The organism is Pseudomonas sp. Tof1 (genome assembly GCF_055390395.1).
In genome coordinates this window covers 5,487,501-5,543,893 of the sequence record NZ_AP024344.1, presented here as the reverse complement: position 1 = coordinate 5,543,893, position 56,393 = coordinate 5,487,501, and the positions used below count along the sequence as shown (strand labels likewise).

The 56,393-nt window shown below is 62.2% G+C and carries 47 protein-coding genes, 4 tRNA genes, 7 pseudogenes and 1 riboswitch (1 of these 59 only partly in view); of the genes and pseudogenes, 36 read left to right on the top strand and 22 right to left on the bottom strand.

Translation table 11 applies throughout. The annotated features are described in order from the left end of the window. Window positions 1-184, bottom strand: partial view of an NHL repeat-containing protein gene (locus tag ACZ5KU_RS24905; RefSeq protein WP_464736416.1) — the beginning only. 1,034 nt of this gene lie to the left of the window's left edge; 184 of the gene's 1,218 nt are visible here — the first part of the coding sequence; the start codon lies at window positions 182-184; its stop codon lies beyond the left edge, outside the window. A gap of 345 nt (window positions 185-529) precedes the next feature. On the opposite strand from ACZ5KU_RS24905, the gene ACZ5KU_RS24900 reads away from it, so the two are divergent. From ACZ5KU_RS24900 to ACZ5KU_RS24890, 3 genes are all read left to right on the top strand, one after another. Beyond that, window positions 530-874, top strand: coding sequence for a YciI family protein (locus tag ACZ5KU_RS24900; protein WP_054056515.1), 345 nt, complete (start codon window positions 530-532; stop codon window positions 872-874). A 64-nt stretch (window positions 875-938) separates the two neighbouring features. Further along, complete coding sequence (locus ACZ5KU_RS24895) at window positions 939-1,430, top strand: SRPBCC family protein (protein ID WP_054056514.1); 492 nt, start codon at window positions 939-941, stop codon at window positions 1,428-1,430. Window positions 1,431-1,435: 5 nt separating this feature from the next. Further along, window positions 1,436-2,671, top strand: a complete 1,236-nt coding sequence (locus tag ACZ5KU_RS24890; RefSeq protein ID WP_054056524.1) for an RNA polymerase sigma factor — start codon at window positions 1,436-1,438, stop codon at window positions 2,669-2,671. Window positions 2,672-2,696: 25 nt separating this feature from the next. Here the strand turns inward: ACZ5KU_RS24890 and ACZ5KU_RS24885 are convergent, their stop codons facing one another. Further along, a complete protein-coding gene (locus ACZ5KU_RS24885) occupies window positions 2,697-3,551 on the bottom strand; it encodes a LysR family transcriptional regulator (RefSeq protein WP_054058353.1) in 855 nt (284 codons plus the stop codon). A gap of 89 nt (window positions 3,552-3,640) precedes the next feature. Between ACZ5KU_RS24885 and ACZ5KU_RS24880 the strand changes: the two genes are divergently transcribed. Beyond that, window positions 3,641-4,072, top strand: a complete 432-nt coding sequence (locus tag ACZ5KU_RS24880; RefSeq protein ID WP_054058354.1) for a multidrug/biocide efflux PACE transporter — start codon at window positions 3,641-3,643, stop codon at window positions 4,070-4,072. 5 nt (window positions 4,073-4,077) lie between these two features. Here the strand turns inward: ACZ5KU_RS24880 and ACZ5KU_RS24875 are convergent, their stop codons facing one another. Continuing rightward, window positions 4,078-4,986, bottom strand: a complete 909-nt coding sequence (locus tag ACZ5KU_RS24875; protein WP_464736415.1) for a LysR family transcriptional regulator — start codon at window positions 4,984-4,986, stop codon at window positions 4,078-4,080. Window positions 4,987-5,098: 112 nt separating this feature from the next. On the opposite strand from ACZ5KU_RS24875, the gene ACZ5KU_RS24870 reads away from it, so the two are divergent. Next, window positions 5,099-5,965 carry an NmrA family NAD(P)-binding protein gene (locus tag ACZ5KU_RS24870; protein WP_464736414.1) on the top strand — a complete coding sequence of 289 codons (867 nt, stop codon included), beginning with the start codon at window positions 5,099-5,101 and terminating at the stop codon, window positions 5,963-5,965. Between the two features lie 68 nt (window positions 5,966-6,033). On the opposite strand, the gene ACZ5KU_RS24865 is transcribed toward ACZ5KU_RS24870, so the two are convergent. Then, entirely contained in the window at window positions 6,034-6,792 is a 759-nt protein-coding gene (locus tag ACZ5KU_RS24865) for an SDR family NAD(P)-dependent oxidoreductase (protein ID WP_464736413.1), read from the bottom strand. A 122-nt stretch (window positions 6,793-6,914) separates the two neighbouring features. Here ACZ5KU_RS24865 and ACZ5KU_RS24860 point away from each other — a divergent pair, with 122 nt between their 5' ends. Further along, a complete protein-coding gene (locus ACZ5KU_RS24860) occupies window positions 6,915-7,838 on the top strand; it encodes a LysR family transcriptional regulator (protein WP_464736412.1) in 924 nt (307 codons plus the stop codon). A 34-nt stretch (window positions 7,839-7,872) separates the two neighbouring features. On the opposite strand, the gene ACZ5KU_RS24855 is transcribed toward ACZ5KU_RS24860, so the two are convergent. After that, on the bottom strand, window positions 7,873-9,480 hold the full coding sequence (locus ACZ5KU_RS24855; RefSeq protein ID WP_054058359.1) for an inorganic phosphate transporter: 1,608 nt from the start codon (window positions 9,478-9,480) through the stop codon (window positions 7,873-7,875). Between the two features lie 151 nt (window positions 9,481-9,631). Continuing rightward, window positions 9,632-10,654, bottom strand: a complete 1,023-nt coding sequence (locus ACZ5KU_RS24850; protein ID WP_054061595.1) for a transporter — start codon at window positions 10,652-10,654, stop codon at window positions 9,632-9,634. Between the two features lie 276 nt (window positions 10,655-10,930). Between ACZ5KU_RS24850 and ACZ5KU_RS24845 the strand changes: the two are divergent. The 3 genes and pseudogenes from ACZ5KU_RS24845 to ACZ5KU_RS24835 form a co-directional block, all read left to right on the top strand. Beyond that, window positions 10,931-11,620: pseudogene (locus tag ACZ5KU_RS24845) on the top strand (methyl-accepting chemotaxis protein); the annotation flags it as partial. 165 nt (window positions 11,621-11,785) lie between these two features. Beyond that, window positions 11,786-12,553: a methyl-accepting chemotaxis protein gene (locus ACZ5KU_RS24840; protein ID WP_464737435.1), complete on the top strand. Its 768-nt coding sequence runs from the start codon at window positions 11,786-11,788 to the stop codon at window positions 12,551-12,553. A 120-nt stretch (window positions 12,554-12,673) separates the two neighbouring features. Beyond that, window positions 12,674-13,117 carry a hypothetical protein gene (locus ACZ5KU_RS24835; RefSeq protein ID WP_054057924.1) on the top strand — a complete coding sequence of 148 codons (444 nt, stop codon included), beginning with the start codon at window positions 12,674-12,676 and terminating at the stop codon, window positions 13,115-13,117. Window positions 13,118-13,215: 98 nt separating this feature from the next. Here ACZ5KU_RS24835 and ACZ5KU_RS24830 read toward each other — a convergent pair whose 3' ends face one another. Beyond that, a complete protein-coding gene (locus ACZ5KU_RS24830) occupies window positions 13,216-13,524 on the bottom strand; it encodes a PepSY domain-containing protein (protein ID WP_054057925.1) in 309 nt (102 codons plus the stop codon). Between the two features lie 305 nt (window positions 13,525-13,829). After that, window positions 13,830-14,969, bottom strand: a complete 1,140-nt coding sequence (locus ACZ5KU_RS24825) for a glycerophosphodiester phosphodiesterase (RefSeq protein ID WP_416770263.1) — start codon at window positions 14,967-14,969, stop codon at window positions 13,830-13,832. A gap of 226 nt (window positions 14,970-15,195) precedes the next feature. Here ACZ5KU_RS24825 and ACZ5KU_RS24820 point away from each other — a divergent pair, with 226 nt between their 5' ends. Then, a complete protein-coding gene (locus ACZ5KU_RS24820; protein WP_464736411.1) occupies window positions 15,196-15,522 on the top strand; it encodes a DUF2025 family protein in 327 nt (108 codons plus the stop codon). Between the two features lie 18 nt (window positions 15,523-15,540). Here the strand turns inward: ACZ5KU_RS24820 and ACZ5KU_RS24815 are convergent, their stop codons facing one another. The 6 genes and pseudogenes from ACZ5KU_RS24815 to ACZ5KU_RS24790 all read right to left on the bottom strand — a co-directional run bounded on the left by ACZ5KU_RS24815 (window position 15,541) and on the right by ACZ5KU_RS24790 (window position 20,096). Then, on the bottom strand, window positions 15,541-15,864 hold the full coding sequence (locus ACZ5KU_RS24815) for an antibiotic biosynthesis monooxygenase family protein (protein WP_464736410.1): 324 nt from the start codon (window positions 15,862-15,864) through the stop codon (window positions 15,541-15,543). Next, window positions 15,861-16,571, bottom strand: coding sequence for a CTP synthase C-terminal region-related (seleno)protein (locus ACZ5KU_RS24810; RefSeq protein WP_464736409.1), 711 nt, complete (start codon window positions 16,569-16,571; stop codon window positions 15,861-15,863). The genes ACZ5KU_RS24815 and ACZ5KU_RS24810 overlap by 4 nt, the downstream gene beginning before the upstream one ends. Window positions 16,572-16,733: 162 nt before the next feature. Further along, window positions 16,734-17,168, bottom strand: a pseudogene (locus ACZ5KU_RS24805) (methyl-accepting chemotaxis protein); the annotation flags it as partial. Between the two features lie 114 nt (window positions 17,169-17,282). Further along, window positions 17,283-18,050 (bottom strand): annotated as a pseudogene (locus ACZ5KU_RS24800) (PAS domain-containing protein); the annotation flags it as partial. 178 nt (window positions 18,051-18,228) lie between these two features. Further along, complete coding sequence (locus ACZ5KU_RS24795) at window positions 18,229-19,311, bottom strand: diguanylate cyclase (protein ID WP_464736408.1); 1,083 nt, start codon at window positions 19,309-19,311, stop codon at window positions 18,229-18,231. A gap of 170 nt (window positions 19,312-19,481) precedes the next feature. Then, a complete protein-coding gene (locus ACZ5KU_RS24790; protein ID WP_416770261.1) occupies window positions 19,482-20,096 on the bottom strand; it encodes a TetR/AcrR family transcriptional regulator in 615 nt (204 codons plus the stop codon). Between the two features lie 197 nt (window positions 20,097-20,293). Here ACZ5KU_RS24790 and ACZ5KU_RS24785 point away from each other — a divergent pair, with 197 nt between their 5' ends. Further along, entirely contained in the window at window positions 20,294-21,343 is a 1,050-nt protein-coding gene (locus ACZ5KU_RS24785) for an MBL fold metallo-hydrolase (RefSeq protein ID WP_464736407.1), read from the top strand. Window positions 21,344-21,448: 105 nt separating this feature from the next. Here ACZ5KU_RS24785 and ACZ5KU_RS24780 read toward each other — a convergent pair whose 3' ends face one another. The 3 genes from ACZ5KU_RS24780 to ACZ5KU_RS24770 all read right to left on the bottom strand — a co-directional run bounded on the left by ACZ5KU_RS24780 (window position 21,449) and on the right by ACZ5KU_RS24770 (window position 24,029). Further along, a complete protein-coding gene (locus ACZ5KU_RS24780) occupies window positions 21,449-21,778 on the bottom strand; it encodes a helix-turn-helix domain-containing protein (protein ID WP_054057934.1) in 330 nt (109 codons plus the stop codon). 256 nt (window positions 21,779-22,034) lie between these two features. Next, a complete protein-coding gene (locus ACZ5KU_RS24775; protein ID WP_416770256.1) occupies window positions 22,035-23,282 on the bottom strand; it encodes a ribonucleotide-diphosphate reductase subunit beta in 1,248 nt (415 codons plus the stop codon). Window positions 23,283-23,765: 483 nt separating this feature from the next. Further along, a complete protein-coding gene (locus ACZ5KU_RS24770; protein ID WP_081005978.1) occupies window positions 23,766-24,029 on the bottom strand; it encodes a DUF2790 domain-containing protein in 264 nt (87 codons plus the stop codon). Window positions 24,030-24,431: 402 nt separating this feature from the next. Between ACZ5KU_RS24770 and acs the strand changes: the two are divergent. The 14 genes and pseudogenes from acs to astE all read left to right on the top strand — a co-directional run bounded on the left by acs (window position 24,432) and on the right by astE (window position 40,393). Beyond that, window positions 24,432-26,386 (top strand): annotated as a pseudogene (acs, locus tag ACZ5KU_RS24765) (acetate--CoA ligase). Between the two features lie 575 nt (window positions 26,387-26,961). After that, window positions 26,962-27,737, top strand: a pseudogene (locus ACZ5KU_RS24760) (ABC transporter substrate-binding protein). A gap of 88 nt (window positions 27,738-27,825) precedes the next feature. After that, window positions 27,826-28,515, top strand: coding sequence for an ABC transporter permease (locus ACZ5KU_RS24755; RefSeq protein WP_054058800.1), 690 nt, complete (start codon window positions 27,826-27,828; stop codon window positions 28,513-28,515). Then, window positions 28,512-29,210, top strand: a complete 699-nt coding sequence (locus tag ACZ5KU_RS24750) for an ABC transporter permease (RefSeq protein ID WP_054058799.1) — start codon at window positions 28,512-28,514, stop codon at window positions 29,208-29,210. The genes ACZ5KU_RS24755 and ACZ5KU_RS24750 overlap by 4 nt, the downstream gene beginning before the upstream one ends. 1 nt (window position 29,211) lies before the next feature. After that, a complete protein-coding gene (locus ACZ5KU_RS24745; RefSeq protein ID WP_054058798.1) occupies window positions 29,212-30,324 on the top strand; it encodes a succinylglutamate desuccinylase/aspartoacylase family protein in 1,113 nt (370 codons plus the stop codon). A 28-nt stretch (window positions 30,325-30,352) separates the two neighbouring features. Continuing rightward, window positions 30,353-31,116, top strand: a pseudogene (locus ACZ5KU_RS24740) (ABC transporter ATP-binding protein). Between the two features lie 124 nt (window positions 31,117-31,240). Then, on the top strand, window positions 31,241-32,233 hold the full coding sequence (gene argR, locus ACZ5KU_RS24735; RefSeq protein ID WP_054058796.1) for a transcriptional regulator ArgR: 993 nt from the start codon (window positions 31,241-31,243) through the stop codon (window positions 32,231-32,233). 326 nt (window positions 32,234-32,559) lie between these two features. Then, window positions 32,560-33,780 (top strand): aspartate aminotransferase family protein, encoded by a 1,221-nt coding sequence (locus tag ACZ5KU_RS24730; RefSeq protein WP_054058795.1) that lies wholly within the window; start codon window positions 32,560-32,562, stop codon window positions 33,778-33,780. A 139-nt stretch (window positions 33,781-33,919) separates the two neighbouring features. Then, complete coding sequence (gene aruF, locus ACZ5KU_RS24725; RefSeq protein ID WP_464736406.1) at window positions 33,920-34,936, top strand: arginine/ornithine succinyltransferase subunit alpha; 1,017 nt, start codon at window positions 33,920-33,922, stop codon at window positions 34,934-34,936. 72 nt (window positions 34,937-35,008) lie between these two features. Next, complete coding sequence (astA, locus tag ACZ5KU_RS24720; RefSeq protein ID WP_054058793.1) at window positions 35,009-36,034, top strand: arginine N-succinyltransferase; 1,026 nt, start codon at window positions 35,009-35,011, stop codon at window positions 36,032-36,034. Beyond that, a complete protein-coding gene (gene astD, locus ACZ5KU_RS24715) occupies window positions 36,031-37,497 on the top strand; it encodes a succinylglutamate-semialdehyde dehydrogenase (protein ID WP_192842724.1) in 1,467 nt (488 codons plus the stop codon). The genes astA and astD overlap by 4 nt, the downstream gene beginning before the upstream one ends. A 169-nt stretch (window positions 37,498-37,666) precedes the next feature. After that, the gene (gene astB, locus ACZ5KU_RS24710; protein WP_054058791.1) at window positions 37,667-39,013 is read left to right on the top strand and encodes an N-succinylarginine dihydrolase; all 1,347 of its coding nucleotides are present in this window, start codon (window positions 37,667-37,669) and stop codon (window positions 39,011-39,013) included. A gap of 79 nt (window positions 39,014-39,092) precedes the next feature. Continuing rightward, window positions 39,093-39,368 carry a topoisomerase II gene (locus ACZ5KU_RS24705; RefSeq protein WP_464737434.1) on the top strand — a complete coding sequence of 92 codons (276 nt, stop codon included), beginning with the start codon at window positions 39,093-39,095 and terminating at the stop codon, window positions 39,366-39,368. A gap of 17 nt (window positions 39,369-39,385) precedes the next feature. Next, on the top strand, window positions 39,386-40,393 hold the full coding sequence (astE, locus tag ACZ5KU_RS24700) for a succinylglutamate desuccinylase (RefSeq protein WP_273826307.1): 1,008 nt from the start codon (window positions 39,386-39,388) through the stop codon (window positions 40,391-40,393). A 7-nt stretch (window positions 40,394-40,400) separates the two neighbouring features. Here astE and ACZ5KU_RS24695 read toward each other — a convergent pair whose 3' ends face one another. Both ACZ5KU_RS24695 and ACZ5KU_RS24690 read right to left on the bottom strand, forming a co-directional pair. Then, the gene (locus ACZ5KU_RS24695) at window positions 40,401-41,849 is read right to left on the bottom strand and encodes a M91 family zinc metallopeptidase (protein WP_464736405.1); all 1,449 of its coding nucleotides are present in this window, start codon (window positions 41,847-41,849) and stop codon (window positions 40,401-40,403) included. 143 nt (window positions 41,850-41,992) lie between these two features. After that, complete coding sequence (locus ACZ5KU_RS24690; protein WP_464736404.1) at window positions 41,993-42,484, bottom strand: 6,7-dimethyl-8-ribityllumazine synthase; 492 nt, start codon at window positions 42,482-42,484, stop codon at window positions 41,993-41,995. A gap of 133 nt (window positions 42,485-42,617) precedes the next feature. Then, window positions 42,618-42,787: riboswitch (FMN riboswitch) on the bottom strand. Between the two features lie 202 nt (window positions 42,788-42,989). Here ACZ5KU_RS24690 and ltaE point away from each other — a divergent pair. The 7 genes and pseudogenes from ltaE to ACZ5KU_RS24655 all read left to right on the top strand — a co-directional run bounded on the left by ltaE (window position 42,990) and on the right by ACZ5KU_RS24655 (window position 49,110). After that, window positions 42,990-43,993, top strand: a pseudogene (ltaE, locus tag ACZ5KU_RS24685) (low-specificity L-threonine aldolase). A gap of 147 nt (window positions 43,994-44,140) precedes the next feature. Then, window positions 44,141-46,765 (top strand): alanine--tRNA ligase, encoded by a 2,625-nt coding sequence (gene alaS / locus ACZ5KU_RS24680; RefSeq protein WP_464736403.1) that lies wholly within the window; start codon window positions 44,141-44,143, stop codon window positions 46,763-46,765. A gap of 237 nt (window positions 46,766-47,002) precedes the next feature. Then, window positions 47,003-48,244 (top strand): aspartate kinase, encoded by a 1,242-nt coding sequence (locus ACZ5KU_RS24675; RefSeq protein WP_054058786.1) that lies wholly within the window; start codon window positions 47,003-47,005, stop codon window positions 48,242-48,244. A gap of 191 nt (window positions 48,245-48,435) precedes the next feature. Continuing rightward, window positions 48,436-48,624, top strand: a complete 189-nt coding sequence (gene csrA / locus ACZ5KU_RS24670) for a carbon storage regulator CsrA (protein WP_054058785.1) — start codon at window positions 48,436-48,438, stop codon at window positions 48,622-48,624. Between the two features lie 62 nt (window positions 48,625-48,686). Beyond that, window positions 48,687-48,777, top strand: a tRNA-Ser gene (locus tag ACZ5KU_RS24665). 107 nt (window positions 48,778-48,884) lie between these two features. After that, window positions 48,885-48,961 (top strand) — tRNA-Arg (locus tag ACZ5KU_RS24660). A gap of 72 nt (window positions 48,962-49,033) precedes the next feature. Continuing rightward, window positions 49,034-49,110 (top strand) — tRNA-Arg (locus ACZ5KU_RS24655). 40 nt (window positions 49,111-49,150) lie between these two features. Here ACZ5KU_RS24655 and bamE read toward each other — a convergent pair. After that, window positions 49,151-49,630 carry an outer membrane protein assembly factor BamE domain-containing protein gene (gene bamE, locus ACZ5KU_RS24650; RefSeq protein WP_464736402.1) on the bottom strand — a complete coding sequence of 160 codons (480 nt, stop codon included), beginning with the start codon at window positions 49,628-49,630 and terminating at the stop codon, window positions 49,151-49,153. Window positions 49,631-49,949: 319 nt separating this feature from the next. On the opposite strand from bamE, the gene mgtE reads away from it, so the two are divergent. Continuing rightward, window positions 49,950-51,392 (top strand): magnesium transporter, encoded by a 1,443-nt coding sequence (mgtE, locus tag ACZ5KU_RS24645; RefSeq protein WP_017902917.1) that lies wholly within the window; start codon window positions 49,950-49,952, stop codon window positions 51,390-51,392. A gap of 122 nt (window positions 51,393-51,514) precedes the next feature. On the opposite strand, the gene ACZ5KU_RS24640 is transcribed toward mgtE, so the two are convergent. Beyond that, window positions 51,515-51,841, bottom strand: coding sequence for an Arc family DNA-binding protein (locus ACZ5KU_RS24640; protein WP_026145013.1), 327 nt, complete (start codon window positions 51,839-51,841; stop codon window positions 51,515-51,517). Between the two features lie 570 nt (window positions 51,842-52,411). On the opposite strand from ACZ5KU_RS24640, the gene ACZ5KU_RS24635 reads away from it, so the two are divergent. Then, window positions 52,412-52,488: transfer RNA gene (locus tag ACZ5KU_RS24635), tRNA-Arg, on the top strand. Window positions 52,489-52,552: 64 nt separating this feature from the next. Here the strand turns inward: ACZ5KU_RS24635 and ACZ5KU_RS24630 are convergent. Beyond that, entirely contained in the window at window positions 52,553-53,038 is a 486-nt protein-coding gene (locus ACZ5KU_RS24630) for a hypothetical protein (protein ID WP_054064783.1), read from the bottom strand. 119 nt (window positions 53,039-53,157) lie between these two features. Here ACZ5KU_RS24630 and ACZ5KU_RS24625 point away from each other — a divergent pair, with 119 nt between their 5' ends. Next, a complete protein-coding gene (locus tag ACZ5KU_RS24625) occupies window positions 53,158-54,045 on the top strand; it encodes an AraC family transcriptional regulator (protein ID WP_464736401.1) in 888 nt (295 codons plus the stop codon). Between the two features lie 191 nt (window positions 54,046-54,236). After that, window positions 54,237-55,781, top strand: coding sequence for a class I SAM-dependent methyltransferase (locus tag ACZ5KU_RS24620; protein ID WP_054058782.1), 1,545 nt, complete (start codon window positions 54,237-54,239; stop codon window positions 55,779-55,781). Window positions 55,782-56,393 lie beyond the last annotated feature (612 nt).

Here is a 56,393-nt window from a genome sequence, read left to right as displayed (position 1 = left end):
GTCGGCCATCGCGTTGTAATAGCGAAGTGCCGACGAAGCCGGGTCCCGCCTCCGAGAAGATCACGATGCCGTCCCGGTGTTCGCTGAACTCCAGATCCAGCGTGCCAGGCCGCTTCGGCAGTTGTGGGACGCCGGTTGGCGAGGTGAATGGGGTGTCGTTCGAAGTCCGGTTTCTGATGTCCATTTATCATTGAGTCCTTTCAATTCATTAATTGATCGCCCCGCTGTTCTTTTAAAACAGCAGGTGCGGATTCATTTAATGGCTGAACGGGAAGTTTGCCCAGTGCTCAAGTTTTACAGTTGATGAGTAACTGATCTCATATATATGGCCATGCTGATATTCAGGTAGGAAACAGCCTGAATGTGGCGGTGGGAAGATTCTCCGGCAATGGCTGGCGTGCGGTTTTTTCAGGCCTTTGTCGATCTGCTCGTCTTTCGTTCGACTAACAGGTGTCCGTACCAGGTGCAGGGCATTTCGCCAAACCTGGAAAAACAGCCATAGTTGTTCGACCGTCCGTGGAGACTTCCCATGAAATACCTGTGCCTGATCTACAGCAACGAAGAGGTGCTGCACACCCATCCCGACAGCCCCCGGGACCCGGAGTGCCTGGCCTACGCGCAGTCGATCCGCGACAGCGGACGCATGCTCGCGGCCGAGCCGCTGGAGCCGGTGCATACCGCGACCACCGTGCGCATGCGTGGCGGCAAGCTGTCGATCACCGACGGGCCGTTCGCCGAAACCAAGGAGCAATTGGCCGGTTTCTACCTGGTCGAGGCCCGTGACCTGAACGAGGCGTTACAAATTGCCGGGAATATTCCGGCGGCCCGTGTCGGCAGTGTTGAAGTCCGCCCGGTTCGGGAGTTGAATCTCTGAAACGCCGCCGGGATGCCGAGCCCTATGCGGCGATCCATAACAATAAGGAAACAGGAGCCCCGTCATGAGCAGCCTGCCGCTTCAACCGATGCGCGCGGATTACGAGCTATCCATCAGCCGCTTGCTGGAGGCGCCACGCAACGAGGTGTTCCGGGCCTGGACCGAACCCGATCTGCTGGCCCGCTGGTGGGGGCCGCACGGCATGACCACGCCGATCTGCGAGATGCAGTTGTGGGTCGGCGGCCTGTTCCGCACCGTCATGCGGGCACCGGATGGCAGCGAGTATCCCTACCAGGGCGTGTTCCTGGAAATCGCCGCGCCCGAGCGGATCGTCTTCACCGATGCCTTCGCCCCTGGCTGGACGCCGACCGGCAAGCCGTTCATGACGGCGCGGATCACGCTGCAGGAAGCCCCGGGCGGCACCCTTTATACCGCCAGTGCGATGCACTGGAGCGCGGCCGAACGCGACAGCCACGAGCAGATGGGTTTCCATCAGGGCTGGGGCGAAAGCCTCGACCGGCTGGCCTTGCTGCTCGCGCAGGGGCTGCCGGATTGAGCGAAATCACCCAGGGCATCAGGCAGCGGGTCGAGTCGGTCTATCGGCTGGAGTCGCGGCGGATTCTGGCGACGCTGATTCGTCTGCTCGGTGATTTCGACCTGGCGGAAGAGGCTTTGCACGAAGCGTTCTTCGTCGCTGTCGAGCGTTGGCAACGCGACGGCGTACCGGCCAATCCGCGAGCCTGGCTGGTTTCCACCGGGCGCTTCAAGGCCATCGATACCCTGCGTCGGCGGGCGCGTTTTGCCGCCTCCCAGGAGCGTCTGATCGCCCAGGCCGAACAGCTCGAACAGGCCGAATGGGAGGGCGAGGACCTGCAGGATGACCGGCTGCGCCTGATCTTCACCTGCTGCCACCCGGCGCTCTCGGCCGATGCCCAGGTGCCGCTGACATTGCGCGAAGTCTGCGACCTGACCACCGAGGAAATCGCCCGGGCGTTTCTCTCGACGCCCTCGACCATCGCCCAGCGGATCGTCAGGGCCAAGGCGAAGATCCGCGATGCGCAGATTCCCTACCAGGTACCGACCCTGGGCGAACTGCCCGAACGCCTGGATAGCGTGCTGCGGGTGATTTACCTGGTGTTCAATGAAGGTTATTCGGCCTCCCGGGGCGCCAGCGCGACTCGGGACGAACTGACCGGCGAGGCGATCCGCCTGGCGCGGCTGTTGCTGGAGCTGCTGCCGGACCCGGAAGTCATGGGGTTGCTGGGGCTGATGCTGCTGCACGAATCACGGCGTCAGGCACGGGTTTCGGCCAGTGGCGAACTGGTTTTGCTCGATGTCCAGGATCGCACGCTGTGGAATGCCGAACTGATCGCCGAGGGTTGCAACCTGGTCGAGAGGGCGCTGGCCTCCGGCCGATTCGGCCCTTATGGGCTGCAGGCGGCGATCGCGGCGGTACATGCCGAGGCGGCCAGCGCGGCGGACACCGACTGGGCGCAGATTGTCGGGCTTTATGACCTGCTGCTACGGGCCGTGCCGTCGCCGGTGATCGAGCTGAACCGCGCGGTGGCGGTGGCCATGCGCGATGGGCCGCAGGCAGGGTTGCTGCTGCTGGAGCGGATACTCGGGCGCGGCGAGTTGCAGGATTATCACCTGGCGCATTCGGCGCGGGCGGAGTTCTATCGGCGGCTGGGGCGCCTGGAGGAGGCGCGCGAGGCCTATGGGCGGGCGCTGGAACTGACGCAGCAGGAGCCCGAGCAGCGCTTCATCCGCGGGCGCCTGGCGGCATTGGGGAAGTAGGGTTGCCGGGGCTGTTCGCGGCCGATCACTCCAGCATCTTTTCCAGCAACCAGGTGCCGGCCGGCCCCGGCGGATGCAGGCGCGACCAGAGGGCATCGACCGCCACCGGCCTCGGCCAGCCGCGTACCTGCAGTTGCACCAGTGAGCCTGCGGCGAAACGCTCCACCAGCCAGCGCGGCAACGCTGCCCAGCCGACGCCGCGCTGGGCCATCTCCAACAGCATCAGGTAGCTGGATGACGACCACACCCGCCCCAGGGCACGGTCTTCGTAAGGATTGACGATGCTGGTCAGGCGCAACTCACGGTGCTGGCGCAAGGCGCTCTGATCAACCTTGGCCAGGCTGGCCAGGGGATGGCCGCGATGGACGAACACGGCGAACTCGGTGCGCTCATCCACTGTGGCGCTGCTCAGGTCCGGCGGGTAGCTGTCCAGCTTTTCGGCGAAGCCCACCTGGGCCCGGCCCTGTTGCACCAGTTCCACCACGTCGGCGCATTCGGCGATCAGGCACTCCAGCTCCAGGTCCGGATAACGTGCAGCGAACCCGCTGAGGGCGGCTTCGAAGCGATCGGACTGGTAGGTGTCGGAAATCACCACGGTCAGCTTCGGCTCCAGCCCCTGGGCCAACTGGCTGGCGGCCATTTCCAGTCGATTGCTGGCGGCGAGGATGTCCTCGGCCTTGCGCAGCATCACATGGCCGGCCGCTGTCAGGCCGGGTTTGCGGGTGCTGCGGTCGAACAGCTCCAGGCCGAGGTCGATCTCCAGGCCGGCTACCGCCGCGCTGATGGTCGACTGGCTTTTGCCCAGCTTGCGCGCGGCGGCGGAAAAGGAGCCGAGGGTGGCGGCCTGGACAAAGGCCTGGAGCACTTCATTGGAGGCCATGAACTATCGTCTTGCTCGATGGTAATTGACTTTTAGTATCTGTGTTGGTGGCGATAATCACAAGCCTCGACATTCCGGGGGAGCCCGCCATGAGTACCAGCAAGTCCCTTACCGAACGCGTTTTCCAGGCCATTGGCTTCGAATTGTTCGCGGTGCTGCTATGCACCCCACTGTTTGCCTGGGTGATGGCCAAGCCGTTGCTGGACATGGGCGTGGTGACGGTTGCCAACTGCCTGCTGGCCCTGGGTTGGAACGTGCTGTTCAATGGCCTGTTCGACCGGCTGCTCGAGCGCCTGGCCCTGGCGCAGAATGGCTGGACCCGGTTGTTGCACGCGGTGTTGTTCGAGGGTGGGCTGATCGTGGTGAGCGTGCCGCTGATCGCCTGGTGGCTGGAGTTGAGCCTGCTGTCGGCGCTGTTGCTGGATATCGGCGTGCTGCTGTTTTTCCTGCCGTACACCTACGTCTACCACTGGGTCTACGACCTGCTGCGCGAGCGGCTGTTGCAGCGGCGCCTGGCCTGAGCGGTTCAGCGCGAGCTGATCTCGATGATGAAGTCGAGAAAGGCCCGGACCTTGGCCGGTGGCAGGTGCCGCGACGGGTACAGCGCATACAGTGGGAAGCGTTCGTCGGGCCAGTCGGGGAACAGTTCCACCAGCCGGCCCGACGCGAGCATCGGTTGCACGCCGAGGTCGAGCACCTGGGCGATCGCGTAGCCGGTCTCGCAGATGCTGTGCAGGGTGCCGACATCGTTGAGCACCAGCCGTGCGTTGTTGCGTACATCGAGCCGCTGACCGCCACGGTGGAATTCCCAGGGAAACGGCCGGCCGGTTTCCGGGTCGCGGAACGATACGCAGACATGCCGCTCATCCTCCATCTCCAGCGGTGTCAGCGGCCGGCCATGGCGCTTGAGATAGGCCGGCGCGGCACAGGTCAGCACCCGCACGTCGAGCAGCTTGCGCGCCACCAGCGACGAGGACGCCGGGTGGCCGAACCGCACCGCCAGGTCGAAGCCGTCGGCGACCACATCACCCAACTGGTCACGGGTGTAGAGCTCCAGTTGCAACTGCCGATGGCGGCTCATGAATTCGCCCAGTGCCGGACCGAGGATCAGCCGGGAGAAATAGGGATCGATATTCACCCGCAGGCGCCCGCGTACGCTGCTGGCACTGCCGCTGGCGTTGTGCGCGGCTTCTTCCAGACCGGCCAGCAGCGGTGCGATTTCCTCATAGAGGCGACGGCCTTCGTCGGTCAGTTTGACCGAACGGGTGGTGCGGTCGAACAGGCGGATGCCCAGGCGCTTCTCCAGTCGCGCGATCGCCCGGCTGACGCCGGAGGGGGTCATGTCGAGGCTGTCGGCGGCCTTGGCGAAGCTGCCGCTGTCGACCACGGCACTGAGGACGCCCATGCCGCCGGCCAGGCTGGAGTCGAAGCTCATTGATGATTTCCTGTCACTGATCCAATGACATCCATGCTATCGGAGAATGACTGTGCGCTGCGGATAATTCTTTCCACCGCGACAGACGTCGCTTCTCGCTGGAGGAAATTCTATGTATGCAGTCATGGGCACTACCGGTCAGGTCGGCGGCGCCATCGCCCGTCATTTGCTGGCGGCCGGGCAGCCGGTGCGGGCCCTGGTACGCAACGCGGCCAAGGGGCAGCTGTGGGCCGCGCAGGGTTGCCAGGTGGCAGTGGCCGAGGTCGATGATGTGCGGGCGATGGCCCAGGCGTTCAGTGCCGCTGAAGGTGTGTTCGTGATGCTGCCGCCGACTTTCGACCCGACCCCTGGCTTTCCGGAAGCCCGGCAATGGGTGGAAAACCTGCGTTCGGCGTTGGAGCGGGCGCGTCCGGCGAAGGTGGTGTGCCTGTCGACCGTCGGTGCACAGGCGAGCCGGCCGAACCTGCTCACTCAGTTGCAGATCCTCGAACAGGGCCTGGCCGGCCTGGATCTGCCGGTGACGTTCCTGCGTCCGGGCTGGTTCATGGAGAACGCGCTGTGGGACGTGCCGGCGGCCTTGGAAAGTGGGGTGATCCCCAGCTTCCTGCAACCGCTGGACAAGCCGGTGCCGATGGTCGCCACCGAGGATGTCGGTCGGCTGGCGGCGCAACTGCTGCTGGAGAACTGGAGCGGCCAGCGCATCGTCGAGCTGGAGGCGGCACAGCGGGTGACGCCGAACCAGATCGCCGCCGGCTTTGCCGAACTGCTGGGCAGGCCGGTGCGCATGGAGGTGGTCCCCCGGGAGAGCTGGCAGGCGCTGTTCAGCGCCCAGGGCATGAACAACCCGTTGCCGCGGATGCAGATGCTCGATGGTTTCAACGAGGGGTGGATCGAGTTTGCCGGGGCGTCGCGCAAGGGGCGGGTGGAGTTGCTGACGGTGCTCCGGGAGTTGCTGCAGCGCAGTGGTGTGGTTGGCTGACAGGCGTCGTTCCGAGGGGCCCTTTCGCGGGCTTGCCCGCGAAGGGGCCTGCCGGCCCCATGCAGAACCTACAGGAACATCCCGCCCGAAGCCTCGATCCGCTGCCCATTGATCCACTGCCCACCGTCCCCGAGCAGCAGCGCGATCGCCCCGCCGATATCCTCCGGCAGGCCGGCCCGGCCGAGTGCGGTGACGCTGGCGACGAAGGCATTCAGTTGCTGGTTGTCACGCACCGAACCACCGCCGAAATCGGTCTCGATGGCGCCGGGGGCCAGCGAGTTCACGCTGATGCCCCGGGCACCGAGTTCCTTGGCCTGGTAGCGGGTCAGCACCTCCATCGCGCCCTTCATCGCCGCGTAGGTGCCATAACCCGGCAGGCTGAAGCGGGCCAGGCCGCTGGAGATGTTGATGATGCGCCCACCATCGGCCATCAGCGGCAGCAGTCGCTGGGTCAGGAAGAACGGGCCCTTGAAGTGGACATTCAACAACTGGTCGAACTGCTCTTCCTGGACGTCGACGAACAGTCCGTGCAGGCCGACGCCGGCATTGTTTACCAGGAAATCGAAACGCGGCTGGGCGAAGGTGCCTTCGAGTACCGCGGCCACGCGTTCGGCGAAGGTCCTGAAGCCGGCGACGACACCGACATCCAGCTGCAGCATGGCGGCGCGTGCGCCGAGCCGTTCGACCTCGGCCGCCACGGCCTGGGCCTCGTCCGCCCGGCTGTGGTAGGTACCGATGATGTCCACGCCGCGGGCGGCGAGTTGCAGCGCGGTATTCCTGCCCAGGCCGCGGCTGGCGCCGGTGATCAGTGCGATCTTGCGAGTCATGTCGTATTCCTCGGGTGATGGGTGAGTGTTGGAGAAAGTTTATTTGTCCGTCTGGCAGGCGATAAACTGAGGGAAAACGGAAACACTGATCGCTCTGTCCGAACAATCGGAGTCGCCCTGCCATGAACAAGCTGGAGTTGCTGCGCACCTTCATCCGCGTCACCGAGCTGTCGAGCTTTACCCAGGCCAGCGAGAGCATGGGGTTGCCCAGGTCGAGTGTTTCCGAGCATGTCCAAACCCTCGAGGACCTGCTGGGCACGCGCCTGTTGCAGCGCACCACGCGCAAGGTCCAGGCGACCCAGGACGGCCTGGTGCTGTACGAACGCAGCAAGGAACTGCTGTCCCAGGTGGATGAGCTGGAGGGGCTGTTCCGCCAGGATGCGAGCCTGCTCGGCGGGCGTATCCGCTTCGACATGCCCAGTGCCATGGCGCGACGGGTGGTGATGCCGCGTCTGCCGGAGTTCATGGCCCGGCATCCGCGGATCGAACTGGAGATCAGCAGCACCGATCGCCGGGTCGATCTGCTCAGCGAAGGCTTCGACTGCGTGCTGCGGGTCGGTGCGCAACCGGATCAGACGGTGGTGGCGCGGCCTGTGAGTTCGCTGCCGGTGGTCAATTGCGCCAGCCCCGCCTATCTGCAACGGCATGGCATGCCGTCGAGCCCGGAAGATCTCGTTGACCATCGGCTGATCCACTATGTCGGCGTGCTGGGCTCGCGGTCTTCGGGCTTCGAGTACCTGCACGATGGCAAGCTGATCCAGGTCCCCATGGCCGGCAGCGTCACGGTCAACGGTATCGACTGTTACGAAGGCGCCTGCCTCGGCGGCCTGGGGCTGATCCAGGCGCCGTTGCTGGGGATGGCCCGGCACCTGGAACGCGGCGACCTGATCGAGGTATTGCCCGGGTTTCGGCCGGCGCCGCTGGACGTGTCGCTGCTGTATGCCGGGCAACGGCACCTGCCACGGCGGGTGCGGGTGTTCATGGAGTGGTTGGTGCAGGTACTGCATGACGCCTGTGAGGGCGTGAAACGACAAACCCCACCTTGAGGGTGGGGTCTGCGGGTGGAGCCTGAAGGCGGGTTCAGAACAGCTGGGTGAACAGCCAGTACAGGCTGCCCGACAGCAGGATCGCCGCCGGCAGGGTCAGCACCCAGGCCATCGCCAGGTTGCGGATGGTCTTCATCTGCAGGCCGCCGCCATTGGCGACCATGGTCCCGGCCACCCCCGAGGACAGCACATGGGTGGTCGATACCGGCAAGCCGTACATGTCCGCCGCGCCGATGGTCAGCATCGCGACCATTTCCGCCGAGGCGCCCTGGGCGTAGGTCAGGTGGCTCTTGCCGATCTTCTCGCCGACGGTGACCACGATCCGCTTCCAGCCGACCAGGGTGCCGAGGCCCAGGGCGATGGCCACGGCGATCTTCACCCACAACGGGATGAAGCGGGTGGCGCCGTCGATCTGTTGCTTGAACAGTTGCAGCTTGCCCTGGGTGTCGGCGTCGAAGTTGCCGACCTTGTTCTTGTCCATCAGGCGAATGGCTTCGGAACTCAGGTACATGTCGTTGCGCACGTTGCCCATGGCCTCGGCGGGTACCTTGGCCAGTGAGCCATAGCCTTTCACCTCCTCACCGATCCGGCCGGTCAGGGCGGCCAGGGCCGGCACCAGGTCCGGCTTTACCTGTTGGGTGCGGATGTATTCGGTGAGCACCGGACGCGGATCGGCCGGGGCGGGTTGCGGGACGGCCTTGACCAGGGCGGCCTGGGTCACTTCGGCCACGGCGGCGAACTGCAGGGCCTGTTCGGCCGGCATGGTGCGGTTCAGCGCGTAGGCCATCGGCAGGGTACCGACCAGGATCAGCATGATCAGGCCCATGCCTTTCTGCCCGTCGTTGGAACCATGGGCAAAGGACACGCCGGTGCACGTCAGGATCAGCAGGCCACGGATCCACCACGGTGGTGGCTCGTTGCCCTTGGGCGCCTTGTACAGCGCGCGGTTTTTCACGAACAGGCGCAGCGCCACCAGCAGCAGGGCGGCCAGGGCGAAACCGATGAGCGGGGAGAACAGCAGTGCGTAGCCGATCTTGGTCACCTGGCTCCAGTCCACGCCGCTGGTGCCGTCGCGGCCGTGCATCAGGGCGTTGGCCACGCCGACGCCGATGATCGAGCCGATCAAGGTATGGGACGACGAGGCCGGCAGGCCCAGCCACCAGGTACCGAGGTTCCACAGGATGGCGGCGATCAGCAGGGCGAAGATCATCGCGAAGCCGGAGGACGAACCCACTTGCAGGATCAGTTCCACCGGCAGCAGGGCAATGATGCCGAAGGCCACCGCACCGCTGGACAGCAGCACGCCGAGGAAGTTGAAGCAGCCGGACCAGACCACGGCGAAGTGCGGCGGCAGCGAGTGGGTGTAGATCACGGTGGCCACGGCGTTGGCGGTGTCGTGGAACCCGTTGACGAATTCGAAGCCCAGGGCGATCAGCAGGGCGACGCCGAGCAGCAGGAAGGGCGTCCAGGTGGTGACCACGGTGCCGAGTTCGTGCATGTCATGCACGAGGCTGTAGGCGGTGAACAACAGGCCGACGGCCAGCAGCGCGAAGAAGAGGACGGCGGTGAAGACGTGGGGTTTGCTTTCCAGCTGCGGCCTGCCGTCGCTGGCGGAGGCAGCAGTCAATGAAGGGGTAGCCATGCCTGAAATCCTGTTTGGGAACGGGTATCAGTCATGATCATTGCTAAATGTTACAGAGAGGCTGCCACAGATCAGTATCCGTGGATTTTACCGGGCCGATGGTCTGACAGGCTGCCGCCAGGATGAGCGGGTACACCCTGAACCCGGGGGCTCAGTAATCCTGGCGCTTGCGAAACGCCCAGCGTCCGGCCAGCAGGGTGAAGGTCGCCACCAGCGCCACCAGAATCCAGAACCCTTCCGGGTCGCCGGCCAGCGGGATGCCACCGACGTTCATGCCGAAGAAACCGGCGATGATGTTGATCGGCAGCGCCAGCACCGTGACCACCGTCAGGGTGAACAGGCTGCGGTTGGTCTGTTCGTTGACGGTGGCGGCGATCTCTTCCTGCAGCAACTTGATCCGCTCGCCCAGGGCCTCGAGGTCGCTGAGGATCAGCGAAAACTCCTCGGTGGACTTGCGCAGTTCCTTGACGTCCTCCTTCTGCAGCCACTGTGGCGGGCGGTTGAGCAGCCGCAGCAGCGAGCCCGGCTCAAGGGCCAGCAGCCGTTGCAGGCGCACCAGCACCCGGCGCATGGCACCCAGCTCCGCGCGATTGATGGTCAGGCGCTGGGCGAGCAACTGGTCCTCGATCTGGTCGACGCTGAGGGTGGTCTTGCGCACGATCTGGGTCAGCACTTCACCCTGGTCGCGCAGCAGGTGCACCAGCAATTCCAGCGGCGAACGGAAGTGTTCGCCGGCCTTGACCGAGGAGCGCAGCTTGTCGACCGAGTGCAGGGGCTGCAGGCGGGCGCTGATCAGCAGCTTGCTGCGTGCGCAGACCCAGAGTGTCGAGACATCCGAGGAGGTCATGCTGCCAAGGTTGAACACCACGTCGTTGACCACCGCCAGCAGGGCGTTGTCGACATGTTCGATGCGGGTCGAGCGTGAGCCTTCGTGCAGGGCTTCGAAGAATTCGTCGGGCAGCGACAGATGGGTGGTCATCCAGCGTTCGCAGGCCGCGTGGGCGAGGTTCAGGTGCAGCCAGAGAAACGCTTCGTCGTCCTCGGGGTTCTGCAGGTAGCGCAGGGCGGTGGCGGAGTCGATTTCCTCGCCGCGCTCGCCGGCGCGAAAGCGAAAACCGTAAAGCAGGCCGAACAGGTCCGGATCGCGGTGACTTTGGTCAAGGCTGTGGTTCATGGAGGCTCGCTGAAATGAAGCGCCCGAAACATTTTTTTACAGGTTCGCTTGAGCCGCATCATCTCAGGGCGTTTTGACATTTTTGTTACGGATTGACGTGCACAATCGCGGCCCATGACCGGTGGTCGGCTCGACTCAAGCGCCGTACCGGTGCGCCGATGGCGAAGGTGTAGGCTGCGGCGTTTTGGGCCACAAGCCACGATGTCGCTGACAGGGATGTTTTGACTGTTCGCACTCCTGATCGGAGTGCCCAATCCCTGTCCAGAGATACCCACGATGTTGCAGAAATCCTTGAGAGCCCAGATTCTCGCGCTACTGAGCGGCAGCCTGTTGGCGATGCTGTTGATCGCACTGACCTGCTTCCACTTCCTGTCCAACGGCATACGCGACTATCGGGAGCTGATCGGGGGGCCGTTGCTCGCGTCGCAACTGGTGGACGAGGCCAACCTGCGGTTCAAGGAGCAGGTGCAGGAATGGAAGAACGTCCTCTTGCGTGGCAAGCAGCCTCAGGACCTGAACCAGTACTGGCGCCAGTTCGAGGATCGCCAGCGTGACGTGCAGGATATTCTCGGCCGCCTGGCGGCGCAGCCGGCTATCGACAGCAGCCTGAAGGCCCAGGTCGAAAGGCTGCGCGAGGAGCACCGCCAGCTCGGTGTCGCCTACCAGAAGGGCCGTGATGCCTACGTTGCCAGTGGCGCCGAGCCGAGTGCCGGCGATCAGGCGGTCAAGGGCGTGGACCGTGCCACCAGCGAGCAGATGAGCGTGCTGGTCAGCCAGTTGCGCAAGGCCGGCGATGCACAGTCGGCCGCCATCAGCGAGGCCGCCGGGCGCACGGTCTGGAGCGGTATCGTGGTGATGCTGGTGTCAGGTCTGCTGATCGCGCTGCTGAGCCTGTGGCTGGTCAATCGCAACCTGGTCGAACCGATTCGCCGCCTGATCGACTATGTGGCGCAACTGAGCCATGGCCAGTTCGCCGAGCGCGTGGCCGCCGACCGCCAGGATGAGCTGGGGCGTCTGGCCGTTGCCGCCAATACCCTGCGGGACTTTCTCGCCGATACGTTCAATCGCCTCAAGCTCAGCACCGCCAACCTGGACAGTGCCAGTGGCGAACTGAACGCGATTGCCGGCCTGATGGCTACGGGTACCCATGAGCAGTTCGAACGGACCGACCAGGTGGCGACGGCGATGACCGAGATGTCCGCCACGGCCCAGGAAGTCGCCCGGCACGCCGCCGCTGCGGCCGGCGCCGCCGACGAAGCCGACCGCTCGGCCCAGCAGGGCGAACTGGTGATGCGGTCGACCATCCAGACCATCACCCGCATGCGCACGGAAATCTCCACGACCGCTACGGTCATTCGCCAGCTGGAAAGCGACAGCGGGCGGATCGGCAAGGTGCTTGAAGTGATCCGCGGGATCGCCGAGCAGACCAACCTGCTGGCGCTCAACGCGGCCATCGAAGCGGCACGGGCCGGCGAGGCCGGACGTGGTTTCGCGGTGGTGGCCGATGAAGTTCGCAGCCTGGCCCAACGCACGGCCGCGTCGATTCTGGAAATCAACCAGATCATCCAGTCGGTGCAGACCGGGGCGGTGGACGCGGCCCAGGCCATCGAGGGCGGCCAGGCCCGCAGCGACGAAAGCGTGGAGCAGGTGACCGAGGCCGGCGCGATGCTCGAGCGCATCACCGCGGCCGTCGAGGCCATCCGTGACATGAACCGGCAGATTGCCACGGCCGCCGAGGAACAGACGTCGGTGGCCGAGGATATTTCCCGCAACCTCACCGAGATCACCGCGATTGCCAGCACCAACCTGGACAACGTCAAGCGTACCGAGGCAGCCAGCAGCAATCTACACGGCCTGTCGGGGCAATTGAACGAAGTCACCGCCAGGCTCGGGGCCTGAGCCTTATCCTGGCGTCGCGGTTGTGTATCGGGATGCTGACCAACGGGATACAGGATAGGTCTCAAACCGGCCAATCTTCTGTCGATGATGGGGTATCACCACCTCGATAGGGTATTTCCCATGGTCAGCATCACCTCGGTCACCATCACCCCAAGCCAGTCCACCCGTACCGCCACCCAGGCAGCCAGCAGCGACGACAGCACGACGACCGGTACCGTCGCCGCCAGCAGCACCGATACCACCAAGACCGCTGGTACCCAGGCGGCCGCTGGCGGTGGCGCGGCGGGCAGCGGCGACAGCTCCAGTTCGGAGTCCGATACCGTCAAGGCGCTGCGCAAGCAACTGGCCGAGTTGCAGAAGCAGTTGCAGGAACAGGAGCAGCAATTGCAGAAGGCCCAGGCCAGCAACGACAGCGACGAAGCCAAGGCGACTGCCGTGGCCACCGCTTCGGCTCAGGTCGCGACGATTTCCGCCTCGATCCAGACCGTCACCGCGGCCTTGACCCAGGCGCTCCAGGAGTCCGGCAGCAGTACGTCGGGCGGTACCGTCAACACGACCGCCTGAGTGCTTGGACAGCATCTCCCGGGGTTATGGGAGGATGAAAACGAACAAGCCGCACGTTCCGGGTGGAACGCGCGGCTTGTGATTCACGGGGCGGACGATCAGCTGTCGCGCTTCTCCTGCAGGACGGCGGCGCTCTTGGCGTCGAGTTTGACTTCCCACTTCACGCCGTCGGCGGCCTTGAGTTCGACTTCATAGACATAGCCACCACTGGTGCCATGGTCCAGTTCGGTGTCGGTGATGGTCGCGCCTGGGTACTTGGCCAGGGCGGCCTGGTTGAGCTTGTCGAAGTCGGCGATCGCACCGGATTTCAGCAGCCCGGGAATGTGGTCCGGACGGACATCGGCCGAAGCGAAGCCGGCAACGAGAGTCAGGGCGGAGGCGGTCAGCAGGGTCGAGAGGGCTTTCATCGGGGGATTCCTTGTCTGGATGATTTCAGTGGGGTCAGCCTAAGTGTTGCAACTTAATTCACCCTTAAATTGACCCCCTGTTCTTGCTGACTGACGATTGCGTCGTTTGTTCAATCGCGCGTAGAGCGCGCCTTTCAAGCGCCAGGCGCAGGCGGCGCCACAGTACCAGGCGGTGACCGGCGCCTCGGGCGTCAGGATCACCTGATGGGCGGAGTGGGCATGGGGCGCGGTGGCCCCAGCTCACCGTGGATCAGGGCGTAGTCACGCCCCAGCCAGAGGACGCCGTTCCACTCGCGGCCCGTCACTCAGTAACCGTTGGCCTCGAGGATTTGCGGCACGGTTTTCGGCGAGGCACGCTTGAAGTACTTGAGCAGTTCGGAGGCGCGGTTGGTGAAGATGCCATCGACACCGGCGTCCATGACCTTCTTGAAGTCCACCGGTTCGTCGACGGTATAGACGTGAACCAGCAGGCCTTTATCGTGGGTCAGCTGGTTCATCCACGGTTTGACCAGGTCGGAGTAGCTCTGGTCGCCGCCATGGGTCAGTTCGGCCGACGGGCCGGTGCCGATGGCGCCATTGGCCTTGGCGAAGTCCACCCACTTGATGAACTCGGCCTTGTCCTTCGGTTCCTGCTTGGCGTAGTAGGCGGCCTTGGTCTTCTCGCCGGAGTCGGCGAAGCTGACGTTCGACTTGGGTTCGATGCTGCCTTCGCCGACCCACAGCAGGAGAATCTTCGGCGTGTTCGGCATTTCCTTCTGCAGCAACTCCAGGCTGCTCTTCTCGAAGGTCTGCAGGATCACCCGGCCGGCGCCCTGGCCGACCTGTGGCTGCTCCTTGGAGTGGACCTTGTCCGGGCCGAGCAGGCCACGTTCCTGCAGCTTGTTCTTGAGGTCATGCTCGATACCGGGGAACTGCTTGGGTTCCTTGGTCTCGATGTACAGGCCGGGGCGATGCCTGGGGTTGGCCTGGGCGATGTCGATGATCTGGTCGAGGCTGAGAATCTTCAGGCCGACATAGGATGGCCGCGCGCGCTCGGGGTAGGCCTTGTTGAACCAGCTGCCGGCGTCCAGGGTTTGCAGTTCGGCCCAGGTGAACTCGTTGGCCGGGCTGTCCTTGCGTTCGGGGAACTTGCTGGCGACGTCGGTGGTGCGCGACAGGTTGTTGTCATGCAGGGCGAAGATCACCCCGTCCTTGCTGCGCTGCAGGTCCATTTCCAGGTAGTCGGCGCCGAGGTCGCGGGCCAGGGTGTAGGAGGCCGCGGTGGATTCGGGGGCATCGAAGGACGCGCCACGGTGGGCGATCACCGCCGGATGGGGAATCCCGGCCTTGGCCGCGAGCTCGGCCGGGGTGGTGCCGGCTTGTGCCGTGTCCAGCCCCATGGCCAGCAGCAGGCTCATGAGCAGAGCGCTTTTCTTGAAGGTGGCGGCGCTGAAGGTGACAGGCATTGCGAATTCCTTTCGTACGGAGTGAAGGTCCTCTTTTAACAACTGAATGCTTCAAGTGCTATCGCGAAATGGCTGCAAGAGCCGGTTGTGTCGTTTTTTCGACACAATCAGGACGGATTTTGCAGTAGGCTTGAGCGGCAGTTTCTCCTGTAGAAGGAAACGCGCTGCCCACCTTGTGTGTAAACCATCGACCCATGGGCCTTCGGGCTCGCCAGTGAGGTTTACCATGCGCATCACTTCCGAACTCATCTGTCAGGCCGCCGACCAGCTCAAGGGTTTCGTCGGCCTGAATCGCAAGACCGGCCAGTACATCGTGCGTTTCAGCGAGGACTCCTTCGGCTTGGACGTGGCCGACGACGGGATCATTCCGGCCAGCGAATTCGTCTGGCTACCGGCAGGGCAGGAGGCCATGCGTCTGGCCCGGGAGCGGATCCAGTTGCTGTTGGATCAGAACATCGACCAGCGGATCAACATCACCGAGCCGTTGCGGGTGTACATGCAGCGGGTGGACATGCCCCAGATCGCCGCATTGCGCCGGGTCGTGCCGGGCTGACACGAGCGGGCGGCCGGCTCAGCGATCGAAGCGATAGGCGCGTTCGACCTTGCAGACGCGGGTCTGGCACGTCTCGTACCAGGTCGAGCGGCCGCGCTCGCGGATTTCGCTGTGCTCGGCATGCTGCTTCCAGGCGAGGATCGCCGCTTCGTCCTGCCAGTACGAGACGGTGATGCCCAGGCCGTCATCCCCGCGTGCCGACTCGACACCGAGGAAGCCTGGCTGCTCGCGAGCCAGGTCGAGCATGCGCTGGGCGGCCTCGGCGTAACCCTGGTCGCCTGCCGTGCGCAGTGAGGTGAAGATCACCGCGTAGTAGGGAGGCTGGGGCGTGCTGGCAATCATGCGTGTTCTCCGGCGCAGGCGCTCAGGAAGGCGCTGACCAGTGGCGGCGCGATCCCCTGCAGGGCGGCCCGCTCCGGCTGGAACAGCGTCGCGACGAAAAACGGATGGTTTGCCAGTTCGACGGCCCGCAGTTCCCCCCTGTCGTCGTGGCCGGCGGCTTGCAGGTCGGTGTCGAGCAGCGCCGCTTCGAAGGCCGGGTTGATGCCGTAGCGGCAGTGATAACCCTCGTGGGTTCGCTGGCTGGCATAGGCCCTGGCGATACGCGAGCCTTCGACCAGGCGGATACCGTCGGTGGCCTCCACCAGGGAGCAGCTCAGGGCCGAGATCACCGCGCGCGGCGAATCCGGCGCTTCCTCACCGTGCTGCGCGTCGTCCCAGCCGAGCACGTGACGGGCATACTCGAGAATCGCGTACTGGAAGCCGGCACAGGTGCCGAGGTAGGGGAGTCGTTGTTCACGAGCATGGCCAATGGCAAGCAAGGCGCCATCGAGGCTGCGATACGGGCTGGCGGGAACGCACCAGATGCCGTCGAAGCCTGCCAGATCGTCCGCGGTCTCGATGCTGTCGGTCGCCACCCAGTGGGCCTGTACCTGCAGGCCGTTGGCCTGGGCGGCCAGTTGCAGGGCCACGGGGATGGCCTTGTGGGCCGTCACTTGCGGGTCGTGATCGCCGACCAGGGCAATCTTCAGGGCGGGGCGCAGTTCCATGGGCTTCTCCAGCTTGTCGGTCTCTGCGCCGGACTATAGGTCTGCCTGTTCGCCAGCAAAATAGGCATTCGCTCAAGTGAACAATGCCGCTGTGCAATCAAGTCGCGGGACGACGCGACAGGCACGCCAGGTCATCTGCCGATGTCCTGGCGTGTCGGGTGCTCAGTGCACCCTGTCGTTGGCGAACATGCTGACCGCCTGTACGGCATTGCTCGCCCCGTCGCGGATCTGCAGGATCACCGTACCGGCCTCGTCCGCCAGGCCGACGCCCTTGGACGCCCGGTCGCGGGTGCCGTTCATGCTCTGGATGGCCTGCTGGGTTTCGCTCTGGATCATGCCGATCATGCTGGATATCTCGGCGGTGGAGCCGCTGGTACGTGCCGCGAGCAGACGGACTTCATCGGCCACCACGGCGAAGCCGCGACCCTGCTCGCCGGCCCGGGCCGCTTCGATCGCGGCATTGAGGGCCAGCAGGTTGGTCTGCTCGGCGATCCCACGAATGGTGTTGACGATGGCGGTAATCTGTTCCGAGCGCTCGCCCAGCTTGGCGATCAGATTGGACGAACCTTCGATGTTCGAGGCAATCTCGCGCATTTCGCTGGCGGCCTGCTGGATCACTTCGGTGCCTTGCTCGGCGACCCTGCGGGTCTCCACCGAGATGTGATAGGCCTGGCTCGCGCTCATGGCGTCCTGGGCATGTTTCTCTTCCCGCCGGGTCACGTCCGAGGCGAACTTGACCACCTTGCACAGTTTGCCGCTGGCGTCGTAGACCGGGTTGTAGGTGGCTTCGAGCCAGACGCTCTGGCCACGCCTGGTCACGCGTTCGAACTGGCCGCTGAAGAATTCGCCCTGGTTCAGGCGGCGCCAGAAGTCCTGGTAGTCGCTGCCGCCGACAGTGGCCGGGGTGCAGAAGATCCGGTGATGCTTGCCCTGGATTTCGGCCAGGCTGTAGCCCATCAGGTCGAGGAAGTTCTGGTTGGCGCAGATCACCGTTCCGTCGGGCTTGAACTCGATGGCGGCCATGGCCCGGTCGATCGCCTGCAGCTTGCCGTTGGCTTCGCTTTCCTGCTGGATCTTGGCGGTGACGTCCATGGCGTACTTGACGATTTTCACCGCCTTGCCGTTCTCGTCACGGATCGGGTTGTAGCTGGCTTCGAGCCAGACGCTCCGGCCATCGGCGGCGACCCGCTCGAAAGTGCCGGACTCGAATTGGCCGGCCTTGAGGCGTGACCACAACTGGCTGTATTCGGCACTGCGAGCATAGGCTGGCGAGCAGAACATGCGATGGGGCTGGCCGAGCACCTGCTCCTGGCGATAGCCCATGGTCTTGAGGAAGTTGTCGTTGGCGCGCAGGACGATGCCGTCGAGATCGAATTCGATGACGGCCATGGAGCGGTCGATGGCCGCGAGCAGGTGGGCCTGTTGGTCGATGGTTTGTTGCAGGTCTTGCAGGGCTTTCTTATGGGCTGCAAAAAACATGGCATGAGAACTCGGAGAGAGGGGAGATCTATCCCTTTCCAGGCCCGGCAGACCCTTGGGGGAAGGGCGCCGGTGGCCAGCGTTCCATGGATGGCACTTTGCCTTATATTCTTATACAAAATAGATTGGTCTTGTACAAGAATCCGCCGTGTGGTTCTTTGCAGTAGCCGAATGGCGCTCAGGCGGAGCTTGCCAGGTACCCGTCCGAGGATTCGGTATTTTCACCGTCGGTGCTGTTGACCTTGTTGCGCCCGGTATTCTTGGCGATGTACAGGGCCTTGTCGGCCTCGTTGAGCCAGGCACCGGCGTCCTTGAAACTAGCCCGGAAGGGCGCCAGGCCGATGCTCAGGGTGACCCGCAGCTCCGGTATTTCCTCGCTGCGCAAGTTGCTGAAGACCTGGCGCAGCCGCTCCATGATCTCGCTGGCCTGTTCCAGCGACAGGCCCGGCAGGATCACGCAGAACTCGTCACCGCCATAACGCCCGGCCAGGTCGTGTTCACGCAGGTTGGCCTTCAGGTCGCGGCTCAACTGGCGCAGTACGCTGTCGCCGATCAGATGGCCGTAACTGTCGTTGATGGTCTTGAAGTGGTCGATGTCGATCAATGCGATTGCCGCCTGGCAGTGTGTCTGCCGGCACTTGTGGAACTTGATCTGCAGCAGGTCCTTCCAACTGCCGTGATTGAGCAGCCCGGTCAGGCTGTCGGTACGGCTCAGGGCGCTCAGTGCACGCTTGTGGTCGGCGAGCTTGATCGCCACCTGGAAGCTGCCCATGCCGATGACCACCGGGTACAGGATCAACACCGGCAGGCAGGCATAGATCTGGATCTGGGTGGTCACCCCATTGAACGCCGGAGTAAAGATCAGCCAGGAGACGAGGATCCCCAGCAACTGCGCGAGCAGGCCCCTGAGCATCAGCCGCGGGCCGCCAGCGGCGACGTTGTGCATGGTCATCAGCGCGAGCATGTTGACCGTGACGAGGGGATTGAACTGGATGGTCGCCGCCCAGAAACCACCCATCAACGAGTCGATCAGGATGTTGCGTCGTTCCGCCCGGTACGGATAGTGGGCGTGTCGGGCGATACGATAGGCCACATGCGGCCAGATCACGGCGTTGAATGCCAGCAGGGCCCAGATCCAGATTGGCATCGACAAGGGGGCGAGTGCGGCGATGATGCTGAAGCAGCCGACGCCTACGCCTATCATGCGGGGCAAGTAGATGCGTCTGGCAAATGATTGCCCTTTGCCTCGATGGATTTCCATAGGTCTCTGCGTCACTTATTTCTTTGTCGGAACACAGGCAATGTGTTCGGCACGGAAGCGCTATTCGTCTGATAAGCAGGATGAATATTGTCGGGGATTCCGTAAAGAATAATCAGTGTCCTTCCAAGCCATTTCTAGGGTTTGGCAGGTGATTTGGCGGGGCGTGTCGGCTATTTGACGATTTCGTAGCCGGAAAGGAACAAATCCAGCGCCGATTCTATGACGCGTGTCTGTGTCGCGGTATCCAGCGGTGGCTGGCCGAGGGAAATCTGCGGCCAGAAGGCGAAGGCCTTGAGCAGGCCGTAGATCTGGTGAGTGGCGAATTCGGGGTCGACCGCCTTGAGTTTGCCGTCGGCCTGGGCGTCGCGGATCCACTGCTTGAAACCTTCCTCCTGGCTGGCCAGTCGCGAGACCATGTCCTGCGCGCGCTCGGGCGCATGAATGGTGGCTGCGATCGCCACCCGTGCCAGATCGAGAAAGTTGCTATCGTTGAACAGCCGCATCTTGCGCATCAGCATGTCGCGCAGTTGCTCGCGCAGGGGGCGCTGCGAGTGATAGGTCATGTCCATCTGCGCGGCACTGCTGGCCCATAGGCGATGGAGAATTTCGGCGAACAGGTCTTCCTTGCTCTGGAAGTGGTTGTATACCGTACGCTTGGAGACCTCGGCCTTGGCCGCGATCCGGTCCATGCTGGTCACTTCGAAACCGTCGGCGCGAAAGGCCGCGATGGCCGCCTGGATGATGGCTTCGCGTTTACGGTCGGTGAGGCGCAGGGGGACGGTCATGGGCAGGCTTCGGCAGGTCAATAAAAGTTACACTCGGCAGTTTACTTGGCGAGTACTTTGGCGCAAGCTAGAAACTACACTGTGTAGTGTAGTTCTTTTTCTGCAACTTCGTCCGATCAAGGTTTGCCTGCGGCGGCCCCTGATCTTTCAGCACCTGAGCGTGGGAACTCCTTCGGGTTCCCGGGAGTCACCCTGTCATGGCCATTCGTTCGCGTATTGTCGCTGGATCCTCGTCCCGGAAAGAGCAGGGCGCTTTTCGCAACCTGGCGCCGACACCCCACGGCGGCCTGGGCAAGACCTTGGGTATCTTCTGGAAAATGACCTTCCAGAAACCGCGCAATACCCGGCCGGCGGGCAGCGTGCCGGTCCAGGCGCTGAGCCGTGAGCAGTTGCTTGCCGCTGCCGACTTCAGCGTATTCCGTCTCGGCCACTCGACCCTGCTGCTCAAGTTGCACGGCAAGTTCTGGCTGACCGATCCGGTGTTCTCCGAACGGGCCTCACCCGTTCAGTGGGCCGGACCGAAGCGTTTTCATCAGCCGCCCATCAGCCTGGAAGAACTGCCGCCGATCGAGGCGGTGATCCTTTCCCACAATCACTACGACCACCTGGACCACAAGGCGGTGTTGGCACTGGCGGCCAAGACCAAACACTTCCTGGCCCCGCTGGGCGTTGGCGACCTGCTGGTCAAATGGGGCATCGCCGCGCAGAAGGTGCAGCAACTGGACTGGTGGGAAGAGACGGTCGTCGAGGGCATCCGCTTTGCCGCCACACCGTCGCAGCACTTCTCCGGAAGGACGCTGTTCGACAACAACCAGACCTTGTGGGCCTCCTGGGTGATGATCGCCGATGACGTGCGGATCTTCTTCAGCGGCGATAGCGGTTACTTCGACGGCTTCAAGCAGATTGGCGAACACTATGGGCCGTTCGACCTGACGCTGATGGAAACCGGTGCCTACAACGTCGACTGGCCTCATGTGCACATGCAGCCGGAACAGAGCCTGCAGGCGCACCTGGACCTGCGGGGACGCTGGCTGCTGCCGATTCACAATGGCACCTTCGACCTGTCGTTCCATGCCTGGTACGAACCCTTCGAGCGGATCCTGGCGCTGGCCTGGGACAATAACGTGTCCATCACCACCCCGGCCATTGGCGAAGCCTTCAACCTGATGCAGCCTCATCGCGGGCGCGCCTGGTGGCTCGAGGTGGAACAGGCCCTGGAGAATGAATCCGCCCTGAGTACTCGCTAGGCGATCCAGGAAACGCCCCTGCGTTCACCCGTTTGCGTCGAAAGCCGGCGGGCCCGACCCGGTGCCCGGCTTGCAGGGCAGGCCGGCAGTGCCGACCTGAATCGATTACTCGATCAGTTCGTAGTCCTGTCGTTCGATCGGGTCCGGTGTAGTGCCGCGAATGTTCATTCCACGGCCGGGTGCAAAGCCTGGGAAGAACACCAGGCCTTCGGCCTCGAAGCGAAAGGCCAGGGCCAATCGGGTGACATCCCTGAGGGAATCGCCCTTCTCGAAACGCTGTACGGCGGCCACCGAGACGCCAGACTCCTGGCTCAACTGCTCGCGACTCCAACCCAGCATCGCGCGGGCCTGCCGGCAGTGCAGCGGGGTGAATTGATGCAGGACCATGCGTTCAACGGTAGTACTCATCACATGATTGGCAGCTTGGCTGGACATGGGGCTCTCCAGGATCGATGGGTTGACTTGAAAATACTGTGTTTTTGTACAGTTGTTTTCGAGCTGGAGCAAAGGATTTTTCGGCAATCCGACTATCGGTCGCCGGTCGGCACCGAGTAGGCCTGGGTGTCTGATCGGGAGGCTTTTCGATGATGTTGAGGGCTCATTGGCGGGCAAGCCCGCCAATGGCCCACCCATGAAAAAGCCCTGAACAGGTCAGGGCTTTTGGCGTCGCGATCCATGCGTGCGGGACGAATCAATCCCAGCTCAGTGCACCGCCGGTCTGGTACTCGATCACGCGGGTCTCGAAGAAGTTCTTTTCCTTCTTCAGGTCCATGATCTCGCTCATCCACGGGAACGGGTTGGTGGTGCCCGGGTACTCTTCCTTCAGGCCGATCTGCGACAGGCGACGGTTGGCGATGAACTTGAGGTAGTCCTCCATCATCGCCGCGTTCATGCCCAGCACGCCGCGCGGCATGGTGTCACGGGCGTATTCGATTTCCAGCTGGGTGCCCTGCAGGATCATCTGGGTCGCTTCTTCCTTCATCTCGGCATCCCACAGGTGCGGGTTCTCGATCTTGATCTGGTTGATCACGTCGATGCCGAAGTTCAGGTGCATGGATTCGTCGCGCAGGATGTACTGGAACTGCTCGGCGACGCCGGTCATCTTGTTGCGCCGGCCCATGGAGAGGATCTGGGTGAAGCCGCAGTAGAAGAAGATGCCTTCGAGCACGCAGTAGTAGGCGATCAGGTTGCGCAGCAGTTCCTTGTCGGTCTCGACGGTGCCGGTGTTGAACTGCGGGTCGGAGATCGAGCGGGTGTACTTCAGGCCCCAGGTGGCCTTTTTTGCCACCGAGGGGATCTCGTGGTACATGTTGAAGATCTCGCCTTCATCCATGGCCAGCGATTCGATGCAGTACTGGTAGGCGTGGGTGTGGATCGCCTCCTCGAAGGCCTGGCGCAGGATGTACTGGCGGCACTCGGGGTTGGTGATCAGGCGGTAGACGGCCAGGACCAGATTGTTCGCCACCAGGGAGTCGGCGGTGGAGAAGAAGCCCAGGTTGCGCATGACGATACGACGCTCGTCGTCGGTCAGGCCTTCGGGGTTTTTCCAGAGGGCGATGTCGGCGGTCATGTTGACCTCTTGCGGCATCCAGTGGTTGGCGCAGCCGTCGAGGTACTTCTGCCAGGCCCAGTCGTACTTGAAGGGCACGAGCTGGTTGAGGTCGGCGCGGCAGTTGATCATGCGCTTCTCGTCGACGGCGACACGGGCCGAGGCGCCTTCGAGTTCGGCCAGGCCTTCGGCGACATCGAGGGCGTCGAGGGCGGCCTTGGCGCGGATGATCGCGGCGGAGTCGCTGGCGGTCACGGCACGGGCTTCGAGGGCGGCGGCACCGCCGGCGCTGTCCAGGCGATCGAGGGTGGCTTCGCTGGCCTGGCCGGTCTTGCTCTCTTTTTCTGCTACTTCGCCGTCTTCTTTGTCGAATTCGTCCCAGCTCAGCATGACGTGTCGTCTCCTGCGTGAGGGCCTGACGCCGGTGTGAAAACACGGATGGGCGGTTTTTCACACGGCACGATGGCCACATTGGATATAAGGAATCGTTGCTTGCACCGGCTGTGCAGGCAAACAACGGGAAATTTGTACGGGGCCCCGAGGGGCGGATGGCGCGGGGATGACGCCGGTTCCTGCAGCGATGCCAGCGTGAGAACGCTACCCTGCAAGGGAATATTGCAAGCCCGTTTTACCGGGACATTATAAGGGCTTTTTGCGGTCAGTGGTGTGACGGATTCCGCCCTTGCGTGTGCTTGGGCCGGCACGGCTCGGGTTTGCAGGGCTTTGGCGGCAAAAGAATTTTTTGCCTGGCGGGGGTGTTGGCGACGAGTGGTTCGCTGCGGGAGGCGGCCGGATGATGACCGTTGTGCAAGGACACCCTTGCCGCAGCCGCAAGAATCGCTTCCTGCGGCAAGCGGCTTTCAAGGCGGGCGATCAGCCGTTGGAACAACCATTACCCATTACACGATATTCCATGACATGCCGAACACCCTGGGAGTCTTCATAAACCATGCGTGCCGGTACAACTTCGCAAACTTCCGGAATTTCACTCATGGAGATAACTTTGTGAATATCCGGGTGCATGGAGTAAGTGTATTCCTCTACCGGCAGGTTCCGGCTGGCTACATCGGTCGCCGCCTCGTCGGCCATGGCTGTTGCACAGAGGCTGCTGAGGACTAAAGCGGCAAAAAGTTTCATCGGTTCACCTATTGATGGTCGTGTAGGGGCACGCGGCCCTTGTGGGACCACGTGTGAAGCTCTGGAAGTTTGAATTCGAATTAACGGCCTTCGTGGGGGCTGTCGTCTGGTTAATTCGTTGCCTTAGTTGGCGAAGTTGATTTTAAGAGTGCGCCAGTCGTTCATACAGGTGGGCTTTTGATAAAGACTATTGACAAAACCTGTAACAATCGTCGAAAAACGTCCTGCCCGAAGATATTTTCCCTGGGCCGAATATCGCCACAGGCCACGTGCTTGAGCCCTGTTGGCGGTATTCACGACGTTTTGTAGGGTTTTGTTACTACCATCGTCGAATGGTCCGGCAGCGTCAGCCCGGCTACAACAGGGCCATAAAACAACAACTATGTCACCGAGGTAAGAAAGATGAGTGCGGCTTCCCTGTACCCCGTTCGCCCTGAGGTTCTGGCCAATACGCTGACCGACGAGGCGACCTACAAGGCGATGTACCAGCAGTCGGTCGTCAACCCTGATGGCTTCTGGCGCGAGCAGGCCAAGCGTCTCGACTGGATCAAGCCTTTCACCACGGTAAAACGGACTTCCTTTGACGATCATCACGTCGATATCAAATGGTTCGCCGACGGCACCCTGAACGTTTCCTATAACTGCCTGGACCGCCATCTGGCCGAGCGCGGCGACCAGGTCGCGATCATCTGGGAAGGCGACGATCCTGCCGACTCGCGCAACATCACCTATCGCGAGCTGCACGAGCAGGTCTGCAAGTTCGCCAACGCCCTGCGTGGCCAGGACGTTCATCGCGGCGACGTGGTGACCATCTACATGCCGATGATTCCCGAAGCCGTGGTGGCCATGCTGGCCTGTGCGCGGATCGGTGCGATCCACTCGGTGGTGTTCGGTGGTTTCTCCCCGGAGGCCCTGGCCGGTCGGATCATCGACTGCCGCTCGAAGGTGGTGATCACCGCCGACGAAGGCGTACGCGCCGGCAAGAAGATCCCGCTCAAGGCCAACGTCGACGATGCCCTGACCAACCCGGAAACCAACAGCATCCAGAAGGTCATCGTGTGCAAGCGCACCGGTGGCGACATCAAGTGGAACCAGCATCGCGACATCTGGTTCGAGGACCTGATGAAAGTGGCGGGCAGCGTCTGCGCACCCAAGGAGATGGGCGCCGAAGAGGCCCTGTTCATCCTCTATACCTCCGGTTCCACCGGCAAGCCCAAGGGGGTGCAGCACACCAGCGGCGGTTACCTGCTGTATGCGGCCCTGACCCACGAGCGTGTGTTCGACTACCGTCCGGGCGAGATCTACTGGTGCACCGCCGACGTCGGCTGGGTCACCGGCCACAGCTACATCGTCTACGGCCCGCTGGCCAACGGCGCGACCACCGTGCTGTTCGAGGGCGTGCCGAACTATCCGGATATCACCCGGGTGGCGAAGATCGTCGACAAGCACAAGGTCAACATCCTCTACACCGCACCGACGGCGATCCGCGCCATGATGGCCCAGGGTTCGGCTGCAGTCGAAGGGGCCGACGGCAGCAGCCTGCGCCTGCTCGGCTCGGTGGGTGAGCCGATCAACCCGGAAGCCTGGGACTGGTACTACAGGAATGTCGGCAAGTCGCGCTGCCCGATCGTCGATACCTGGTGGCAGACCGAGACCGGCGGCAACATGATGAGCCCGCTGCCGGGGGCCCACGCCCTCAAACCAGGTTCCGCGGCCCGTCCGTTCTTCGGCGTGGTACCGGCGCTGGTGGACAACCTGGGCAACATCATCGAAGGGGCGGCCGAAGGCAACCTGGTGATCCTCGACTCGTGGCCGGGCCAGGCGCGTACCCTGTACGGCGACCATGACCGCTTCGTCGACACCTACTTCAAGACCTTCCGTGGCATGTATTTCACCGGCGACGGTGCGCGCCGCGACGAGGATGGCTACTACTGGATCACCGGCCGTGTCGACGATGTGCTCAACGTCTCCGGCCACCGCATGGGCACCGCCGAAATCGAAAGCGCCATGGTCGCCCATCCGAAAGTCGCCGAAGCGGCCGTGGTGGGGTGCCGCACGATATCAAGGGGCAGGGCATCTACGTCTATGTCACCCTCAACAGTGGCGAGGAGCCGAGCGAAGCGCTGCGCCTGGAACTGAAGAACTGGGTACGCCGCGAGATCGGACCGATCGCTTCGCCGGATGTCATCCAATGGGCGCCGGGCCTGCCCAAGACCCGTTCGGGGAAAATCATGCGCCGTATCCTGCGCAAGATCGCCACGGCGGAATACGATGGGCTGGGTGATATCTCGACCCTGGCAGACCCGAGCGTGGTGCAGCACCTGATCGACACCCACAAGACTATGAACGTCGCCTAAGGCTGCCCAGGCACATAAGGCCCCGTCCGGCGATGAGCCGGGCGGGGCTTTTTCATTCTGGAGGAGGGCTATCGGATGGGTGATTGAAAAGAGATAAATATCGGTTTTTGTCGTGGGACGTTTCTTCTTGTTACCCATGCACTGCGAAGTAACCAAATATGTCACCTGTCGCCCGCATTCGGGGCATAGGGAAACGCTTTTGCCCGATTTCGGCTGACGATATCGGTCGAAAAGAGCCTCGTCGCACACCGCGCTTGCCGTAATAGAAGGCTTTGCGAATAATAGGCCCGCAATTTGCAGCGTAGATCGGTTGCCTTTCTTTTGCCCTTGCATGAATTTCAAGGGCTGTCAATGTGCCGGGTCGGCATTCTCGATGCTTCTGTAATTACTTGTCGCATTGAGGAAATATCGACTTCGGGCCTGTCGTTAGAATGCCGATCACTCGCTGGTCGTTGTGCATGGACCGCCGCCCAATCGGCCCTCGCAGGACGCGGCGCCGTAATCCCTGTTCACCCTTCGCATATTGGGCTCGCGCTCACTCTGCCGTTTTTGCCCTTTACCGATGGAGTCCTAAGATGAAGAAACTCGTGCTTCTTGGCGCCCTGGCACTGTCCGTGCTGTCGCTGCCTACATTCGCCGATGAAAAGCCTCTGAAAATTGGTATCGAAGCGGCCTACCCTCCATTCGCCTCGAAGGCCCGGACGGCAGCATCGTCGGTTTCGACTACGACATCGGCAACGCCCTGTGCGAAGAGATGAAGGTCAAGTGTGTCTGGGTCGAGCAGGAGTTCGATGGCCTGATCCCGGCGCTGAAGGTCCGCAAGATCGACGCGATCCTGTCGTCCATGTCGATCACCGACGATCGCAAGAAGTCCGTCGACTTCACCAACAAGTACTACAACACCCCGGCCCGCCTGGTCATGAAGGAAGGCACCGTGGTCAGCGACAGCCTGGTCGAGCTCAAGGGCAAGAAGATCGGCGTGCAGCGTGGCTCGATCCACAATCGTTTCGCCGAGGAAGTGCTCAAGCCGCTGGGGGCCGAAGTCAAGCCGTACGGTTCGCAGAACGAGATCTACCTGGACGTGGAAGCCGGTCGCCTGGACGGCACCGTGGCTGATGCCACCCTGCTGCAGGACGGTTTCCTGAAGACCGACGCCGGCAAGGGTTTCGCTTTCGTGGGGCCGCAGTTCACCGACGTCAAATACTTCGGTGACGGCGTAGGTATCGCCGTGCGCAAGGGTGACAAGGCCGATCTGGACAAGATCAACGCCGCCATCGCCGCGATCCGTGCCAACGGCAAGTACAAGCAGATCCAGGACAAGTACTTCGACTTCGATATTTACGGCAAGTAAATCTCGCCAGCTCGTCCGAAATGGCGCAAGCAACAGGATCCCTGCGGTTTGCGCCATTTTTTCATCCCAATTTTCGAGGACCTGAATCATGTTGAAAGGCTACGGGGCTGTCATCCTCGATGGCGCTTGGCTGACGCTTCAGCTCGCCTTGTCGTCCATGGCCCTGGCCATTGTTCTGGGTTTGATCGGGGTGGCGCTGCGCCTGTCGCCGGTACGCTGGCTGGCCCGGCTCGGTGACCTGTACGCCACCGTGATCCGTGGTATCCCCGATCTGGTGCTGATCCTGCTGATCTTCTACGGCGGCCAGGATCTGATCAACCGCGTCGCGCCGCTGCTCGGTTATGACGACTATATCGATCTCAATCCGCTGGTCGCCGGTATCGGTACGCTGGGTTTCATTTTCGGCGCCTACCTGTCGGAAACCTTCCGCGGTGCCTTCATGGCGATCCCCAAGGGGCAGGCCGAAGCCGGCATGGCCTACGGGATGAGCAGCCTGCAGGTGTTCTTCCGGGTGCTGGTGCCGCAGATGATCCGCCTGGCGATCCCCGGCTTCACCAACAACTGGCTGGTGTTGACCAAGGCGACCGCGCTGATTTCCGTGGTCGGTCTGCAGGACATGATGTTCAAGGCCAAGCAGGCGGCGGATGCCACCCGTGAGCCTTTCACCTTCTTTCTTGCAGTGGCGGCGATGTACCTGGTGATCACCAGTGTCTCGTTGCTGGCACTGCGTCACCTCGAGAAGCGCTACTCGGTAGGCGTAAGGGCGGCTGATCTATGATCTTCGACTACAACGTCGTCTGGGAAGCCATGCCGCTGTACCTCGGCGGCCTGCTGACCACTCTGAAACTGCTGGCCCTGTCGCTGTTTTTCGGCCTGCTGGTGGCGGTACCGCTGGGGCTGATGCGGGTCTCCAAACAGCCGCTGGTCAACGGTGCGGCCTGGCTCTACACCTACGTGATTCGTGGCACACCGATGCTGGTGCAACTGTTCCTGATCTACTACGGTCTGGCCCAGTTCGAAGTGGTGCGCGAAAGCTTCCTCTGGCCATGGCTGTCGAGCGCGACCTTCTGCGCCTGCCTGGCCTTTGCCATCAACACCAGCGCCTACACCGCCGAAATCATCGCCGGCAGCCTCAAGGCTACGCCCAATGGCGAGATCGAGGCGGCCAAGGCGGTCGGCATGTCCCGCTACAAGATGTATCGGCGCATTCTGCTGCCGTCGGCCCTGCGTCGGGCGCTGCCGCAGTACAGCAACGAAGTGATCATGATGCTGCAGACCACCAGCCTGGCCTCCATCGTGACGCTGATCGACATCACCGGTGCCGCCCGTACCGTCAACGCGCAGTATTACCTGCCGTTCGAGGCCTACATCACCGCGGGTGTGTTCTACCTGTGCCTGACCTTCATCCTGGTGCGCCTGTTCAAGCTGGCCGAGCGCCGCTGGCTGAGCTACCTGGCTCCACGGAAGCATTGAGATGGAACGTATCGATCATTCGCTGCCCTGGGGCAGCCTGGGTACCGAGCGTCGGTTGTCGGTGTTCCGTTTCGGCAGCGGTGAACGCAAGGCCTATATCCAGGCCAGCCTGCATGCCGACGAACTGCCGGGCATGCGTACCGCCTGGGAGTTGAAGAAGCGCCTCGCCGAGCTGGAGGCCCGCGGGGCCCTGAAGGGCGTCGTCGAGCTGGTCCCGGTCGCCAACCCGATTGGGCTTGGCCAGTTGCTGCAAGGCAATCACCAGGGGCGCTTCGAGTACTCCAGCGGCAAGAATTTCAACCGCGATTTCGTCGAGCTGAGCGAGCCGGTCGCGGCGCTGGTCGACGGTCGACTGGGTGACGACCCCCACGCCAACGTGCAGTTGATTCGCCAGGCCATGCGCGATGTGCTGGCCGCGTTGCCGCCGGCTGACAGCCCGTTGCAGGGCATGCAGCGGATTCTGCTCGGCCACGCCTGTGATGCCGACATCGTGCTGGACCTGCATTGCGACTGCGAGGCGGCGCTGCACCTGTATGCGCTGCCGCAGCACTGGCCGCAATGGCGCTCGCTGGCCGCGCACCTGAATGTGCGGGTGGCGCTGGTGGCGGAGGACTCCGGCGGCACCTCGTTCGACGAAGCCTGTTCGCTGCCCTGGCTGCGCCTGTCGCGGCGCTTCCCGCAGGCCGCGATTCCCCTGGCGGGGATGTCCACCACCATCGAACTGGGCGGCCAGGCCGATACCGGGCCGGACGCGGCGGTGGCCCATGCCGAAGGCATCCTGGCATTCCTGGCCGAGCAGGGGCTGATCGACGGCGAGTGGCCGGCGGCGCAGCACCAAGCCTGCGAGGCCATGCCGTTCGAAGGCACCGAGTTGCTCTACGCGCCCCATCCCGGTGTCGTCAGCTACCTGTGCCCGGTGGGCAGTTGGGTGGAGCCCGGCGAACCCTTGTTCGAAGTGATCGATCCCTTGTCCGACCGGGTCAGCACCGTCCGTGCCGGCACGGCCGGTGTGCTGTTTGCCGTGGAACGGCTGCGTTACGCCCAACCCTCGATCTGGCTGGCCAAGGTGGCGGGGCGCGAGCCCCTGCGCCACGGGCGCCTGCTCAGCGACTGACCTGACTGTTTTCGTGAGAACCGACCGCATGTACAAGCTTGAAGTCCAAGACCTGCATAAACGCTATGGCAGTCACGAAGTGCTCAAGGGCGTGTCCCTGGCGGCCCAGGCTGGCGATGTGATCAGCATCATCGGCTCCAGTGGCTCCGGCAAGAGTACCTTCCTGCGCTGCATCAACCTGCTGGAGCAGCCGCACGCCGGACGTATCCTGCTCAACAACGAAGAGCTCAAGCTCGTCGCGAACAAGGACGGCGCCATGAAGGCCGCCGATCCCAAGCAGTTGCAGCGCATGCGCTCGCGGCTGTCGATGGTGTTCCAGCACTTCAACCTGTGGTCGCACATGACCGCGCTGGAAAACATCATCGAAGCGCCCGTGCACGTGCTGGGCGTGTCGAAGAAGGAAGCGCTGGAGAAGGCCGAGCACTACCTGAACAAGGTGGGCGTGGCACACCGCAAGGACGCCTATCCGGGCACATGTCCGGCGGCGAGCAGCAGCGCGTGGCGATTGCCCGGGCGCTGGCGATGGAACCGGAAGTGATGCTGTTCGACGAGCCGACCTCGGCTCTCGACCCGGAACTGGTCGGTGACGTGCTGAAGGTCATGCAGTCCCTGGCCCAGGAAGGCCGGACCATGGTCGTGGTGACCCACGAAATGGGCTTTGCCCGTGAAGTCTCCAACCAGTTGGTGTTCCTGCACAAGGGGCTGGTGGAGGAGCGCGGCAATCCTCGCGAGGTGCTGGTCAATCCGCAATCCGAGCGTCTGCAGCAATTTTTGTCGGGCAGCCTGAAATAGTCGTCGCTTTTTCTGCTGCCACTGTGCACCAAAGTAGGTCATTCTGCGCGCCGTGTGCGGCCTGGTCTACTTTGATGAGGTCGTTCCCGGCCTTTAACCCTGTTCTGCTTTCGGATTGCACGCCATGACTGCCCATCGAATTGGTTTCCTGATTTGGCCCGGCACTAAAGCCTTGACGCTGGCGCTGGCCGAGGAGGCCTTGCGTGTCGCCCAGCGCGTGCATCCGGAAGTGATCTACGAGCTGTCATTCCTGCAGGCCGAGACACCGGCGCAAGGTGCCGCCGCAGCGGCCTGGCAATTGCCGGGGGAGCCCTGGGCTGGCCAGCTCGAGGGCTGCCAGAAACTGTTCCTGCTGGCTGACGAACCACCGGCCGCGCTGGCGCCGGCCCTGGCCAGTGCCCTCAAGCAACTGGTGCGTTCCGGTTGCATGATCGGCGGGTTGTCCGCCGGGGTCTATCCACTGGCCCAACTGGGCCTGCTCGATGGATACCGCGCCGCGGTGCACTGGCGTTGGCAGGATGACTTCGCCGAGCGCTTCCCCAAGGTGATCGCCACCAGCCATCTGTTCGACTGGGATCGTGACCGTCTGACGGCCTGTGGTGGCATGTCGGTGCTGGACCTGCTGTTGGCGGTGCTGGCCCGGGATCACGGTGCCGAGCTGGCCGGTGCGGTGTCCGAGGAGCTGGTGGTCGAGCGCATTCGCGAGGGCGGCGAGCGCCAGCGTATTCCCTTGCAGAATCGCCTGGGTTCCAGCCATCCGAAGCTGACCCAGGCGGTATTGCTGATGGAAGCCAATATCGAAGAGCCGCTGACCACCGACGAAATCGCCCAGCATGTCTGCGTTTCCCGCCGGCAACTGGAGCGGATCTTCAAGCAGTACCTCAATCGCGTCCCCAGCCAGTACTACCTGGAGCTGCGCCTGAACAAGGCCCGGCAGATGCTGATGCAGACCAGCAAGTCGATCATCCAGATCGGCCTGTCCTGCGGTTTCTCCTCGGGGCCGCATTTCTCCAGCGCCTACCGCAACTTCTTCGGCGCCACGCCGCGGGAGGATCGCAATCAGCGGCGCAGCAGCAGCCCGTTCGAGCTGTCCTCCGTTCCCGCCGAGCGCGGCTGAGCCCCGATCTCGGCATCGCTGTGCTGGCGATTGCCCTCCCGCTGACCGGATGGGCTGCCCATCCGGATTCGCGGCATTTTTCTAAAAATCACGTCGCAGGGTTCGTCAGTCGAAAATCTCCTTGTCGCGACTCTGCATGAAAAGCCTCTCACCGTTTAAACTGCGCCTTTGCGAAGCTATTTGTCGCATTGCCGAAAACCCCGGCAAAACCCGGTTTGGCGCTATAAGAAGTTGTCGCTTGGCGGCAAGGCCGGACCGAAATCTGTCCTTACAATCCCTCCATCGCTCGCCAGTTTCAGGCAGGCGTTCCTCTTCAGGAGACTCCGATGTCCGTTGAGCAAGCTCCGGTGCAACGCGCCGATTTCGACCAGGTAATGGTTCCCAACTACGCACCTGCGGCTTTCATTCCCGTGCGTGGTGCCGGTTCCCGAGTGTGGGACCAGTCCGGTCGTGAGCTGATCGATTTTGCCGGTGGGATTGCGGTGAACGTCCTGGGCCACGCGCATCCGGCGCTGGTCGGGGCCCTGACCGAGCAGGCCAACAACCTGTGGCACGTCTCCAACGTGTTCACCAACGAGCCGGCCCTGCGCCTGGCCCGGAAGCTGGTGGACGCGACCTTTGCCGAACGCGTGTTCTTCTGCAACTCCGGCGCCGAAGCCAACGAGGCCGCCTTCAAGCTGGCCCGTCGCGTGGCGTTCGACCGTTTCGGCGAGGAAAAGTACGAGATCATCGCGGCGCTCAACAGCTTCCACGGCCGTACCCTGTTCACCGTGAACGTCGGTGGCCAGTCGAAGTACTCCGATGGCTTCGGCCCGAAGATCACCGGTATCACCCATGTGCCGTACAACGACCTGGCGGCACTGAAGGCCGCGGTTTCGGACAAGACCTGTGCCGTGGTCCTGGAACCGATCCAGGGCGAGGGCGGCGTGCTGCCGGCCGAGCTGTCTTATCTGCAGGGTGCCCGCGAGCTGTGCGACCAGCACAACGCGCTGCTGGTGTTCGATGAAGTGCAGAGCGGCATGGGCCGGACCGGCAAGCTGTTCGCCTACATGCAGTACGGCGTGACCCCGGACATCCTCACCAGCGCCAAGAGCCTGGGCGGTGGTTTCCCGATTGCCGCCATGCTCACCACCGAGGCGCTGGCCAAGCACCTGGTGGTCGGCACCCACGGCACCACCTACGGTGGCAACCCGCTGGCATGTGCCGTCGGCAACGCGGTGGTCGACGTGATCAACACACCTGAAGTGCTCAATGGCGTTGCCGCCAAGCACGACGCGTTCAAGACCCGCCTGGAGCAGATCGGCGCCAAGTACGGCCTGTTCACCCAGGTCCGTGGCATGGGCCTGCTGCTCGGCTGCGTACTGGCCGATGCCTGGAAAGGCAAGGCCAAGGATGTGTTCAACGCTGCCGAGCAGGAGAACCTGATGGTCCTGCAGGCCGGCCCGGACGTGGTGCGCTTTGCGCCAAGCCTGGTGGTCGAGGACGCCGATATCCGCGAAGGCCTGGACCGTTTCGAGCGTGCTGTCGCCAAGCTGACCCAGGCCTGATCGGCCGAGTGCTGGCAATTGCGTCGTCGTGCCGGTCGGCCGGCGACGGACAGATTATTCCTGTGCCGGGCATGCCCGGCATTTTTTTCCCTGCGCCGGCGCTGTCGCCGGCCTGTTCTTCAAGTTAAGGAGTGACACCATGCTGGTGATGCGCCCCGCGCAAATGGCTGACCTGGACGAGGTACGGCGTCTGGCCGCCGACAGCCCCATTGGTGTCACTTCCCTGCCGGATGACGAGGATCGACTGCGCGACAAGATCGCCGCCAGCGAAGCGTCGTTCGCCGCCGAGGTCAGCTTCAACGGCGAGGAAAGCTATTTCTTCGTGCTCGAGGACACCGATACCGGCAAGCTCGCCGGCTGCTCGGCGATCGTTGCCTCGGCCGGCTACTCGGAGCCTTTCTACAGTTTCCGCAACGAGACCTTCGTGCACGCCTCCCGCGAGCTGAAGATCCACAACAAGATCCACGTGCTCTCGCAGTGCCACGACCTGACCGGCAACAGCCTGCTGACCAGCTTCTACGTGGTACCGGAACTGGTGGGCTCTGCCTGGTCCGAACTCAACTCCCGCGGACGCCTGTTGTTCGTGGCCAGCCATCCGGAGCGTTTTGCCGACTCGGTGGTGACCGAGATCGTCGGCTACAGCGATGAAAATGGCGACTCGCCGTTCTGGGACGCCATCGGTCGCAACTTCTTCGACCTGAACTACGCCGAGGCCGAGCGCCTTTGCGGGCTCAAGAGCCGGACCTTTCTCGCCGAGCTGATGCCGCATTATCCGATCTATGTGCCGCTGCTGCCGGACGCCGCCCAGGAAGCCATGGGCCAGGTGCACCCGCGGGCACAGATCACCTTCGACATCCTGATGCGCGAAGGTTTCGAGACCGATCACTACATCGATATCTTCGACGGCGGTCCGACCCTGCATGCGCGGGTCAGCGGCATCCGTTCGATCGCCCAGAGCCGCGTGGTGCCGGTGAGGGTCGGTGATACCGGCAATCCCGGTCGCCAATACCTGGTCTCCAATGGCCAGCTCCAGGATTACCGTGCGGTGCTGCTGGAGCTCGACTATGCCCCTGGCAAGCCGGTGACCCTGGATCAGGAAGCGGCCGAGGCCCTGGGTGTCGGCGAAGGTGGCAGCGTGCGCCTGGTGGCGGTCTGACGCCGGTATCGAAAGCAGCCTTACAGCGAGTTTCGCGGGAGCCGCCAGGCGGTGCCCGTTTGAGGAGATAGCATGATCGTTCGTCCCGTACGCAGCAGCGATTTACCCGCTCTGATCGACCTGGCCCGCAGCACCGGTACCGGCCTGACCACCTTGCCGGCCAACGAGGCGCGGCTGGCCCACCGTGTCGGCTGGGCGGAGAAAACCTTCCGTGGCGAAGCCGGGCGTGGCGATGCGGACTACCTGTTCGTGCTCGAAGACGACAACGGCCGGGTCGTCGGTATCTCGGCGATCGCCGGGGCCGTCGGCCTGCGCGAGCCCTGGTACAACTTCCGCGTCGGCCTGACCGTCAGCGCCTCCCAGGAGCTGAACATCTACCGCGAGATTCCGACGCTGTTCCTGGCCAATGACCTGACCGGCAACTCCGAGCTGTGTTCGCTGTTCCTGCATGCCGATTATCGCAGCGGCCTCAACGGGCGCATGCTGGCCAAGGCGCGGATGCTGTTCATCGCCGAGTTCCCGCAACTGTTCGGGCAGAAGATCATTGCCGAGATGCGTGGCATGTCCGACGAGGACGGGCGTTCGCCATTCTGGGAAAGCCTGGGGCGGCACTTCTTCAAGATGGAGTTCAGCCAGGCCGACTACCTGACCGGCGTCGGCAACAAGGCGTTCATTGCCGAACTGATGCCGAAATTCCCGCTGTACACCTGCTTCCTTTCCGAAGGCGCGCGGGCGGTGATCGGCAAGGTGCACACCGATACCGAACCGGCCCTGTCGATGCTCAGGAGCGAAGGCTTCAGCTACCAGGGCTACGTCGACATTTTCGACGCCGGCCCGGCGGTGGAGTGCGAGACCGGCAAGATCCGTGCGGTACGCGACAGCCAGGCGCTGGTGCTGGCCATCGGTACGCCAGGTGACGACGCCACGCCGTTCCTGATTCACAACCGCAAGTGCGAAGACTGCCGCATCACGGCCGCTCCCGCCCGGTTGGCGGCGGGCACCCTGGTGGTCGATCCGCTGACCGCCAAACGTCTTCAATTGAGTGCGGGCGATTCGGTCCGCGCCGTAGCGCTATCCGCTTCCCGGGAGTCGAAATAATGAGCACGCTTTACATCGCAGGCCAATGGCACGCTGGCCAGGGCGAGGCCTTCGAATCGCTGAACCCGGTGACCCAGCAGGTGTTGTGGAGCGGCAACGGCGCCAGCGCGGCGCAGGTCGAGCAGGCCGTGCAGGTTGCCCGTGAGGCTTTCCCGGCCTGGGCGCAACGCAGCCTGGATGAACGCATCGTCGTACTCGAAGCCTTTGCCGCCAGCCTGAAAGGGCATGCCGACGAACTGGCCCGCTGCATCGGCGAGGAAACCGGCAAGCCACTGTGGGAAGCGGCCACCGAAGTGACCAGCATGGTCAACAAGATCGCCATTTCGATCCAGAGCTATCGTGAGCGCACGGGCGAGAAAAGCGGACCGCTGGGCGATGCCAGCGCGGTGTTGCGCCACAAGCCCCACGGCGTGGTGGCAGTGTTCGGCCCGTACAACTTCCCTGGGCATCTGCCCAACGGGCATATCGTCCCGGCGTTGCTGGCCGGTAACAGCGTGTTGTTCAAACCGAGCGAGCTGACCCCGAAGGTGGCCGAGCTGACGGTCAAGTGCTGGATCGAGGCCGGGCTGCCGGCGGGTGTGTTGAACCTGCTGCAGGGGGCCCGCGAGACCGGTATCGCCCTGGCGGGCAACCCGGGGATCGACGGCCTGTTCTTCACCGGTTCCAGCCGTACCGGCAATCACCTGCACCAGCAGTTCGCCGGGCGCCCGGACAAGATCCTCGCCCTGGAAATGGGCGGTAACAACCCGCTGGTGGTGGATCAGGTCGAAGACCTGGATGCGGCGGTCTACACCATCATCCAGTCGGCGTTCATCTCCGCCGGCCAGCGCTGCACCTGTGCCCGTCGCCTGCTGGTACCGGCAGGGGCCTGGGGCGACCAGTTGCTGGCGCGACTGGTCGAGGTCAGCGGCAACATCGAGGTCGGCGCGTTCGACCGGCAGCCGGCGCCTTTCATGGGCTCGGTGATCTCCCTGGCGGCGGCGCGGGCGTTGATGGAGGCCCAGGCGAACCTGTTGGCCAACGGTGCCGTGGCGCTGCTGGCGATGACCCAGCCACAAGCCGGTGCCGCACTGCTGACGCCCGGCATTCTCGATGTGACGGCGGTGAGCGGGCGTCCGGACGAAGAGTTCTTCGGGCCGTTGCTGCAGGTGATTCGCTACAGCGGGTTCGATGCAGCGATCGCCGAAGCGAACAACACCCAGTTCGGCCTGGCGGCGGGCCTGCTGTCCGATTCCGAGGAGCGTTACCGGCAGTTCTGGCTGCAGAGCCGGGCCGGGATCGTCAACTGGAACAAACAGCTGACCGGCGCCGCGAGCAGCGCGCCGTTCGGCGGAGTAGGGGCCTCGGGCAACCATCGCGCCAGTGCCTACTACGCGGCGGACTATTGCGCGTACCCGGTGGCTTCGCTGGAGACGCCGAGCCTGGTGGTGCCGGCGAGCCTGACGCCGGGTGTGAAACTTTGAATCGTGTGGGGCCTGCGGGCCCCGTTCGCGGGCAAGCCCGCTCCCACAGGCCGGGTGTCCGGCCTCGCCCTCGCGAGTGGCCTGGGCTTGCTGGCGATCACCAGACCGCGTTCGCCATCCACTGCATTACCTGATGTCTATAACAACAGATTTTCCTGGAGCCTCGCCGATGAAATCCTTTGAAGTCAATTTTGACGGTCTTGTAGGCCCTACCCACAACTACGGCGGCCTGTCCTATGGCAACGTCGCCTCCCAGAGTAACAGCCAGCAGGCTTCCAACCCGAAGGAAGCGGCCCTGCAAGGCCTGGCGAAGATGAAGGCGTTGATGGAGATGGGCTTCGTCCAGGGCGTGCTTGCACCCCAGGAGCGTCCGGACGTTGCCGCCCTGCGTCGACTCGGCTTCGCCGGCAGCGATGCCCAGGTGATCGAACAGGCCGCGAAGCAGGCCATGCCGCTGCTGGTCGCCAGTTGCTCGGCGTCGAGCATGTGGGTGGCCAACGCCGGTACTGTCAGCCCGAGCGCCGACACGGCCGATGGGCGTGTGCATTTCACCGCGGCCAACCTCAACTGCAAGTACCATCGCAGCATCGAACACCCGACCACCAGCCGTGTGCTGGGGGCGATGTTCGCCGACGACAGATACTTTGCCCATCATGCCGCCTTGCCGGCCGTTGCCCAGTTCGGTGACGAGGGGGCGGCCAACCATACGCGCTTCTGCCGTGAGTACGGCGAAGCCGGCGTCGAGTTCTTCGTGTTCGGCCGCAGTGCGTTCGACACCCGCTACCCGATGCCGCAGAAATATCCGGCCCGCCAGACCCTCGAAGCGTCGCAGGCGGTCGCCCGCCTGCACGGCCTGAGCGATGACGGCGTGGTCTATGCCCAGCAGAACCCGGCGGTGATCGACCAGGGGGTATTCCACAACGATGTGATTGCGGTGGGCAACGGCGAGGTGCTGTTCTACCACGAGGACGCATTCCTTGACACCGACCGGGTGCTCGCCGAGCTGCGGGACAAATTGGCCCGGCGCGGCGGCAACTTCCAGGCGATCTGCGTGCCGCGTGCCCAGGTGACGGTGGAAGATGCGGTGCGCTCCTACCTGTTCAACAGCCAACTGCTCAGCCGCGCCGATGGCAGCATGATGCTGATCGTGCCGGAGGAGTGCCGCAAGAACGAGCGCGTCTGGCAATACTTGCAGGGCCTGACCGCTGCCGGTGGGCGGGTGCGCGAGGTGAAGGTCTTCGACCTCAAGCAGAGCATGCAGAACGGCGGCGGGCCGGCGTGCCTGCGTCTGCGGGTCGCGCTGAAGGAATCCGAGCTGGCGGCGGTCAACCCAGGGGTTATCATGACCGCGCCGTTGTACGACACGCTGACCCAATGGGTCGAAAAGCACTACCGCGACGCCCTGCGCGAAAGCGATCTGGCCGATCCGCAGTTGTTGCTCGAGTGCCGGACGGCGCTGGATGAACTGACGCAAATCCTTAAACTGGGCGCGGTTTATCCATTCCAGATCAATTGAACGCGTGAGCCCGGCCTTCAGCGCAAGGCCGGGTGCGCGAATTTTCTCCAGATGAGAGCACGAACATGAGCGATACCCCCTGCAGTTGATTCTCGAAGACACCGATGGCGCTCAACTGCAAACTTCCTGCACGCGTTTTGCCGTGATCTGGCAGGGCAAGGAAGTGTGGATCCAGCAGGACGGTCGTGGTCAGTTGCTGATCGGTGTCGATGTCGAAGAAGGCGATACCGAGTATGCCAACCTGCTGCTGCGGCCATTGGCGACTAATCTTGTAAGCCTGCAACTGGAGATGGAACCGGCCGACGTTGGCGACGACGATCACGTGCATGGTCCCGACTGCAATCACGATCACTGATCAAGGAACACCGCGCTATGCTCGCCCTCGGCAAACTGCTTGAACTGACCCTCGCCGGTCGTGAACCGGCGGAGAAGACTCAACTGACGGTCGAAGGCGTGCGGATGCGCTGGCTGAGTGAGGGCGCGCTGGAGGTGCGGCCTCCCCAGGGGCGGGACAACGGGCTGGACCTGTTGCTGTCCGCCGGTATCCACGGTAACGAGACCGCGCCGATCGAACTGCTCGATCGCCTGTTGCACGATATTGCCCGCGGCGACCTCAAGCCTCGGGCACGCATTCTGTTCCTGTTCGGCAACCCGGAGGCGATGCGCCGCGGCGAGCGTTATATCGAGCAGGACATCAACCGGCTGTTCAATGGTCGCCATGAACAGAGCAGCGGCAACGAGGCGTTGCGGGCCTGCGAGCTGGAACGGCTGGCGGCGAGCTTTTTCAGCGTGGCCGATCGCAGCCGCCTGCACTACGACCTGCATACCGCGATTCGCGGCTCGAAGATCGAGCAGTTCGCGCTCTATCCCTACAAGGAAGGGCGTGCGCACTCGCGTCAGGAGCTGGCGCGACTGCAGGCCAGCGGGATCAGCGCGGTGCTGCTGCAGAACAAGCCTTCCATCGTCTTCAGCAGCTACACCTACGACAAGCTCGGGGCCGAGGCCTTCACCCTAGAGCTGGGCAAGGCCCGGCCGTTCGGGCAGAACCAGGGCGTCGATGTGTCGCGCCTCGAGCTCCGCCTCAAGCAGCTCATCGAGGGCAGCGAGCCGGACACCGAGCAGCGGCTCGACGGCCTGCAACTGTTCAGCGTGGCGCGGGAGGTCATCAAGCACAGCGATGCCTTCCTGCTGCACCTGCCGGCGGATATCGAGAACTTCTCGCCACTGCCCAAGGGTTACCTGCTGGCCGAGGACCTGGCGGGCAGCCGGTGGGTGGTGGAGGAGGACGAGGCGCGGATCATCTTCCCCAACCCGAAGGTGAAGAACGGCCTGCGCGCGGGGATCCTGGTGGTCCCGTCCGGTAGCGAACAGTTGGCCTGACGCCTGCTCAGTCCTCCCGGTACTGTTTACGTGGCGGGATGCCGAATTCCCTACGCAAGCCGTTTTCGCTGAAGGCCTCGGGATTGCTGCTCAGGGGATCGGGGTGGCCGGCGAACGGGAACGAGGCCCCCTGGATGTTCAGCCCGACGGCCTGCAACTCGAGGTTGGGGATTGCATGGCGGGGTCTGTCGCCATCGATGCCATCCGCACTCATGCCGGGAAACATCGTGCCGGTCACGTAGTTATAGGCATGGCACAGCTCGTGATACAGGTGCACGATACTGGTGACCTCGCCCTTGAGAAACGACGGGTCGTAGTAGACCTGGCAACCGTCGCTCGGTGGTGCGGCCTGGCCGTTTTCGATGAACGGGTAGTCCTGCTCCGGGTGATTCGGAACGCACATGCCGTTTTCCTCTTCACTCAGTTCCCTGACCACGACGGGAATTCCGCTTCTTTCCCGGGCCTGGCCCAGGGCGTCGAGCAGTTGGCGGCCATTTTCCGAGCCCAGCAGCAACCTGAGATCGTCGTTGACCCGCTCCTGGAACTGCGCCGAGCCTTCGACGACCACGCCGCAGCTGTCCAGGTCCTTGGCGGCGATGATGACGCCGGGATCTTCAAGACGGCTGGGTGGTGCTGTTTCAGCGGCGGAGTAGGCATTGAACAACCGAACATCCGGCCTGAGGTCGTCGACGATGTCGGTTCCCGTTCCGGTGTAGGCGGTGGTGCGGGCGGCTCCGGAAATGATGTGGTCGTCACCATCGGAGCCGCTGAGCACGCTGTGGCCGGTGCCGCCCTGTAACAGGTCGTCGCCCTGGCCGCCGTCGAGGAAGCAGGAGCCTTTGCCCCCGATCAAGGTATCCCGGCCCTGGCCGCCGTAGGCGGTGATGGCGCCGCTACCCAGGGCCCTGACCAGATCGTCGCCGACGCCGGCCTCGACATAGCTGGCGCCGCTGCGGGTGAAAACCCGGTCGTTGCCGGCGCCTGCGTTGACCTTGGTGAAGCCGCCGCCAGCCACGACCAGGTCGTTTCCCTCTGCCGAATCGATGAAGACCGTGGTCTTGACCGCGTCGTCCACCCTGATGCGGTCATCGCCTGCCTGCGTGCGCAGGACGATCACCTGGGTGTCCGACGCCAGGTCGAGGTGATAGCGCCGCTCGTTGATGTCGATGACCAGATGATCGGTCCGGTAGAGATGGATGTGGTCGTCGTCGTTGCCGCTGGTGAAGACCAGATGGTCGGTCGGGCCGCGATAGCTGGGCGGCGCCTGCAATCTGTGGCGTTCGATCAGGACGTTGGTGTCCTGGTGAACCGAGTGCACCTGCAGGCTCCTCTCATCGTCCGGGTATTGCCGCAGAGGGGTGATGGTGGGCGTGTCGGTTTCAGTATTGCCGTCGATCCGGTACTCATGCTCGGGCGCGACGGCCGGGGTCGGGTTCAGGCTGGACAAATCATTCATGGGGCCTCCGTGGGCGTTGGGTCTCGATAGCGCTGAACAAGGCGCAAGGGTCGAGCCCACTTAACCCTGAAAGGGAGGCGGGGAGAGCGTAGATAGTTATGGAGGCATGACCTGCCGGCACCGGCCGGCAGGTCGAGGCGGCTTCAGACCGCCAGTTTCTGTACGGCCGGACGCGGCAGCGCGCGCAGCTTGCTCAGGGTGTCGGCGCAGGTTCTTGCGGCTTCCTGGCCCTTGTGCACGAAGTGATCGAAGAAGAATTTCTGGTGTTCTTCGCCCGCGTGGAAGTGGTGAGGCGTGAGGACCACGGAGAACACTGGAATCTCGGTGTCCAGCTGGACCTGCATCAGGCCGTCGATCACCGCCGTGGCGACGAAGTCGTGGCGGTAGATCCCGCCGTCGACCACCAGGCCGGCAGCCACGACGCCGGCATAACGGCCGGACTTGGCCAGCAGCTTGGCATGCAGGGGGATTTCGAAGGCGCCGCCGACCTCGAAGAAGTCGATATCGCTTTCCTGATAAGCGAGCTTGGCGATTTCGCTGACGAAGCCGTGGCGGGCCTGATCGACAATGTCCTTGTGCCAGCAAGCCTGGATGAAGGCGATGCGCTGGTTCTGGTGGATAGTGGTGGTTTGCATCTGTTCTGACTCCTGTTTGTATGAAAAACAGGGCGTTATGAATCGAATGGGATTCAAGGGTACGTTCAGGTCGGCCGTACGCTGCGGTCGGGCAGGCGTGTGGCGCTCCCGGGGAACGGCCCTTGGGTGCCAATCCCGTTCTCTCTTCATCCGGACTATGACCGTCGGCCCCGGAATCACACCGGGTCTGCTGACCTTGGAGGCGGACGGCCGTGACCGTCCAACTCGTCAAGCGCTCGCGGGCTAGGCGTGTTGCGCGCCATTACCGCCGGTGGGGAATTGCACCCCGCCCTGAGAACGTTGCCACCAGTCTTTCTGCTGGCGGCGATTTTTTACCATATATTTCCAGGGTGCGCATGGGCGACGTTACGATGATGATCATCGAATGCTTCCCGCACGCCTGGGCATTTGGCACGGTAGTGCTTGATTATCGCGGGCCATGACCGCAGTAATGGCTTTCGAACGGGACGTTCCCGATCTCACCCTTCATGACGAGGCCTGTTTCATGACTGTCATCGATCTTCGCAGTGACACGGTTACCCAACCCAGCGCCGGCATGCGCGCCGCCATGGCGAATGCGCCCCTGGGGGACGATGTGTATGGCGAGGATCCGACGGTCAATCGGCTCGAGAGCGAGCTGGCCGCCCGGCTGGGCTTCGCCCGGGGCTGTTCGTGCCTTCCGGGACCATGAGCAACCTGCTCGGGCTGATGGCTCACTGCGGCCGGGGCGACGAGTACATCGTCGGTCAGCAATGCCATACCTACAAGTACGAAGGCGGTGGTGCCGCGGTACTCGGTTCGATCCAGCCGCAGCCGCTGGAGGTGCAGGCCGATGGCTCGCTGGACCTCGAGCAGGTGCGGGCGGCGATCAAGCCCGATGACTTCCACTTTGCCCGCACCCGCCTGCTGGCCCTGGAAAACACCATGCAGGGCAAGGTGCTGCCATTGGAATACCTGGCGGCGGCCCGCAGCCTGACCCGTGAGCAGGGGTTGGCCCTGCACCTGGACGGTGCCCGTCTGTACAACGCGGCGGTCAGGCTGGGGATCGATGCGCGGGAGATCACCCGGCATTTCGATTCGGTGTCGGTCTGCCTGTCCAAGGGGCTGGGGGCGCCGGTCGGCTCGGTGCTGTGTGGCAGCGAGGAACTGATCGGCAAGGCGCGGCGGCTGCGCAAGATGGTCGGTGGCGGCATGCGTCAGGCCGGCCTGCTGGCAGCGGCGGGGCTGTACGCCCTGGAGCATCAGGTCGAACGCCTGGTCGACGATCACGCCAATGCGCGGTACCTGGCCGACGGGCTGCGTGACGCCGGCTATCGCGTCGAGGCGGTGCAGACCAACATGGTTTACGCTGACCTGGGTACCCGGGCCGAGGCGCTCAAGGCGTTTGCCGCCGAGCGCGGGGTACGCCTGAGCGCCGCGCCGCGCTTGCGGATGGTCACGCACATGGACGTCAATCGTACACAAATCGAGCAGGTGGTCGCGGTATTGGCCGAATTTAACCGCCAATGAGCCTGCAGGCCGTCCAATTGAGGGTTTCTATCGTATAAACACACTGTACCCAGGGCGCAGGGCCGATATAATGCGGCCCTTTGCAAGTCGCAAATCCATTCAGACGTGATGCACTTGCCTCCGGCTGCAGACTCCGTGGAAGAACCTATGAAAAGCGCAGAAATCCGTGAAGCCTTCCTTCGCTTCTTCGAAGAGCAGGGCCACACCCGTGTCGCCTCGAGCTCTTTGATTCCGGGCAACGACCCGACCCTGTTGTTCACCAACGCGGGGATGAACCAGTTCAAGGATTGTTTCCTGGGGCAGGAAAAACGCGCCTACACCCGCGCGGTCAGCAGCCAGAAGTGCGTTCGCGCCGGCGGCAAGCACAACGACCTGGAAAACGTCGGTTATACCGCTCGTCACCACACTTTCTTCGAAATGCTGGGCAACTTCAGCTTCGGCGACTACTTCAAGCGCGACGCCATCACCTTCGCCTGGACCTTCCTGACCTCCGAAAAGTGGCTGAACCTGCCCAAGGAAAAGCTCTGGGTCACGGTCTACGCCAGCGATGACGAAGCCTACGATATCTGGACCCGGGAAGTCGGCGTACCGGCCGAGCGCATGGTCCGTATCGGCGACAACAAGGGCGCGCCCTACGCCTCCGACAACTTCTGGACCATGGGCGACACCGGCCCGTGCGGTCCTTGCACCGAGATCTTCTACGATCACGGCGCCGACATCTGGGGCGGCCCACCCGGCTCGCCGGAAGAGGACGGCGACCGCTACATCGAGATCTGGAACAACGTGTTCATGCAGTTCAACCGCACCGCCGACGGCGTATTGCACCCGCTGCCAGCACCGTCGGTGGACACCGGCATGGGTCTGGAGCGGATCAGCGCGGTGCTGCAGCACGTGCACTCCAACTACGAGATCGACCTGTTCCAGAGCCTGCTGAGCGCTTCGGCGCAGGCCATCGGTTGCGCCAACGACAACCAGGCTTCGCTGAAAGTGGTCGCCGACCACATCCGTTCCTGCGGCTTCCTGATCGCCGATGGCGTGCTGCCGTCCAACGAAGGTCGCGGTTATGTGCTGCGCCGGATCATTCGTCGTGCCTGCCGTCACGGCAACAAGCTGGGCGCCAAGGGCAGCTTCTTCTATCTGATCGTTGCCGCGCTGGTGGCCGAGATGGGCGAGGCCTTCCCCGAGCTGAAATCCCAGCAGGCGCACATCGAACGTGTGCTCAAGGCTGAAGAGGAACAGTTCGCCAAGACCCTGGAGCAGGGCCTGAAGATCCTCGAACAGGACCTGGCCGAGCTCAAGGGCAACATCGTTCCTGGCGACGTGGTGTTCAAGCTCTACGATACCTACGGTTTCCCGATGGACCTGACCGGTGACATCGCCCGCGAACGCAACCTGACCCTCGACGAGGCCGGTTTCGAGCGCGAGATGGAAGCCCAGCGCGAGCGTGCCCGTTCCGCCAGCTCCTTCGGCATGGACTACAACAGCCTGGTCAAGGTCGACGTGGCCACCGAGTTCACCGGCTACAGCGCCACCAGCGGTGCGGCGAAAGTAGTCGCACTCTATAAAGAAGGGCAGTCGGTGGACGTCTTGAATGAAGGTGAAGAGGGGGTCGTGGTCCTGGACCGGACGCCGTTCTATGCCGAATCGGGCGGTCAGGTTGGCGATTGCGGCTACCTCAAGGCGGCTGCCGGTCGTTTCGACGTGCGCGATACCACCAAGACCGGTGGCGCTTTCCTGCACCATGGCGTTCTGGCCCAGGGCAGCCTGCTGGTCGGTGCCGAGGTCGAGACCCAGGTCGCCGCCGAGGTGCGTCACGCCACCTCGCTGAACCACTCGGCCACCCACCTGCTGCACGCCGCGCTGCGCCAGGTCCTGGGTGAGCACGTACAACAGAAAGGCTCGCTGGTTGACAGCCAGCGCCTGCGCTTCGACTTCAGCCATTTCGAAGCGATCAAGCCGGAACAGATCAAGGCTCTGGAAGATATCGTCAACGCCGAGATCCGCAAGAACTCGGTGGTGGAAACCGAAGAAACCGACATCGACACCGCGAAGAAGAAAGGCGCGATGGCGCTGTTCGGCGAGAAATACGGGGATACCGTTCGCGTGCTGAGCATGGGCGGTGACTTCTCCGTCGAGCTGTGTGGCGGTATCCACGCCAACCGGACCGGCGACATCAGCCTGCTGAAGATCATCAGCGAAGGTGGTGTGGCGTCGGGTGTGCGGCGTATCGAGGCGGTGACCGGTGCTGCGGCGCTGGCCTACCTGAATGCCTTTGAAGAGCAACTCAAGGAAGCCGCGAACCTGATCAAGGGCAATCGCGACAACCTGATCGACAAGCTGTCGGCTGTGCTGGAGCGCAACCGCCTGCTGGAAAAACAACTCGAGCAATTGCAGGCCAAGGCCGCGAGCGCTGCGGGTGACGACCTGTCGGCCCAGGCCCGGGACGTCAAGGGTGTGAAAGTACTGGCCGCACGCCTGGACGGCCAGGATGGCAAGGCCCTGCTGGCACTGGTCGATCAGTTGAAAAACAAACTCGGCCGCGCAGTGATCCTGCTCGGCAGTGTCCATGAGGAAAAGGTCGTGCTGGTTGCTGGCGTGACCAAGGACCTGACCGGCCAACTCAAAGCCGGTGATCTGATGAAACAGGCCGCTGCGGCGGTGGGTGGCAAGGGCGGTGGTCGTCCGGATATGGCGCAGGGCGGCGGTACCGACGCCTCGGCGCTGGACGCCGCACTGGCCCTGACCGTGCCATTTGTCGAGCAGGGCGTTTAAGGCTTCGCGCAAATGCCTATCGTCCAAGGGCTGTACGAAATGTTTTTGGGCGAAAGCCAGGCCAGGCGAAAACCGGCGAGCAAGCGCAGTTGACTGGAGTCAATGAGCATGGCGAACCGGTTTTCAACGCAGCCTGGGCGAGCGCAGATACATTTTCTACAGCGCCTGGTGATAGGCAGCGAGGCTGTGGTTTGAATGATTAATGGGCGCCCCTTTACGGGCTGAGGCGGCTTAGAAATGGCTTTGATCGTACAGAAATTTGGAGGCACCTCAGTCGGCACTGTCGAGAGAATCGAGCAGGTCGCCGACAAGGTTAAGAAATTCCGCGAAGCCGGCGATGACCTGGTGGTTGTGCTGTCTGCGATGAGCGGCGAAACCAATCGCCTGATCGATCTGGCCAAACAAATCAGTGGCGAGAACCAGCCGGTTCCACGCGAACTGGATGTGATCGTTTCCACCGGTGAGCAGGTGACCATCGCGTTGCTGGCCATGGCGCTGATGAAGCGCGGCGTGCCAGCGGTGTCGTATACCGGTAACCAGGTGCGGATCCTGACCGACAGTGCTCACACTAAAGCACGCATCCTGCAGATTGACGATCAGAAGATTCGTGCTGATCTGAAGGAAGGTCGTGTGGTTGTCGTCGCCGGCTTCCAGGGTGTTGACGAGAACGGCAATATCACCACGCTCGGTCGTGGGGGGTCCGACACCACCGGTGTGGCACTGGCCGCGGCCCTGAAGGCTGACGAATGCCAGATCTACACTGACGTCGATGGGGTCTACACCACCGACCCGCGGGTCGTGGCGTCGGCTCAGCGCCTGGACAAGATCACCTTCGAGGAAATGCTGGAAATGGCCAGCCTCGGCTCCAAGGTCCTGCAGATCCGCGCAGTCGAGTTCGCCGGCAAGTACAACGTTCCGCTGCGCGTTCTGCACAGCTTTAAGGAGGGTCCGGGTACCCTCATTACTATTGATGAAGAGGAATCCATGGAACAGCCGATCATTTCCGGCATCGCCTTCAACCGCGATGAAGCCAAGCTGACCATCCGTGGCGTGCCCGATACTCCGGGCGTGGCCTTCAAGATTCTCGGCCCGATCAGTGCCGCCAACATCGAAGTCGACATGATCGTGCAGAATGTCTCGCACGATAACACCACCGACTTCACCTTCACCGTACACCGCAACGACTACCAGTCGGCGCAGAATGTACTGGAGAACACCGCGCGTGAAATCGGCGCCCGGGAAGTGATTGGCGACACCAGGATTGCCAAGGTCTCGATCGTCGGTGTCGGCATGCGCTCCCACGCGGGCGTTGCCAGCCGCATGTTCGAGGCACTGGCCAAGGAAAGCATCAATATCCAGATGATCTCCACTTCCGAAATCAAGGTTTCGGTGGTGATCGAGGAGAAGTACCTGGAGCTGGCCGTACGTGCACTGCACACGGCGTTCGAGCTGGACGCTCCGGCCCGACAGGGCGAGTGATTGCGTTACTCCAAAGGGCGCGGTTGAACCGCGCCCTTTGTATTTTTTGATAAGTGTGGGCAAGCGCTGTTCTTTTGCCCGCTCTCGTCAATACTTAGGGGCGTAGGGCTATGGCTATCTTGGGTGTAGGCCGAAGCCCTTTTTTTTGCAGACTGTGTTGTCCCTGAACTGAAATGCGTGAGGAGATAGGTATGTTGATTCTGACTCGTCGGTGCGCAGAAAGCCTGATCATTGGTGATGGCGAAATCACTGTGACCGTGCTCGGCGTCAAAGGAAATCAAGTGCGTATTGGTGTCAGCGCCCCCAAGGAAGTGGCCGTCCACCGTGAGGAAATCTACCTGCGGATCAAGAAAGAGAAGGACGAAGAACCAAGCCATTAATTTTTCTCGTTTTTTTTGTTTGCAAACGGGGAAAAAGCTGGTTAATATACGCCCCGTGTTGCGGAGAGCTGGCCGAGTGGCCGAAGGCGCTCCCCTGCTAAGGGAGTACACCTCAAAAGGGTGTCGGGGGTTCGAATCCCCCGTTCTCCGCCATTATTTGCTTAGTGCGTTACGATCTGGCTTCTTCTGTAAGTTGTTGAAATTACTAGAAAAAGTGCTTTACAAAAAGATTTGACGACCTATAATGCGCGGCAACAAATGCACTCGTAGCTCAGCTGGATAGAGTACTCGGCTACGAACCGAGCGGTCACAGGTTCGAATCCTGTCGAGTGCACCATTTAAGCGTCATCGGTAGCAATACGGATTACGTGGCTTCAACCAGTTGTGGTCTGGTCTAAAAACACAAAATGCACTCGTAGCTCAGCTGGATAGAGTACTCGGCTACGAACCGAGCGGTCACAGGTTCGAATCCTGTCGAGTGCACCATACACCAAGAAGCCCGCACATGTTGCGGGCTTCTTGCTTTCTAGCGTTTGACGCATCCTCTTTCATCGAACTGCACCAGGCTGCTGCGACCTTTTTTCAGGTTGTAGTAATAGCGCGTGGTGCTGTTATTTGTACTTATCTTGTCCGGCTTGCCCAGGGCGCTTTCCACTTCCTGGCGATTCATGCCGGGGCGCACCTGTTGCTGGATGACAGCCTGGCGTCGTGAGCGTGCATCCAGCAGGTTGCCACATCCATCTTCATGTTCGCCCACTACGATCAGCTCCCGGGGCGTTGGAGAGATTTCCCGGGATGCCGGTTGCTGTCTGGTGGGCAGGGGCTTGCTGCCGGGCGCGTGATTGTCTGCGCGTTGCGTTCGCAGGTGGGCGTCGTGCGGGCAGCCCAGTGTGGTGAAGGTGATGTGGCCGCTGGCGTCTTCGCAACGCTGCACCATCGCGGCGCTCGCGCCGGGAGGCTGGTAAAGCGCCAGGGGGATCAGCAGGTAGCAGGTTCTTGGTGGCATCGAGGGTCCTCCATGACGGTCGTTGCTAAAGCCTAGTTGCGGGCTTTTACAGCGGGCGTGTGTTTTCTTTTCGGGATGCGTCGTCGAATTCAAAAGCAGCTGAAGAATGTCCGGCTTTTCTCGCAAGCGCTTGTTCTTGCCAAGATTTTTGCCGTTAAAGCGTCTAAGGCAGTGTATGATTGCGCCCGTCAGCCCCGCCGGGGCTTGTGGAAAACCTCCATGGACTTACCCAGTAGTTACTCAGTATTTCGCTTTACCAATCAAGAATTGACTGATTGATCCTTCCGGCGTGTTCCACTGCTGGGAGTGGAGTTCGCCTATGACCGAAATCGAAGTAAAGAAATCTCAAGAAAGCTTGCAGGACCGCCTGGCTCAAGTCGTCGAGCTGCTGCATCGTCAGCGGGTGGTCGAGGACCTGACCCATCGTCAGGAAGGTCATCATCAGGATCGGGTGGAGAACCTGGTCCACCGGCAGAATCTCGTCGAGCTGCAGCGCAAGCTCGATGATCTGCACTCCGCTGACGTCGCTCATATTCTTGAAGCCTTGCCCCTGGATGATCGCCTGACGGTCTGGCAACTGGTCAAGGCCGAGCGCGACGGCGACATTCTGCTCGAAGTATCCGACGCTGTTCGTGAAACGCTGATCGCCGACATGGACGATCACGAACTCCTGGCCGCGGCCAAGGAGATGGATGCCGACGAACTCGCCGACCTGGCGCCCGAACTGCCACGGGACGTCGTGCATGAGCTGATGGAAGCTCTCGACGGTCAGCAGCGTGAGCGCGTTCGCTCCGCGTTGTCCTATGACGAGGAGCAGGTCGGCGCGCTGATGGACTTCGAGATGGTCACCATCCGTGAAGACGTCAGCCTGGAAGTCGTATTGCGTTACCTGCGCCGGCTCAAGGAGCTGCCGGGGCACACCGACAAGCTGTTTGTCGTGGACTATGACGGCGTGCTCAAGGGCGTGCTGCCGATCAAGCGGTTGCTGGTCAATGATCCCGAAAAGCAGGTGGCCGATGTCATGGCCAGTGATCCGGTCAGTTTTCACCCGGATGAGGATGCCTATGACGCGGCGCAGGCCTTCGAGCGTTATGACCTGATTTCGGCACCGGTGGTCGACAAGAACGGCAAGCTGATCGGCCGTTTGACCATTGACGAGATGGTCGACCTGATTCGTGAGGAGAGTGAGAGCGAAGTCCTCAGCATGGCGGGTCTGCGGGAAGAGGAAGACATCTTCGCCTCGGTCTGGAAGTCCTTGCGTAACCGCTGGGCGTGGTTGGCGATCAACCTGATCACCGCCTTCATCGCCTCGCGGGTGATCGGTCTTTTCGAGGGTTCTATCGAGAAGCTGGTGGCGCTGGCTGCGTTGATGCCTATCGTTGCGGGGATTGGTGGCAACTCCGGTAACCAGACCATCACCATGATTGTGCGTGCGATGGCCCTGGACCAGGTCAGTACCGGCAATACCTCGCGGCTGATGCGCAAGGAGTTGGCGGTGGCGCTGCTCAACGGTCTGATCTGGGGGGGCGTGATCGGCGTCGTGGCCTATGTGCTGTATGGCAGTTGGTCGCTGGGGGTGGTCATGACGGCCGCAATGACGCTGAACCTGTTGCTGGCGGCCTTGATGGGGGTGCTTATTCCCATGACGCTGGCGCGTCTGGGGCGCGATCCGGCGATGGGCTCCAGCGTCATGATCACTGCCATGACCGACAGTGGCGGCTTCTTCATCTTCCTCGGGTTGGCGACACTTTTCCTGCTCTGAGTCTCCGGGCGCGGCCTTCTGGTTGCGCCACCTCTCCAGGTTCCCGGGCTTTTCCCGGGACCTTCCCGAATTTGACGCAAAAAAAAGCCAGCACGAGGCTGGCTTGAGCTTTCAGGGATGAATCAGCTGGCGTCTGCGGCCATTTCGGCGTCGTGTGCAATCAGCGACACCAGGGCATTCTGCTGACGATGGGACAATTGACGGAAGCGTTGCAGCAGCTCGCGCTCATGCAGGGACAGCTCCGGGCTGTCCAGACGCATGCTGAGCTCGTCGCCCAAGGCACCTTCCTGAATAAGACTCTGCTCCAGGCGTGCAATGATCTCGGAATTCATGCTGCGGTGGTGGTTACGAGCCACGTCGGCGATGCGTTCCCGCATTCCATCGGGCAGACGCACGACGAATTTGTCAGCTGTACGGCTGGAATAAATTGCCTGTTTCAATGGGCGCATAGTTTTAAACCGGTTAGTTCAGGGGAGCGGTTCTCGGAATTGGCCGCAGGATGTCAGTAGGACAGCATGCTTTGCCAAATGTTCAACCTGAATTGAGATGAGGCCCGCATCATGCCTCAAATTTGCCAGATCATTGGCGTCAATTCTGTGACAAATATTGAACTGGATAAAGGCGATATGCCAGCACCAATTATCAGAAATGCGCACTGGTTTGAAAGTTTTTGCCGGTGCGGTGCTCTGATCGGCCATCCCAAGCCAGTCTGAAGGCTACGAGCCTTCCAGCCGCATATGCTACGCGGTGATCTGGCCTTTTGCCTCTATTGTTGAAGGATAGTGGCAAATGGCTGATTTTCTAGTGGACGAACGGTCCGAAGCGGGGCAGCCAGGGCCTTTTCCGACCGACGAGCGTGAGAGGTAAGGTGATGTCCCTGCTATCAGTGGCGACAGTGTCTTGTGGTACCCATAGGGGCGACTTACCGTTAAAAAGCCCATGGATGACATGACAAACGCCGGCGTGCCCGTTAACATGCACGCCGTCCGTCGCGTCGCCTGTTCGGGTAGACGCTCGTTGTCTCAGTAGCTCAATTGGATAGAGCATCCCCCTCCTAAGGGGAAGGTTGGCAGTTCGAACCTGCCCTGGGACACCATCAACACAGTCTCGCAGCCTGCACGCCAAGCCTGAATTGCCTGCACGGCGCCTCCCGGTGCGCGCTAGGCAAAGTTTCCCCCTCTCCTGCGCAGATAAATCATTTGTGCGCTCAGTCCCACAACCAGCACTACAGCGATGGCACCCTGGGCTCCCAGCAGTATCGGCGATTTCAGATCGGTGACGAACGGATGTCCGTCTGGCACTCGGCGCAGCGTTTCGGAGACGGTGGGTAGCATCAGGAAAAACGCGGTCAGGCTCAGGAAAATGGTTTCCAGATAATTGCGGGCCCGTCCCAGCCAGTTGATGCTGCCAACGCCATAGCCGGCCAGCAGCAATGCAATCGTGATGACGCCCACGATTTTACTGACGGGTTGATGAGCGACCAGGAAGACAGTGAAGCCGCCGATCAGCATCGACGCCAAATAGAGCAGTCCGGGCGTGGAACGAGGGACGATACGGCCGTGGCGGATGAACATGTGGATTGCCAGTGGGATGGCAGGCAGGCTGCCAAGCGTGTGTATCCAGCCGAGGGGGGAGATTCCAGACATTTGATTTTTCCACGTGATTGGACGATGTGCATAAACGGCCAGCGTTGGAGGACTTCGTTTCAGTTGCGTCAGCGCGTTATGATTCCGGGGCAGCTTAATAAAGGCGCGGCCGGCCAGACATGATGAATCCCCGCGAAAACTTGATCATTCATCCGGAAATGCAACTGGAGGGCCTGGCCACGGGCGATCTGCTGTCCCAGGTGCTTGCGCAGATTCGTCTGACCGGGGACCGGGTCTATTCCTGCGTCTTGGCGAGTGGGCAATGCCTCGACCTTGATGAGAAGAGTGCGCACATTTGCGTGCTGCAGAGCGGAGAGTTACAGCTCGAGGAAGGGGGGCAGGCGATCGCGACGCTGGAGCAGGGCGATCTCATTCTGCTTCCTCATGATTCCTCCGGGGTAAGGATCATGGCCAGCAAGGGGGCTGTGGCCGTGGTGATCTGCCGATTCTGGTTCGATGCGAGCAGTTTCCAGGCCATGCTGTTTGCCCTGCCCCGATTGATCCATATCCGCAAAGCCGAAGCTGTGGCCTGGGCTGAAGGCATCCTGCATTTCATGTTGCTCGAAGCCAATGACACTCAACCTGGCGGTGCGCTGATGGTTTCGCGCCTTATCGACCTTACCGTTATCCGCATGTTGCGAACATGGGTCCAACAGAACGCCGCTTCAGGCTGGCTGGGTGGCCTATCGGATGCGCGTATAGCCCGTGCGCTCAGGGCTATTCACGGAAGTCCCGGGCAACAATGGCGCATTGACGCGCTGGCGGAGGTTGCTGGCATGTCGCGCTCCAATTTCTGTGATCGGTTCAGCGCATTGGTTGGGCGCTCGCCGCTGCGTTACCAGAATGAATGGCGGCTCACGTTGGCGAAAACGATGTTGTCGAAACATGACAGCCGAATCGGCGAGATCGGCTTCGCGATTGGCTATGAGTCGGAGGCGGCGTTCAGTCGCGCCTACAAGGCTTTTTTTGGCCGTTCGCCCCGAGAGGATAGCGGCCGGCCGGGTTAGGGGCCAGTGTGTGCTTGTTCGCCGGTTTTCGCCTTGCCTGGCCTTCGCTCGAAAACATTTCTTACAGTCCCTGGTCGCTATGACTGACATCCGTGGGAGCGATACTCTGATCGTTCTGCTTGTGATGTGTAGCGGCTACCTCTTATATAGAAGGAGTTTTCTGTTCTCGACTGCCAGGAAGGAAGCAGGCTATGAGTGAAGCGTGGAACGACGGTTATTTCACCGATGAGGGGTACACCTACAGCTATAGCCGGGAGATCAACCCCGTCTTCCAGCGCTACTGCTTGTTGTTGCGTGGTTTCGCAACCCTGGAGAGTGCAAGTGCCTATCATTGTGAGCTGGGCTTTGGTCAGGGTGTGTCGATCAATATTCATGCGGCGGCCAACCCGGGATGTTATGTCGGTAACGATTTTCATCCGGCACAGGCTGCGCATGCCAATACCTTGGCAGTGGCCAGCGGTAGCAATGCCCGGCTGTATGACGACAGCTTCGAGCAGTTGCTGGCACGCGATGACCTGCCGCAGTTCGACAGTATCAGCCTGCATGGCATCTGGACCTGGGTCAGTCGCGATAATCAGAAGTTGATTGTCGAGTTCGCCCGGCGGTATCTCAAGCCAGGTGGGCTGCTGTATGTCAGCTACAACTGTTTTCCGGGGTGGTCGCCGTCGGCGCCGTTGCGCCAGTTGTTCCGTCTCCACGACCGATTTGCCTCCAATGCCTCGATGCTGCCGGCCGAACGTATAGATGCAGCGCTGCAATTCTCTGAGGCGTTGTTGGCGGCAAATCCCCTGTACGCCGAGGCGGCTCCGAACGTCGTTGCCAAGTTGCAGGGCGTCAAGGGGCAGAATCGCCAGTATGTTGCCCATGAATATTTCAACCGCGACTGGAACTGCATGTATTTCACCGATGTGGTGGATGCCCTGTCTGCGGCCAAGCTCGACTATGCCACGACAGCCGTGCCACTCGACTCGGTGGATCCGCTCAACCTGACCGGTGAAGGCATGGATTTCCTGGAAGGGATCGAGCAGCCGGTCATGCGCGAGCAGGCGCGTGACTATTTCGTCAATCAGCATTTCCGTCGGGATCTGTACCAGCGCGGCGCTATCAGATTGTCTGCTGCAGAGCAGCGCGAGGGTATGCTCAATACCCGCTTTGTCCTGTTGCAGGCAGCGGAGACCGTTCCGGGTAGCGTCAAGGGGCCGGCCGGTGAAGCGACATTGCAGTCAGAGATATACGGCCCTGTGCTCGAAGCGCTGGCGGCGAAGGCCTATGCGCCGAAAACCTTGCGGCAGTTGTTGGGGGCTGTGCCTTCGATGGCCTATGGCGACCTGGAGCAGGCGGTAACGGTACTGGTCGGCATGGGGGTGGCGGCACCCTGCCAGAGCGAGGCTGCCGAAAAGCTGGTGCAGGCCAATTGCAGTGCTCTGAACCTGCATCTGTGCAAACGTTCGCTGTTCAACAACCCGATATCGACCCTGGCTAGCCCGGTGACGGGAGGTGGCGTGTCGATCAGTCGTTTCGGGCAACTGTTCCTGATATCGATCATGCAGGGTAAAAAACACCCTGCTGAGTGGGCGCAGTTTGCGTGGGGCATCATCAGTTCCCAGGGGGAGGGGATCGTCAAGGATGGACGGGCCCTTACCACTGCCGAAGAGAATACTGCGGAGTTGCTGGCCCAGGCCGAGGCATTTGGCGATAAGTCGCTGGTTATCCTGAAGGCACTGAAGATCGTTTGATGGCAGGAGGTGGGCCGGCCTTCTGCTTGTTTGGGGGGGGCTGTTCCGCTTTTGCCTTTTAATAGGGGCCTGCACATGACACAACACCCAGGCTCCTCCCTCCTGCAGCAGCGAGCGGGCTTTGGATTGGCGGTTTTGACCTTTATGACAGAAATCTGAAAATAACGGTTGACGCTCATTCCCAGGGGCCTATAATGCGCCCCACTTCCGGCGCAGTTCGAGCGGAAAACTCCTTGAGATTCAACGAGTTATCTTGTTTCAGGCGGCGCAGCTTCAAATCATCGAAGCACGGAAGAAGCTGTAAAAGAGGTGTTGACAGCAGCGTGTAACGCTGTAGAATTCGCCTCCCGCTAACGAGAGATCGGAAGCGCAAGTGGTTGAAGTTGAAGAAGAAATTCTGAAAGCTTCTGAAAATAATCACTTGACAGCAAATGAGGCTGCTGTAGAATGCGCGCCTCGGTTGAGCGAACAGCTCGCCAAACGCTCTTTAACAACTGAATCAAGCAATTCGTGTGGGTGCTTGTGGTGTCAGGCTGAATAGTCACTAGATTATCAGCAACACAAGTGGCCATGCGAGAAATCAAATGAGTCATTTGAGTATGCTGAGCCAAG

Coding starts and splice junctions, on each gene's coding strand:
- ACZ5KU_RS24900 (WP_054056515.1), top strand. CDS start 530: ATGAAATACCTGTGCCTGATCTACAGCAACGAAGAGGTGCTGCACACC.
- ACZ5KU_RS24895 (WP_054056514.1), top strand. CDS start 939: ATGAGCAGCCTGCCGCTTCAACCGATGCGCGCGGATTACGAGCTATCC.
- ACZ5KU_RS24885 (WP_054058353.1), bottom strand. CDS start 3,551: ATGGCCTCCAATGAAGTGCTCCAGGCCTTTGTCCAGGCCGCCACCCTC.
- ACZ5KU_RS24880 (WP_054058354.1), top strand. CDS start 3,641: ATGAGTACCAGCAAGTCCCTTACCGAACGCGTTTTCCAGGCCATTGGC.
- ACZ5KU_RS24875 (WP_464736415.1), bottom strand. CDS start 4,986: ATGAGCTTCGACTCCAGCCTGGCCGGCGGCATGGGCGTCCTCAGTGCC.
- ACZ5KU_RS24870 (WP_464736414.1), top strand. CDS start 5,099: ATGTATGCAGTCATGGGCACTACCGGTCAGGTCGGCGGCGCCATCGCC.
- ACZ5KU_RS24865 (WP_464736413.1), bottom strand. CDS start 6,792: ATGACTCGCAAGATCGCACTGATCACCGGCGCCAGCCGCGGCCTGGGC.
- ACZ5KU_RS24860 (WP_464736412.1), top strand. CDS start 6,915: ATGAACAAGCTGGAGTTGCTGCGCACCTTCATCCGCGTCACCGAGCTG.
- ACZ5KU_RS24855 (WP_054058359.1), bottom strand. CDS start 9,480: ATGGCTACCCCTTCATTGACTGCTGCCTCCGCCAGCGACGGCAGGCCG.
- ACZ5KU_RS24850 (WP_054061595.1), bottom strand. CDS start 10,654: ATGAACCACAGCCTTGACCAAAGTCACCGCGATCCGGACCTGTTCGGC.
- ACZ5KU_RS24840 (WP_464737435.1), top strand. CDS start 11,786: ATGGCTACGGGTACCCATGAGCAGTTCGAACGGACCGACCAGGTGGCG.
- ACZ5KU_RS24835 (WP_054057924.1), top strand. CDS start 12,674: ATGGTCAGCATCACCTCGGTCACCATCACCCCAAGCCAGTCCACCCGT.
- ACZ5KU_RS24830 (WP_054057925.1), bottom strand. CDS start 13,524: ATGAAAGCCCTCTCGACCCTGCTGACCGCCTCCGCCCTGACTCTCGTT.
- ACZ5KU_RS24825 (WP_416770263.1), bottom strand. CDS start 14,969: ATGCCTGTCACCTTCAGCGCCGCCACCTTCAAGAAAAGCGCTCTGCTC.
- ACZ5KU_RS24820 (WP_464736411.1), top strand. CDS start 15,196: ATGCGCATCACTTCCGAACTCATCTGTCAGGCCGCCGACCAGCTCAAG.
- ACZ5KU_RS24815 (WP_464736410.1), bottom strand. CDS start 15,864: ATGATTGCCAGCACGCCCCAGCCTCCCTACTACGCGGTGATCTTCACC.
- ACZ5KU_RS24810 (WP_464736409.1), bottom strand. CDS start 16,571: ATGGAACTGCGCCCCGCCCTGAAGATTGCCCTGGTCGGCGATCACGAC.
- ACZ5KU_RS24795 (WP_464736408.1), bottom strand. CDS start 19,311: ATGGAAATCCATCGAGGCAAAGGGCAATCATTTGCCAGACGCATCTAC.
- ACZ5KU_RS24790 (WP_416770261.1), bottom strand. CDS start 20,096: ATGACCGTCCCCCTGCGCCTCACCGACCGTAAACGCGAAGCCATCATC.
- ACZ5KU_RS24785 (WP_464736407.1), top strand. CDS start 20,294: ATGGCCATTCGTTCGCGTATTGTCGCTGGATCCTCGTCCCGGAAAGAG.
- ACZ5KU_RS24780 (WP_054057934.1), bottom strand. CDS start 21,778: ATGTCCAGCCAAGCTGCCAATCATGTGATGAGTACTACCGTTGAACGC.
- ACZ5KU_RS24775 (WP_416770256.1), bottom strand. CDS start 23,282: ATGCTGAGCTGGGACGAATTCGACAAAGAAGACGGCGAAGTAGCAGAA.
- ACZ5KU_RS24770 (WP_081005978.1), bottom strand. CDS start 24,029: ATGAAACTTTTTGCCGCTTTAGTCCTCAGCAGCCTCTGTGCAACAGCC.
- ACZ5KU_RS24755 (WP_054058800.1), top strand. CDS start 27,826: ATGTTGAAAGGCTACGGGGCTGTCATCCTCGATGGCGCTTGGCTGACG.
- ACZ5KU_RS24750 (WP_054058799.1), top strand. CDS start 28,512: ATGATCTTCGACTACAACGTCGTCTGGGAAGCCATGCCGCTGTACCTC.
- ACZ5KU_RS24745 (WP_054058798.1), top strand. CDS start 29,212: ATGGAACGTATCGATCATTCGCTGCCCTGGGGCAGCCTGGGTACCGAG.
- argR (WP_054058796.1), top strand. CDS start 31,241: ATGACTGCCCATCGAATTGGTTTCCTGATTTGGCCCGGCACTAAAGCC.
- ACZ5KU_RS24730 (WP_054058795.1), top strand. CDS start 32,560: ATGTCCGTTGAGCAAGCTCCGGTGCAACGCGCCGATTTCGACCAGGTA.
- aruF (WP_464736406.1), top strand. CDS start 33,920: ATGCTGGTGATGCGCCCCGCGCAAATGGCTGACCTGGACGAGGTACGG.
- astA (WP_054058793.1), top strand. CDS start 35,009: ATGATCGTTCGTCCCGTACGCAGCAGCGATTTACCCGCTCTGATCGAC.
- astB (WP_054058791.1), top strand. CDS start 37,667: ATGAAATCCTTTGAAGTCAATTTTGACGGTCTTGTAGGCCCTACCCAC.
- astE (WP_273826307.1), top strand. CDS start 39,386: ATGCTCGCCCTCGGCAAACTGCTTGAACTGACCCTCGCCGGTCGTGAA.
- ACZ5KU_RS24695 (WP_464736405.1), bottom strand. CDS start 41,849: ATGAATGATTTGTCCAGCCTGAACCCGACCCCGGCCGTCGCGCCCGAG.
- ACZ5KU_RS24690 (WP_464736404.1), bottom strand. CDS start 42,484: ATGCAAACCACCACTATCCACCAGAACCAGCGCATCGCCTTCATCCAG.
- alaS (WP_464736403.1), top strand. CDS start 44,141: ATGAAAAGCGCAGAAATCCGTGAAGCCTTCCTTCGCTTCTTCGAAGAG.
- ACZ5KU_RS24675 (WP_054058786.1), top strand. CDS start 47,003: ATGGCTTTGATCGTACAGAAATTTGGAGGCACCTCAGTCGGCACTGTC.
- csrA (WP_054058785.1), top strand. CDS start 48,436: ATGTTGATTCTGACTCGTCGGTGCGCAGAAAGCCTGATCATTGGTGAT.
- bamE (WP_464736402.1), bottom strand. CDS start 49,630: ATGCCACCAAGAACCTGCTACCTGCTGATCCCCCTGGCGCTTTACCAG.
- mgtE (WP_017902917.1), top strand. CDS start 49,950: ATGACCGAAATCGAAGTAAAGAAATCTCAAGAAAGCTTGCAGGACCGC.
- ACZ5KU_RS24640 (WP_026145013.1), bottom strand. CDS start 51,841: ATGCGCCCATTGAAACAGGCAATTTATTCCAGCCGTACAGCTGACAAA.
- ACZ5KU_RS24630 (WP_054064783.1), bottom strand. CDS start 53,038: ATGTCTGGAATCTCCCCCCTCGGCTGGATACACACGCTTGGCAGCCTG.
- ACZ5KU_RS24625 (WP_464736401.1), top strand. CDS start 53,158: ATGATGAATCCCCGCGAAAACTTGATCATTCATCCGGAAATGCAACTG.
- ACZ5KU_RS24620 (WP_054058782.1), top strand. CDS start 54,237: ATGAGTGAAGCGTGGAACGACGGTTATTTCACCGATGAGGGGTACACC.